Origin of the sequence: Nonomuraea sp. JJY05 (genome assembly GCF_043496855.1) — a bacterium.
GTDB lineage: Bacteria > Actinomycetota > Actinomycetes > Streptosporangiales > Streptosporangiaceae > Nonomuraea.
This window is the reverse complement of record NZ_JBIEIS010000065.1, coordinates 1-57,671: the sequence shown is the minus strand read 5'-3', so window position 1 is coordinate 57,671 and position 57,671 is coordinate 1. Positions and strand designations below refer to the sequence as shown.

At 73.5% G+C, this 57,671-nt stretch carries 9 protein-coding genes (1 of these 9 running past the window's edge); all 9 read left to right on the top strand.

Going from position 1 to position 57,671, the window contains the following annotated elements:
• Positions 1-11,323 carry the 3' portion of an SDR family NAD(P)-dependent oxidoreductase gene (locus tag ACFKCF_RS55895; protein ID WP_394504920.1) on the top strand. It extends 2,588 nt beyond the left edge of the window, so only the last 11,323 of its 13,911 coding nucleotides appear in the window; its start codon lies off the left edge, out of view; it ends in the stop codon at positions 11,321-11,323.
• Positions 11,324-11,354: 31 nt separating this feature from the next.
• Positions 11,355-22,253, top strand: coding sequence for a type I polyketide synthase (locus ACFKCF_RS55890; protein WP_394504918.1), 10,899 nt, complete (start codon positions 11,355-11,357; stop codon positions 22,251-22,253).
• Between the two features lie 34 nt (positions 22,254-22,287).
• On the top strand, positions 22,288-31,725 hold the full coding sequence (locus ACFKCF_RS55885; protein ID WP_394504916.1) for a type I polyketide synthase: 9,438 nt from the start codon (positions 22,288-22,290) through the stop codon (positions 31,723-31,725).
• 48 nt (positions 31,726-31,773) lie between these two features.
• A complete protein-coding gene (locus ACFKCF_RS55880) occupies positions 31,774-33,363 on the top strand; it encodes a (2,3-dihydroxybenzoyl)adenylate synthase (RefSeq protein WP_394504914.1) in 1,590 nt (529 codons plus the stop codon).
• Between the two features lie 25 nt (positions 33,364-33,388).
• The gene (locus ACFKCF_RS55875) at positions 33,389-34,810 is read left to right on the top strand and encodes an isochorismate synthase MenF (protein WP_394504912.1); all 1,422 of its coding nucleotides are present in this window, start codon (positions 33,389-33,391) and stop codon (positions 34,808-34,810) included.
• 40 nt (positions 34,811-34,850) lie between these two features.
• A complete protein-coding gene (locus ACFKCF_RS55870; RefSeq protein WP_394504910.1) occupies positions 34,851-35,750 on the top strand; it encodes an ABC transporter ATP-binding protein in 900 nt (299 codons plus the stop codon).
• Positions 35,747-36,535 carry an ABC transporter permease gene (locus tag ACFKCF_RS55865; RefSeq protein ID WP_394504907.1) on the top strand — a complete coding sequence of 263 codons (789 nt, stop codon included), beginning with the start codon at positions 35,747-35,749 and terminating at the stop codon, positions 36,533-36,535. The genes ACFKCF_RS55870 and ACFKCF_RS55865 overlap by 4 nt, the downstream gene beginning before the upstream one ends.
• Positions 36,536-36,715: 180 nt before the next feature.
• Positions 36,716-37,618, top strand: coding sequence for an FG-GAP repeat domain-containing protein (locus ACFKCF_RS55860; protein ID WP_394504905.1), 903 nt, complete (start codon positions 36,716-36,718; stop codon positions 37,616-37,618).
• 57 nt (positions 37,619-37,675) lie between these two features.
• Positions 37,676-57,671 (top strand): SDR family NAD(P)-dependent oxidoreductase (locus ACFKCF_RS55855; protein ID WP_394504903.1); only part of this gene is annotated, 19,996 nt, incomplete at its 3' end.

Here is a 57,671-nt window from a genome sequence, read left to right as displayed (position 1 = left end):
GGGCGCGGCCGAACTGGTGGCCGAACTGGGCGAGCTCGGGGCCGAGGTGTCGGTGGCGGCCTGTGATGTCGCCGATCGGGACGCGCTGGCCGAGGCGATCGCCTCTGTCCCCCGGCAGCATCCGCTGGTCGGCGTGGTACACGCGGCGGGCGTGGCCGACAACGGGCTGGTGGGTTCGCTGTCGGCCGAGCGGATCGACGGGGTGCTGGGGGCGAAGGCCGACGGAGCCTGGCACCTGCACGAGCTGACCCGGGATCTGGACCTGTCAGCGTTCGTGCTGTTCTCGTCGGCCGGCGGGTTGGTGCTGGCGGCGGGGCAGGCGGCGTACGCGTCGGCCAACGTGTTCCTGGACGCGTTGGCGGTGCACCGTCGCTCGCTGGGGCTGCCGGCGACGTCCTTGGCGTACGGGCTCTGGGACGCCGAGACGGGGCTGAGCGCCTGGCTGAGCGAGGCCGACCTGGAGCGGATGCGGCGTCAGGGGCTGCCGGCGCTGTCGGTCGAGGAGGGCTTGGCGTCGTTCGACGCGGGCGTGGCCGCGCAGGCGGCGGTGCTGGTGCCGTTGCGGGTCGACGCGCAGGCGCTGCGCTCGCGGGGTGACGGCCTTCCTGCGCTGCTGCGCGGGCTGGTGCGAGGCTCGGCACGGCGGGTGGCGCGCTCGGACGCGTCGGCGCTGGGACGGCGGCTGGCCGGTCTGGAGCCGGCGGAGCGGCGGCAGGTGCTGCTGGAGCTGGTACGGCAGGAAGTGGCGACCGTGCTGGGGCACGCCTCAGGAGACGCGGTCCAGCCCGATCGCTCCTTCCAGGAGCTGGGCTTCGACTCGCTCACCGCGGTGGAGCTGCGTAACCGGTTGAACGCCGTTTCGGGGCTGCGCCTGCCGGCCACCCTCGTCTTCGACTACCCGACCGCCGCCGCGGTCGCCGATTACGTGGACTCGGAGCTGACGGGGGCCGCGTCCGCGGCGTCCGTCGCCGTGGCCCGGACGGTGATCGACGATGAGCCGATCGCGATCGTGGGGATGGCCTGCCGCTATCCGGGCGGCGTGGCCTCTCCTGAGGGCTTGTGGGAGCTCGTGCTCTCCGGTACGGACGCGATCGGGGAGTTCCCCACCGACCGCGGCTGGGACCTGGACAAACTGTACGATCCCGACCCCGACAGCAGGGGCACCTCCTACGTACGCCACGGCGGGTTCCTGTATGACGCGGGCGAGTTCGACCCCGGGTTCTTCGGGATCTCGCCGCGCGAGGCGCTGGCCATGGACCCGCAGCAGCGGCTGCTCCTCGAAACCTCGTGGGAGGCCCTGGAGCGGGCCGGAATGGACCCGCACGGGCTGCGCGGCAGCAGGACCGGCGTGTTCTCCGGCGTCATGTACCACGACTACGCCTCCCAGCTCACGTCGGTGCCGGAGGAGCTGGAAGGGCTGATCGGCACCGGCAACTCGGGCAGCGTCGCCTCCGGCCGGGTCTCGTACACCTTCGGCTTCGAGGGTCCCGCGGTGACCGTGGACACGGCCTGCTCGTCGTCGCTGGTGGCGCTGCACCTGGCGGTGCAGGCGCTGCGGTCCGGCGAGTGCGACCTGGCCCTCGCCGGCGGCGTGACCGTGATGGCGACGCCGGGCACGTTCATCGAGTTCTGCCGGCAGCGCGGCCTGTCCACCGACGGTCGCTGCAAGGCGTTCTCGGCCGAGGCGGACGGCGCCGGCTGGAGCGAAGGCATCGGGGTGCTGCTGGTGGAGCGCCTGTCGGACGCGCAGCGCAACGGCCACCAGGTGCTGGCGGTCGTTCGCGGTACGGCGGTCAACCAGGACGGTGCCAGCAACGGCCTGACCGCGCCGAACGGCCCCTCCCAGCAGCGCGTGATCCGGCAGGCCCTGGCCAACGCGGGGCTGTCGGCCGGGGACGTGGACGTGGTCGAGGCGCACGGCACGGGGACTCCGCTGGGGGACCCGATCGAGGCCCAGGCGCTCCTCGCGACCTACGGCCAGGAGCGGGACCGGCCGCTGTGGCTGGGATCGATCAAGTCGAACATCGGCCACACGCAGGCCGCCGCCGGCGCGGCGGGCGTGATCAAGATGGTCATGGCGATGCGCAACGGCGTGCTTCCCAGGACGTTGCACGCGGACGAGCGCAGCCCGCACGTGGACTGGTCGGCGGGCGCGCTGGAACTGCTGACCGAGCGGCAGCCGTGGGACCGGCAGGACCGCCCGCGCCGGGCAGCGGTCTCGTCCTTCGGCGTCAGCGGCACGAACGCCCACGTGGTGCTGGAGGAGCCCCCGATCGAGGCCCCGGTGCAGCCCGAGCCCGTTGACGGGCCGCCGGTGGTGCCGTGGGTGCTGTCGGGGCGCAGCGCGGAGGCGCTGCGGGCTCAGGCGGGCCGGTTGGCCGATGCGGTGGCCGGGGTCCGGCCGGTGGATGTGGCGCACTCGCTGGTGGCTTCGCGGTCGGCGTTCGACCACCGTGCGGTGGTGATCGGCGCGGACCGGGAGGAACTGCTGGCCCGTCTGGAGAGGCTGGACGAGGGCGCGGTGCGGGGTGTGGCCGGGCCGGGTGGCAAGACGGTGTTCGTCTTCCCCGGTCAGGGGTCGCAGTGGCTCGGGATGGGGGTGGAGCTGCTGGATGACTCGCCGGTGTTCGCGGCGCGGATGGCCGAGTGTGAGGCGGCGCTGTCGGAGTTCGTGGACTGGTCCCTCACCGATGTGCTGCGCGATCAAGAGAGCTTGGACCGGGTTGATGTGGTGCAGCCGGTGTTGTGGGCGGTGATGGTGTCGCTGGCCGAGGTGTGGCGCTCGCTCGGGGTGACACCGGCCGCGGTGGTCGGTCACTCCCAGGGGGAGATCGCCGCCGCGGTGGTGGCGGGCGCGTTGTCGCTTCGGGACGGCGCCCGGGTGGTGGCGTTGCGGAGTCAGGCGATCGTGGCGCTGGCCGGGCAGGGCGGCATGGCGTCGATCCCGCTGCCGGCCTCGGAGGTGGCGGTGGATGATCGGATCTCCATCGCGGCGGTGAACGGGCCTTCCTCGACGGTGGTGTCGGGTGATGCGGATGCCATTGAGGAGTTCCTGGCTCGGTATGAGGGGGTGCGGGCGCGGCGGATCGACGTGGACTATGCCTCGCATTCGGCTCATGTGGAGGCGATCGAGGAGGAGCTGGCGAGGCTGCTGGCTCCGGTGGTGCCGCAGGCGGGTGAGGTGCCGTGGTATTCCACCGTCCGGCAGTGCTGGCTGACCGGCACCGAGGTGGACGCGGCGTACTGGTACGAGAACCTGCGGCAGACGGTGTGGTTCGCTCCGGCCGTGAGTGAGCTGGCAGGTTCGGGCTTCCGGTTCTTCGTGGAGGTCAGCGCGCATCCGGTCGTGCAGATCGGGATGCGCGAGGCGGTCGAGGAGGCCGGTGCCGAAGCGGTCGTGGTGGGTACGCTGCGCCGTGACGACGGCGGCTTGCGCAGGTTGTGGACCAGCGCCGCCGAGCTGTGGGTACGTGGCGCGGAGATCGACTGGGCCGGCGTGTACGAGCCCGCCCGGCCCCGCCGGGTCGACCTGCCCACCTACGCCTTCCAGCACCAGCGCTTCTGGCTGCAGGAGCCGGCCGGTGCCGGCGACGCGGAGAGCCTTGGCCTGGGGGCCACGGGACACCCGCTGCTCGGCGCGGTCACGGGCCTCGCCGACGGAGGGGCGGTGGTCCTCACCGGCCGCGTGTCCATCGCGACTCACCCGTGGCTGGCCGACCACGCCGTCAACGGGCAGGTCTTCCTGCCCGGGACGGGCTTCGTGGAGCTGGCCGTCAGGGCCGGCGACGAGGCCGGCTGCGACCTGCTCGAAGAGCTGACCCTGCAGGCCCCCCTCGTCGTGCCCGAGCGCGGCGCGGTCCAGCTCCAGGTGGCCGTCAGCGCCCCGGACGAGGACGGCCGCCGGCGGCTGGGAATCTACTCTCGCCTCCACGGCGCGCAGGACGAGCCCTGGACCCAGCACGCCGCCGGAACGCTGGCGCGAGCAGGCGTGACGGCGCCGGAGCCCGAGAGCGTCTGGCCGCCGGAACAAGCGGAGGCAGTGGCGCTGGACGGCCTGTACGACCAGTTCGCCGCCATGGGCCTCGGGTACGGCCCCGCCTTCCGCGGCCTCCAGGCCGCATGGCGCAGGGGCGACGACGTCTTCGCCGAGCTGGCGTTGCCGGAGGAGATGGCGCGCGACGCGGCCCGGTTCGGGCTGCACCCGGCGCTGTTCGACGTGGCACTGCACGCCACCGCACTCGGCGGGTTCGCGCCGGACGCCGAGCCCGGCCGCCCGTCCCTGCCGTTCGCCTGGAGCGGCGTGGCGCTGCACGCCTCCGGCGCCACGAAGCTCCGCGTACGGATCTCTCTGCGAGCTCAGGGCGCGGTTTCCGTGACGTTGACGGACATGGGCGGCCTGCCCGTGGCCACGGTCGCCTCGCTGGCGGTACGCCCGGTGTCCACTGGTCAGCTGGAGATCACCCCGGCGGCCAGGAGCCGGAACAAACTGTTCCAGGTCGACTGGGTGCCGGTGGCGCTGAGCGCGACGGGCGACGCGCAGGAGATCCTGGCAGGGCTCGCCGAGGTCGGGACGGTTCCGGAATGCGTGCCGGTGGCGGCCCCGGCCGGTGTGCACGAGACGCTGGAACTGCTGCAGGAGTGGCTGGCGGACGAGCGGTTCACGTCGTCGCGGCTGGCGGTCGTCACGCGTGGTGCGGTGGCGGCGGGTCCGGACGATGTGCCGGATCCGGCGCAGGCGGCGACCTGGGGCCTCGTACGGGCCGCACAAGCCGAGCAGCCGGGCCGGTTCGTCCTGCTCGACCTGGACGACGACACGCCCGAGGACGTGATCGGCCGGGCGCTGGCCGGCGATGAGGCCCAGGTGGCCGTGCGGGCGGGCGAGGCCCGGGTGCCACGCCTGGCCCGGGCGGCGGCGCCTGAGGGCCGGGGTCCGGTGTTCGGGCCGGAGTCGACGGTGCTGGTCACGGGCGGTACGAGTGGTCTGGGCGCGCTGGTGGCCCGGCATCTGGTCACGGCGTACCAGGTGGGGCATCTGGTGCTGGCCAGCAGGCGCGGGCCGGATGCTCCTGGGGCTGCCGAGCTGGTGGCCGAGTTGTCCGCGCTGGGCGCCGAGGTGAGCGTGGCCGCCTGCGACGTGGGCGACCGTGACGCCGTCGCCGAGCTGATCGCCTCCATACAGCGTCCGCTGACCGGTGTCGTGCACGCGGCCGGTGTCCTGGACGACGGAGTGATCACCTCACTGACGTCCGAGCGGCTCGACACGGTCCTGCGGCCCAAGGCCGAGGCCGCCTGGCATCTGCACGAGCTCACCCGGGATCTGAACCTGTCCGCGTTCGTGCTGTTCTCCTCGCTGGCAGGCGTGATGGGAGGCGCGGGCCAGGGCAACTACGCGGCGGCGAACGCGTACCTGGACGCCCTGGCGGAGCATCGCAGGGCACAGGGGCTGCCGGCGATCTCGCTCGCCTGGGGCCTGTGGAGGGAAGGCGGCCTCGCGGAGCTCGACGACGCCGCACTGCGGCGGCTCGCGCGCTCCGGCGTCGACCCGCTGTCGGCCGAGGACGGGCTGGCCCTGCTCGACGCCGCGCTCGGCACCGACCGGGCCACCCTGGTCCCCGCTCAGCTGAACCTCAAGGTCCTCGGCGCCCACGCGGACATGCTGCCCCCGCTGCTGCGCGGTCTCGTGTCCGGTCCCGCCAGGCGCGTCGTGACAGCCGCGTCGGAGGCCGCCGCCACGCTGAAGCAGCAGCTGGCGAGCCTGCCGCCGGCCGGGCAGCAGTCCGTGCTGGAAGACCTGGTACGCGATCAGCTGGCCGTGGTGCTCGGCTTCGCTGACCGGTCATCCCTCGACGACGGCATGTCGTTCCAGGAGCTGGGCTTCGACTCGCTGATGGCGGTGGAGTTCCGCAACCGGCTCAGCGAGGTCACGGGCATACGGCTCCCCGCGACGCTGGTCTTCGACTATCCCACCCAGGCGGCGCTCGTCAGGTTCCTGTCCGGCGAGCTGCTGGGCACGCGTGAGGTCGCGGTCACGGCACGGACGTCGGCCGCCGACGACGAGCCCATCGCGATCGTCGGCATGGCCTGCCGCTTCCCCGGCGGGGTCGCCTCGCCCGAGGATCTGTGGCGGCTGGTGGCGCAGGCCGGGGACGCCGTGGGCGAGTTCCCGGCGGACCGCGGCTGGGATCTGGACCGGCTCTACGACCCGGACCCCGGCAACCGCGGCACCTCGTACGCCCGGCACGGCGGCTTCCTGTACGACGCCGCCGAGTTCGACCCCGGCTTCTTCGGGATCTCGCCGCGCGAGGCGCTGGCCATGGACCCGCAGCAGCGGCTGCTCCTCGAAACCTCGTGGGAGGCGCTCGAACGCGCCGGAATCGATCCCCACGGGCTGCGCGGCAGCAGGACGGGTGTGTTCGCCGGTGTGATGTACCACGACTACGCGTCCCAGCTGTCCTCGGTGCCGGAAGAGCTGGAGGGCCTGATCGGCACCGGCAACTCGGGCAGCGTCGCCTCCGGCCGGGTGTCGTACACCTTCGGTTTCGAGGGCCCCGCGATGACCGTGGACACCGCGTGCTCGTCGTCCCTGGTGGCGCTGCACCTGGCGGTGCAGGCGCTGCGGTCGGGGGACTGCGACCTGGCGCTGGCCGGCGGCGTGACCGTGATGGCCACTCCGTGGACGTTCATCGAGTTCGCCCGGCAGCGCAACCTCTCCGTGGACGGCCGGTGCAGGGCGTTCGCCGAGGCCGAGGGCGGCGTCGGGCTGTCGGAGGGCGCGGGCATGCTGCTGGTGGAGCGGCTGTCGGACGCGCGGCGCAACGGCCACCAGGTGCTGGCGGTCGTCCGCGGGTCCGCGGTCAACCAGGACGGGGCCAGCAACGGCCTGACCGCCCCGAACGGCCCCTCCCAGCAGCGCGTGATCCGCCAGGCCCTGGCGAACGCCGGACTGTCGGCCGGAGACGTGGACGCGGTCGAGGCGCACGGCACGGGCACCGTGCTCGGCGACCCGATCGAGGCCCAGGCGCTGATCGCGACCTACGGCCAGGAGCGGGACCAGCCGCTGTGGCTCGGCTCGATCAAGTCGAACATCGGCCACGCGCAGGCCGCCGCGGGCGTCGCGGGCGTGATCAAGATGGTGATGGCCCTGCGGAACGAGACGCTGCCGCAGACCCTGCACGCGGACGAGCCGTCCACGCACGTGGACTGGACGGCGGGCGCGGTGCGGCTGCTCACCGACGCGCAGCCGTGGCAGCGCAATGGGCACGCGCGCCGCGCCGGCATCTCCTCCTTCGGGATCAGCGGCACGAACGCGCACGTCGTACTGGAGGAATCCCCGGTCGAGCCCGAGCCGGAGCCCGCCGGCGAGCTGCCCATGGTTCCGTGGGTGCTGTCGGGACGCAGCGAGCAGGCGCTCTCGGCGCAGGCCGGACGGCTCCGCTCCTGGATCGAGTCGCGGCCGGAGCTGGACGTGGCCGACGTCGGATGGTCGCTGGCGGCGGGCCGGTCGGTGCTGGAGCACCGCACGGTGATCACCGGCGCGGATCGCGCCGAACTGCTCGAAGCGCTGGCGGCGCTGGCCGACGGCAGACCGGACGAGCCGAGGACCCAGACGGGCCTGGTGCGCTCGCGGGCCAAACTGGCACTGCTGTTCGCCGGTCAGGGCAGCCAGCGGGTCGGCATGGGCCGGCAGCTCGCCGAGACGTTCCCGGTGTTCGCCGAGACGCTGGAGCAGATCAACGAGCTGCTTCCGGTGCGTGAGGTGATGTTCAACGACCCGGATGGGGTGTTGAACGAGACCGGGATGACCCAACCGGCGCTGTTCGCCTTCGAAGTCGCCTTGTATCGGCTGCTGGAATCCTTGGGGGTCCGCGCCGATGTGCTGGTCGGCCACTCGGTCGGGGAGATCGCTGCCGCGCACGTGGCCGGAGTGTTCTCGCTGGCGGATGCGTGCGCGCTGGTGGCGGCCCGTGCCCGGTTGATGCAGGCCCTTCCGACCGGTGGCGCGATGCTCGCGATCGCCGCACCTGAGGCGGAGGTTGTGCCGCTGCTGGGGGACGGGGTCGGCATCGCGGCGGTCAACGGCCCGGCAGCCGTGGTGATCTCCGGCGACGCCCAGCAGATCGCGGACATCGAGGAGCGGGTGAGCGTTCGGACGCGCAGGCTGCGGGTCTCCCACGCCTTCCACTCCCCGCTGATGGAGCCGATGCTCGCCGACTTTGAGCAGGCCATCTCCGGACTGACCTACCACGAGCCCACTCTCGCGATCGTCTCCAACCTCACCGGCCGGCTCGCCGAGCCGGGGCAACTGACCACCCCGAGCTACTGGGTGGAGCACGTGCGGGAGGCCGTGCGGTTCGCCGACGGGGTCGCCGCCGCTCGTGCCGCCGGGGCGAAGGTGTGGGCGGAGGTCGGTCCGGACACCACTCTGACCGCGCTGGCGCAGCAGAGTCTGGAGGACGGCGCCTTCGTACCGGTCGCGCGCAAGGACCGCGACGAGGCCCGGACGTTCGTCGAGGCCCTGGGCCGGATGCACGCGAACGGCGTCGCCGTCGACTGGGAAGCGTTCTTCGCGCCGGCCCGCCCGTCCCGGGTGGACCTGCCCACCTACGCCTTCCAGCACGAGCGCTACTGGCTCCAGCCCGGCCCCGACACCGGCGACGTCACCACCGCGGGCCTGGGCGCCGTCGAGCACCCGCTGCTCAGCGCGGCGACCGAGGTCGCCGGCGGCGAGACGGTGATCTTCAGCGGGCGGCTGTCGGTCGCCACCCACCCCTGGCTGGCCGACCACGTCGTGGGCGGCAGCGTGATCGTGCCGGGCACCGCGCTCGTCGAGCTGGCCGTCCGGGCCGGGGACGAGAGCGGCTGCCCGCACCTGCAGGAGCTCACCCTGCAGGCCCCGCTGGTGCTGCCCGAGGGCGGCGGTGTCCAGCTCCAGCTGGTGTCCACCGCCACCGAGGAGCCGGGCCGCAGGTCGCTGGCGATCCACTCCCGTACGCAGGACGCGACCGAGTGGACCCAGCACGCGCAGGCCACGCTCACCGCGACCGTGCCGGAGCCGGACATCGACCTGCGGCAGTGGCCGCCCGCGGGCGCGCAGCCGGTCCCGGTCCAGGACCTCTATGACGACATGCTCGCGATCGGCCTGGACTACGGGCCGACGTTCCAGGGGCTGACCGGCGCCTGGGAGCGGGACGGCGAGGTGTTCGCCGAGATCGTCCTGCCCGAGGAGGCGCACGCCGACGCCGGCCGGTTCGTGCTGCACCCAGCCCTGCTGGACGCCGCGCTGCACGCCACCGCGCTGGGCGGGCTGCTGCCGCGGCCCGAGCCGGGACGGCCGTACCTGCCGTTCGCGTGGTCGGGTGTGTCCCTGCTCGCGGCGGGAGCGACCAGCCTGCGCGTCAAGATCGCCAACGTCGGCGGCGCGGCCATCGCGCTGAGCATCGCCGACGAGCTCGGCGCGCCGGTCGCCGCCGTCGAGACCCTCACCCTGCGCCCGATGGCCGGTGGCCGGCAAGGCGGCGGGAACCAGGGCACCCTGCACCAGATCGAGTGGACCCGGCTCCCCGGCGCGCCCGCGTCCGAGACGCCGCGCTGGGCGCTGCTCGGCGCCGACGACCTCGGCACCGGCCGCGTCAGCTATCCGGACCTGGCCACGCTGGTCTCGCTGCACGACCCGGCCGATCTCCCGGAGGCGGTCCTGACCGGCCCCTCCGCCGGTCGGGACCATCACGCGGCGACGCACGACGTCCTCGAACTGCTCCAGAGCTGGCTGGCGGAGGAGCACTTCGCGTCGTCCCGGCTCGTCATCCTCACGCGCGGGGCCCTCGCCATCACCGACGGAGAGAGCCCGGACCTCGCCCAGGCGGCGGTGGGCGGCCTCGTCCGGGCCGCGCAGGCCGAGCAGCCCGGCAGGTTCGTGCTGCTGGACCTGGACGGCGACACGTCCGAGGACGTGATCGGCCGGGCGCTGGCGTCGGGCGAGTCGCAGCTCGCGGTGCGGGCGGGAGAGCTGTGGGTGCCGCGGCTGGGCCGTGCCACGGAGCTGGAGGACCGGGGCCCGGTGTTCGGGCCGGAGGGCACGGTGCTGGTCACCGGCGGGACGGGCGGGCTGGGTGCGCTGGTGGCCCGGCACCTCGTCACCGAGCACGAGGTCAGGCGGTTGGTGCTGGTGAGCCGTCGTGGCCTGGGGGCGCCGGGCGCGGCCGAGCTGGTGGCCGAGCTCTCGGAGCTGGGCGCGGAAGTGGAGGTGGCGGCCTGCGACGTGGCCGACCGTGAGGCGCTGGCGGCGGCGGTCGCCTGGGTGGCGGACTCGCTCACCGCCGTCGTGCACACGGCAGGCGTGCTGGACGACGGCGTGATCACCTCCCTGACGGGCGAGCGGCTGGACACGGTCCTGCGACCCAAGGCCGATGCCGCCTGGCACCTGCACGAGCTGACGCGAGGGCTCGACCTGCGGGCGTTCGTGCTCTTCTCCTCGATGTCGGGCGTGCTGGGAGGAGCCGGTCAGGGCAACTACGCCGCCGCGAACGCCTTCCTCGACGCGCTGGCCCAGCTACGGGCCGCCGAAGGGCTGGCGGGCACGTCCCTGGCCTGGGGGCTGTGGGAGCAGGGCGGCATGTCCGGCGAGCTGACCGAGGCCGACCTGCGGCGCCTGGCACGCATGGGCGTGGCACCGCTGTCCGCGGCCGACGGGCTCGAACTGTTCGACACCGCCGTCACGTCCGGCCGGTCACTGCTGATCCCCGCCCGGTTCGTCCAGGCCCGCGCCAGCGCGCGGACCTCCATGCGGCGGGCCGGCACCGCCGACGGGCTCGCCGAGCGGCTGTCCGCGATGGAACCGGCAGAGCGCCGGTCGGCGCTGTCGGACACCGTCCGCGGCCAGGTGGCGGCCATCCTCGGGTTCTCCGACGGATCCGCCATCGACCCGCAGCGCCCGTTCCAGGACCTCGGGTTCGACTCCCTGACCGCGGTCGAGTTCCGCAACCAGCTCGGCCGGGCCACGGGCCTGCAACTGCCGGCCACCCTCGTCTTCGACTACCCGACCCCGGTGGCCCTGACCGATCACCTCATGGGCTACTTCGGCGAAGCCGGGGCGGAGAACGAGGAGGCCGGCATCCTGCGGATCTTCGCGGAGCTGGACCAGATCGAGGATTCACTCACCATACTCGCCGAGGACAGCACGGTGCGCACCAGGCTCACCGCGCGCCTCAAAGAGCTCCTGTCGGGCCTGAACGGCACGGGCGAGTCGGACGTCGCGGACCAGCTCGAGTCCGCCAGCGACGACGAGATGTTCGCCTTCATCGACAACGAGCTCGAGATCTCTTGACAGTTGCAGCGGCTCAGAAGGGCTACGTTCGATGGCAAACGAAGACAAGCTCCGGGGCTACCTGAAGCGGGTCACGGCCGACCTGCACCAAACCAGGCAGCAACTGCGGGAGATCCAGGGCCGGGAGCACGAGCCGATCGCGATCGTCGGCATGGCCTGCCGCTACCCGGGCGGGGTCACCTCGCCCGAGGAGCTGTGGCGGCTCGTCGCCGACGGCGTCGACGCGATCTCCGAGTTCCCCACCGACCGCGGCTGGGACGAGAACCTCTACCACCCCGACCCGGACAATCCGGGTACGACCACGGCCCGGACGGGCGGCTTCGTCTACGACGCGGCCGACTTCGACGCCGGCTTCTTCGCGATCTCGCCGCGTGAGGCGTTCGGGACCGACCCGCAGCAGCGGATGTTCCTGGAGTCGTGCTGGGAGGCGTTGGAGCGGGCCGGCATCGACGCGAACTCCGTGCGCGGCAGCCGGACCGGCGTCTACGCCGGCGTCATGTACCACGACTACTTCCGCGCCGAGGCGCTCGGCAGCGTGGTCTCCGGCCGCGTGGCGTACGCGCTCGGCCTGGAGGGCCCGGCGATCTCGGTCGACACGGCCTGCTCGTCGTCGCTGGTGGCGCTGCACCTGGCGGCGCAGGCGCTGCGGCGGGGCGAGTGCTCGCTGGCGCTGGCCGGCGGCGTGACGGTGATGGCGACCCCGAACACCTTCATCGAGTTCTCCCAGCAGCGCGGCCTGTCGGCCGACGGCCGCTGCAAGTCCTTCGCCGACGCGGCGAACGGCACCGGCTGGAGCGAGGGCGTGGGGGTGCTGCTCCTCGAACGCCTGTCGGACGCCCGGGAGAACGGGCACCACGTCCTCGCGGTCATCCGCGGCAGCGCGGTCAACCAGGACGGCGCCAGCAACGGGCTGTCCGCGCCGAACGGCCCCTCCCAGATCCGGGTGATCAGGGAGGCGCTGGCCGACGCGGGCCTGTCGCCCTCGCAGGTGGACGCGGTGGAGGGACACGGCACCGGCACCACCCTGGGCGACCCGATCGAGGCCCAGGCGCTCATCACCGCGTACGGGCAGGACCGGGACGGCGGACGGCCGCTCTGGCTGGGCTCGCTGAAGTCGAACATCGGCCACGCCCAGGCCGCCGCCGGCGTCGGCGGCGTGATCAAGATGGTGATGGCGCTGCGCAACGGCCTGCTGCCGCGCACCCTGCACGTGGACGAGCCGTCCACGCACGTGGACTGGTCGGCCGGCGCCGTCGAGCTGCTCACCGAGCCCCGGCCGTGGGAGCCCGGCGAGGCGCCCCGCCGCGCCGCCGTCTCGGCCTTCGGCTTCAGCGGCACCAACGCCCACATGATCCTCGAAGAGGCGCCCGCCGAGCAGGACGACCCCGCCGAGCAGGCCGGCCTGAACCTGCCGCTGGTGCCCTGGGCGGTCTCCGCCAGGGACGCGCAGGCGCTGGCCGCCCAGGCCGACCGGCTCAGCACGTGGGCGGCCGCGCGGCCGGACCTGCGCGTCGAGGACGTCGGCTGGTCGCTCGCGACCGGCCGCGCGGCGCTGGACCGGCGCGCCGTGATCGTGGGGGAGAGCCGGGACGAGCTCCTGGCCGGTCTCCAGTCGCTCGCCGGCGGCCCCGGCGCCGTCACGGGTTCCGGGGCGGGAGGCAGGATCGCCTTCCTGTTCGCCGGCCAGGGCAGCCAGCGGGTGGGCATGGGCGCCGCGCTCGCCCAGGCGTTCCCCGTCTTCGCCGCCGCGCTCGAGGACGTCTGCAAGGTGCTGGACCCGCTGCTGCCGCACCCCATCAGGGACGTCATGTTCACCGACCCCGACGGGGTGCTGGACGAGACGGGCATGACCCAGCCCGCCCTGTTCGCCTTCGAGGTCGCCCTGTACCGGCTGCTGGCCTCGCTGGGCATCGAGGCCGACGTGCTCGCCGGGCACTCGGTCGGCGAGATCGCCGCCGCCCACGTGGCCGGAGTCCTCTCGCTGGCGGATGCGTGCGCGCTGGTGGCGGCCCGGGCCCGGCTGATGCAGGCGCTGCCCGCGGGTGGCGCCATGCTCGCGGTCGCCGCCCCGGAGGAGCAGGTCCTCCCGCTGCTGGCGGGCCGCGCGGACCGGGCCGGGATCGCCGCGGTCAACGCGCCGGACGCGGTCGTCGTCTCCGGCGCCGCCGGCGACATCGACGAGATCGCGCAGGCGCTCGAGGCGCGGCAGGTACGCACCCGCCGGCTGCGCGTCTCCCACGCGTTCCACTCGCCGCTCGTCGAGCCCATGCTGGAGGAGTTCCGGCAGGTCGCCGAGTCCTTGACGTACGGCGAGCCCGCCATTGCGATCATCTCCGACGTGACCGGGCAGAAGGCGCAGCCCGGCCAGCTCACCGACCCCGGCTACTGGGTGGACCACGTCCGCCGGCCGGTCCGCTTCGCCGACGCCGTCACCACCGCCAGGGCCGGCGGCGCCACCGTGTTCGTGGAGATCGGCCCGGACGGGGTGCTGACCAGCCTGGCCAGGCAGACGCTCGACGGCGACGACGCCGCGTCCTTCGTCAGCGCCACCCGCAAGGACCGCGACGAGGCCCGCGCCTTCGTGGAGGCCGTCGGCCACCTGCACTGCCGGGGCGTCGCCGTCGACTGGGACGCGTACTTCGCCGACGCCGTCCCCCGGCGCGTCGACCTGCCCACGTACGCCTTCCAGCGCAAGCGCTTCTGGTTCATGCCCGGCGCCGCGCCGGCCGAGCAGGCGCCCGACGGCTCCGTCGACCCCGAGTTCTGGGCCGCGGTCGAACGCGAGGACGTGGCCGCGCTCGCCGCCACCCTCGGCATCGAGGACGGCTCCCCGCTGGCCGCCATCCTGCCGGCGCTGTCGTCCTGGCGGCGCCGGCGGCGCGACCAGGACGTGCTCGACTCCTGGCGGTACCGCGTCACGTGGACGCCCGTCGGCGCGCCCGGCGGGAAGCCGCCCGCGCTGTCGGGCACCTGGCGCGTCGTCGTCCCGGCCGACCGGGCCGGCGGCGACGCGGCGGCCGCCGTCGCCGGGGCGCTCGAACGGCACGGAGCCCGATGCGAGCTCCTGGAGGTCACCGGCGGCACCGGCAGAGACGACCTCGCCGCGCTGCTGGGCCGGGACGAGGCGCCGGCCGGCGTGCTCGCCCTCCACTGCGACCTGGCCCAGACGGTCACGCTCATCCAGGCCATGGACGACGCCGGCGTGGCGGCGCCGCTCTGGCTCGCCACCGACGGCGCCGAGAGCGTCAGCCGCGCCGACCCGGTCCGCGACCCGGAGCAGGCCGCGGTCTCCGGGCTCGGCCGGGTCCTCGGCCTGGAGCACCCCGACCGCTGGGGCGGCCTCGTCGACCTGCCGGAGACGCTCGACCAGCGCGTCCTGACCCGCCTGGTCACCGTGCTCGCCGGGATCGGCGAAGAGGACCAGCTCGCCGTCCGCGCCTCGGGGATCTTCGCCCGCCGCCTGTCCAGGGCGCCCAGGGCGCGGACCGACCCGGCCGACCGCTGGCGGGCCCGCGGGACCGTACTGATCACCGGCGGCACCGGCGGCCTGGGCGCGAACGTCGCGCGGTGGCTGGCCCGCGATGGCGCCGAGCACCTCGTGCTCACCAGCCGGCGCGGGGCCGACGCCCCCGGCGCCGCCGCGCTCGTGGCCGAACTCCAGGAGCTCGGCGCGCGGGTGACGGTGTCCAAGTGCGACGTGGCCGACCGTGACGCGCTCGCGGCCCTGGTCCGCGAGATCGAGGCCGACGCCCCCGTCCGGTCGGTCTTCCACACCGCGGGCGTCCCCCACATGCAGCCCCTCACCCGGCTCGGACGGGACGAACTGGCCGAGGCCACCCAGGCCAAGATCGTCGGAGCCGCCAACCTGGACGCGGCCTTCGACGGACCGCTCGACGCGTTCGTGCTGTTCTCCTCCGGCGCCGGCGTCTGGGGCGGCGCCCTGAACGGCGCGTACGCCGCCGGCAACGCCTACCTCGACGCGCTGGCCGCGCACCGCCGCGCCCGCGGCCTCGCCGCCACGGCCGTCGCCTGGGGCTTCTGGGACGCCGCGGGCGGGGGCATGACCACGCTCCTCGACGAGGAGGACGCCCGCAGGACCGGCGTCCGCTACATGGACGCCGGTCTGGCCGTCGACGCCCTGCGGCAGGCCCTGGACGACGGCGAGACCAACCTGGTCGTCGCCGACGTCGACTGGGAACGGTTCTTCCCCGTCTTCACCGCCGCCCGGCGGCGTCCCCTCCTCGACGGCGTCCCCGAGGCCGTGGCGGTGCTCGAGAAGGAGACGGAAGCCGACTCCGAGTCCTCGGAGCTGCGCGCGAAGCTGCTCCCGCTGAGCGCGGACGAGCGGGACCGGCTGCTGGTCGCGCAGGTGCGCGAGCAGGTGGCCGCCGTGCTCGGGTACGCCCCCGGCGAGGTGGAGGTGGACCGGGCCTTCAGAGACCTCGGCTTCGACTCCGTCACCGCGGTCGAGCTGCGCGGCAGGCTCAACGCCGCGCTGGGCGTGCGGCTCCCGGCGACCGTGGTCTTCGACTACCCGAACGTCAAGGCGCTCGCGAGCCTGGTCCGCGACGAGATCCTGGGCACCCGGACGGAGGCCGGGCCCACCGGCGAGAGCCGCGGGCCGCTCTCCGACGACCCGATCGTGATCGTCGGGATGAGCTGCCGGATGCCCGGCGGCGTGACGAACGCCGACGACCTCTGGCGGCTGGTCGCCGAGGGCGGGGACGCGATCTCGCCCCTCCCGGACGACCGCGGCTGGGACGTCGAAGGCATCTACGACCCGGACCCCGAGGCCCAGCTCGCCTCGTACGTAGGGGTCGGCGGCTTCCTTCGCGACGCGGCCGAGTTCGACCCCGAGTTCTTCGGCATCAGCCCGCGCGAGGCCCTTGCCATGGACCCGCAGCAGCGGCTGCTGCTCGAAGCCTCGTGGGAGGCGATCGAGCACGGGCGGATCGATCCCGGCTCGCTGCGCGGCACCCGTACCGGCGTCTTCGTCGGCGCGGCCTACGAGGAGTACGGCCGCCACTCCGACCAGGTCCCGCTGGAATCGGTGGGTCACCTGGTCACCGGCACGCTGAGCAGCATCGCGTCCGGCCGCGTCGCGTACGCGCTGGGGCTCGAAGGGCCCGCGGTGACGGTGGACACGGCGTGCTCGTCGTCGCTGGTGGCGCTGCACCTGGCGGCGCAGGCGCTGCGGAACGGCGACTGCGATCTCGCGCTGGCCGGCGGCGTTTCGGTGATGTGCACGCCGCTCGGATTCATCGGCTTCAGCCTGCAGGGCGCGCTCGCCCGCGACGGCAGGTGCAAGCCCTTCGCCGGCGCGGCGGACGGGTTCGCCCTGTCGGAGGGCGTCGGCATGCTGCTGGTGGAGCGGCTGTCGGACGCGCGGCGCAACGGTCATCGGGTGCTGGCGGTCGTCAAGGGCTCGGCGATCAACCAGGACGGTGCCAGCAACGGGCTGACGGCGCCGAACGGCCCCTCCCAGCAGCGGGTGATCCGCCAGGCGCTGGCCAATGCCGGGCTGTCGGCCGGGGACGTGGACGTGGTCGAGGCGCACGGGACCGGTACGACGCTGGGTGACCCGATCGAGGCCCAGGCGCTGATCGCCACCTATGGCCAGGACCGGGAACAGCCGCTGTGGCTCGGCTCCGTCAAGTCGAACATCGGCCACACCCAGGCCGCCGCCGGCGTCGCCGGGGTCATCAAGATGGTGATGGCCATGCGGCACGGGGTGCTGCCGCGGACGCTGCACGTGGACGAGCCGTCGCCGCACGTGGACTGGTCGGCCGGTGCCGTCGAGCTGCTGACCGATGCCCGGTCGTGGGACGTCGACGATCGTCCGCGCCGCGCCGCCGTCTCCTCCTTCGGCATCAGCGGCACCAACGCCCACGTGATCATCGAGCAGGTGCCGGGCACGGACAAGGAGCCCGAGCCCGTCGACGGGCCGCCGGTGGTGCCGTGGGTGCTGTCGGGGCGCAGCGCGGAGGCGCTGCGGGCTCAGGCGGGCCGGTTGGCCGATGCGGTGGCCGGGGTCCGGCCGGTGGATGTGGCGCACTCGCTGGTGGCTTCGCGGTCGGCGTTCGACCACCGTGCGGTGGTGATCGGCGCGGACCGGGAGGAACTGCTGGCCGGTCTGGACGAGGGCGCGGTGCGGGGTGTGGCCGGGCCGGGTGGCAAGACGGTGTTCGTCTTCCCCGGTCAGGGGTCGCAGTGGCTCGGGATGGGGGTGGAGCTGCTGGATGACTCGCCGGTGTTCGCGGCGCGGATGGCCGAGTGTGAGGCGGCGCTGTCGGAGTTCGTGGACTGGTCCCTCACCGATGTGCTGCGCGATCAAGAGAGCTTGGACCGGGTTGATGTGGTGCAGCCGGTGTTGTGGGCGGTGATGGTGTCGCTGGCCGAGGTGTGGCGCTCGCTCGGGGTGACACCGGCCGCGGTGGTCGGTCACTCCCAGGGGGAGATCGCCGCCGCGGTGGTGGCGGGCGCGTTGTCGCTTCGGGACGGCGCCCGGGTGGTGGCGTTGCGGAGTCAGGCGATCGTGGCGCTGGCCGGACAGGGTGGCATGGCATCGATCCCGCTGCCGGCCTCGGAGGTGGCGGTGGATGATCGGATCTCGATCGCGGCGGTGAACGGGCCTTCCTCGACGGTGGTGTCGGGTGATGCGGATGCCATTGAGGCATTGATCGCCGACTATGAGGCCCAGGGGGTGCGGGCGCGGCGGGTCGAGGTGGATTACGCCTCGCATTCGGCTCATGTGGAGGCGATCGAGGAGGAGCTGACGAGACTGCTGGCTCCGGTGACGCCGCAGGCGGGCGAGGTGCCGTGGTACTCGACCGTCCGGCAGTGCTGGCTGTCCGGCACCGAGGTGGACGCGGCGTACTGGTACGAGAACCTGCGGCGGACGGTGTGGTTGGAGCCGTCGGTGCGGGCGCTGGCCGAGCAGGGTCACGGGGTGTTCGTTGAGGTCAGTGCTCATCCGGTGTTGACGATGGCGGTGCAGGAGACGGTCGAGGACGTGGTGGCCTGTGGCACGCTGCGCCGGGACGACGGGGGCTTGCGCAGGTTGTGGACCAGCGCCGCCGAGCTGTGGGTACGCGGCGTGAACGTCGATTGGGCCCAGGCCCTGGAGCCCGCCGCCCCCCGGATGGTCGACCTGCCCACCTACGCCTTCCAGCACCAGCACTTCTGGCTCGAGGAGCGCGCCGCGGGCGCGGGTGACGTCGGAGCCGCCGGGCTCGGCGCGGCCGGGCACCCCCTCCTCGCCGCGTCGGTCTCGCTGGCCGATGCCGACGGCGTGCTGCTGACCGGCAGGCTCTCGCTGAAGACCCACCCGTGGCTGGCCGACCACCAGGTCAACGGCCAGGTACTGCTGCCCGGCACCGCCTTCGTGGAGCTGGCCGTCAGGGCCGGCGACGAGGTCGGCTGCGACCTGCTCGAAGAGCTCACCCTGCAGGCCCCGCTCATCGTGCCGGAGCGCGGCGCGGTCCAGCTCCAGCTGGCCGTCGGCGCCCCCTACGAGGACGGCCGGCGGCAGCTCACCGTCCACACCCGGCCCGAGGGCGGAGCGGCCGACGACCCGTGGACCTGCCACGCCACCGGCGTGCTCGCGCCGCAGGCCGCCGCGCCGCCCGCCCAGGAGGCGGCCGCCTGGCCGCCCGAGGGCGCGCAGCCGCTCCCGACGACCGGCCTGTACGACTGGCTCGGCGCGGTCGGCCTGGGCTACGGACCCACGTTCCAGGGCCTGAAGGCGGCCTGGCGGCGCGACGAGGAGCTGTTCGCCGAAGTGTCGCTGCCGGAAGGGACCGAGACCGGCGGGTTCGGGCTGCACCCGGCGCTGCTCGACGCCGCGCTGCACAGCGTCGCGCTGAACGCGGCCACCGCCGAGGACGGGCCGCGGATGCCGTTCGCCTGGACCGGCGTGCGGCTGCACGCGACCGGCGCGACCTCGATCCGCGTCCGGCTCACCCCCCGCGGCACCGACGACGTGACGCTCGCCGTCACCGACACCACCGGCGTGCCCGTCGCGCACGTGGACTCCCTGATCCTGCGCCCGCTGCCCGCCGACCTCGGCGCCGAGCAGCGCGCCACCGGAGAGGACTCGCTCTACACGCTCGAATGGGCGCTGGTGCCCGCCGGCGAACCCGCGGGCGAGCAGCGATGGGCGGTCATCGGCGACCCGTCCGAACTGGCGGCCGCCGGGATCGCCGCGCCAGCGCACGCCGGCCTGGCCGAGCTCGTGGCCACCGGATCGGTGCCCGAATGGGTGGTCGTCCCGCTGGACGGCGAACCGGGGCCCGATTTGGCCGCGGCGGTCGCCGACAGGACCTGCCGGGTGCTGGAGCTGCTGCAGACCTGGCTGGCCGAGGAAGGCTTCCCCGCCTCCCGGCTCGTCCTCCTCACCCGCGGCGCGGTCGCGACCACGGCGGAGGAGGAGGTGCCGGACCTGGTCAACGCCGGGGTCTGGGGCCTGGTCAGGTCCGCGCAGTCGGAGAGCCCCGAACGGGTCGTCGTCCTCGACCTCGACCGTGACGCGGACTCCTACCGCGCGCTGCCCGCCGCGCTCGCGACCGGCGAGGCGCAGCTCGCGATCAGGAACGGGACGGCGTACGCGCCCCGCCTGGCCCGGCCCGGAGCCGACGGCGCGCTGACCCCGCCGGCCGGGGCCGCGAACTGGCGGCTGGACGTCACCACCCGCGGCACGCTCGACGACCTCGCGCTGCTCCCCACCCCGTCGGCGCCGCTCGCCCCCGGCCAGGTCCGCATCAGCACCAAGGCCATGGGCCTGAACTTCCGCGACGTGCTGATCGCCCTGGACATGTATCCGGGCGACGCGCCGATGGGCGGCGAGGGCGCCGGCGTCGTCATCGAGGTGGCCGACGACGTCACCACGCTCGCGCCCGGCGACCGGGTGATGGGCATCGTCGACGGCTTCGCCCGGGAGGCGGTCACCGACCACCGGCTGCTCGCCCCCATCCCGGACGGCTGGACGTTCGCGCAGGCGGCCTCCGTGCCGATCGCCTTCGTCACCGCCTACCACGCCCTGGTGGACCTGGCCGGGCTCCAGGCAGGCGAGAAGCTGCTCGTGCACGCCGCCGCGGGCGGCGTGGGCATGGCCGCCGTGCAGCTCGCCCACCACCTGGGCGCCGAGGTCCACGGCACCGCCAGCGAGAGCAAGTGGGACGCGGTACGCGAGCTGGGCGTCCCCGCCGAGCGCATCGCCTCGTCCCGGACGCTGGAGTTCGCGCAGACCTTCGCCCCGGGCGTGGACGTCGTGCTCAACTCCCTCGCGGGCGAGTTCGTGGACGCCTCGCTGGGCCTGCTGCCGCCGGGCGGGCGCTTCATCGAGATGGGCAAGACGGACGTACGGGACCCGGCCGAGCTGCCCTCGGTCCGCTACCAGAACTTCGACCTGACCCTGCTCGGCCCGGCACGCACCGGCGAGATCCTGGCCGAGATCGCCGCCCTGTTCGCGCGGGGCGCGCTCCGGCTCCCGCCGATCAGCACGTGGGACGTCCGCCGCGCCCCCGACGCGTTCCGGTACGTCGCCCAGGCCCGCCACATCGGAAAGGTCGTGCTGACCGCGCCGCCCGCCCTCGACCCCGAGGGCACCGTGCTCGTCACCGGCGGCACCGGCGCGCTCGGCGCGCTCGCCGCCAGGCGCCTGGTCACCGAGCACGGCGTCCGGCACCTGGTCCTGGCCAGCCGGCGCGGCCCCGCCGCCGACGGCGCGGCGGCGCTGGAGCAGGAGCTGACCGGGCTCGGCGCCACCGTGACGGTCGCCGCCTGCGACGCCGCCGACCGCGACGCCCTCGCCGCGCTGCTGGCGGGCATCCCCGCCGAGCACCCGCTGACCGGGGTCGTCAGCACGGCGGGCGTGCTCGACGACGGGATGATCTCCTCGCTCACGCCGGAGCGCGTCGAGGCCGTCATGCGCCCGAAGGTGACCGCGGCGGCCAACCTGCACGAGCTGACCGCCGATGTCGACCTGGCGCAGTTCATCCTGTACTCGGGCGCCGCGGGCATCCTCGGCAGCCCCGGCCAGGGCAACTACGCCGCGGCGAACACGTTCCTGGACGCGCTCGCCCAGCACCGCCGGGCCCGCGGGCTGGCGGCGACCTCCCTGGCCTGGGGTCTGTGGTCGCCGCAGAGCGGCAGCGGCATGACCGGCCACCTGGACGAGGCCGACCTGAGCAGGCTGAGCAGGTCCGGCATGGGCGCGCTCGGCCTCGACGAGGGCCTCGGTCTGTTCGACCGGGCGCTGAGCGTGGACGAGGCGGCGCTCGTGCCGATCCACCTGGATCTCGCCACGCTGCGGGCGGGCGCGGCCAAGGGGTTCGGTCACCCGCTCTTCCGCGGCCTGGTACGCATCTCCACCCGCCGCGTGCTGGCGGCGGAGACGCCCCTGGACGAGTCGCTCACCGACCGGCTGGCCGCCCTGCCGGAGGCGGAGCGGGCTCCGATGCTCCTCGACCTGGTACGCGGCCACGTGGCCGCCGTGCTCGGCTTCGCCGGAGCGGAGTCCGTCGAACCGGGACGGGCGTTCAAGGACCTCGGCTTCGACTCGCTGACCGCCGTGGAGTTGCGCAACCGGCTCAAGGCGGTCTCGGGGCTGCGGCTGCCCGTCTCCCTGATCTTCGACTACCCCAACGCCGCCGCGCTGGCCGCGCACCTGCTGGAGGAGCTGGCGCCACCCGCGCACAGCGCCGAACAGCAGGTCCTGGCCGAGCTCGACCGGATCGAGGCCAGGCTGGCCGTCATGGCGGCCGAATGCGCCACCGCCGGGGAGATCACCACCCGGCTCGAACAGCTGGCCTTCTCCTGGAAGGAACGGCAACAAGCGAGCGCCACCGTCGACGACGTGGCCGGCCAGCTCAGCTCGGCCACGGCCGACGAGATCATCAGTTTCATCGACAGCGAGTTCGGACTCTCCTGAGCAGGCGTCACCGAAGGCTAGGAAGGCAGCACACATGGCGACAGAAGAGCAGCTCGTCGAATACCTCAAGCGCGTGACGACCGAGCTCCACGACAGCAAGAAGCGGCTGCAGGCGGCCGAGGACAAGGACCACGAGCCCATCGCCATCATCGGCATCGGCTGCCGCTACCCCGGCGACATCGCGAGCCCCGAGGACCTGTGGCGGGTCGTGTCCGGCCGTACCGACGCCATCTCCGGGATGCCGGACGATCGCGGCTGGGATCTGGAGTCGATCTACAACCCCGATCCCGACGCGGTCGGCACCTCGTACGTCCGGGACGGCGGCTTCATGCGGGACGCCACCGCCTTCGACGCCGCGTTCTTCGGCGTCTCGCCGCGCGAGGCCGTGGCCATGGACCCGCAGCAGCGGCTGCTGCTCGAAACCTCGTGGGAGGCGATCGAGCGGGCCGGCATCGACCCGGCCGCGCTGCGCGGCAGCCGGACCGGCGTGTTCGTGGGCGCCAACAGCTCCGAATTCCTCACGATGATGATGCAGGCGCCGCCGGAGCTGCAGGGCTACCTGATGACCGGCGTCGCCACGAGCGTGGTGTCGGGCCGCGTCTCCTACACCCTGGGCCTGGAGGGACCGGCCGTCACGATCGACACGGCCTGCTCCTCGTCCCTGGTGGCGCTGCACCTCGCGGTACGGGCGCTGCGCAACGGGGACTGCGGGCTGGCGCTGGCCGGGGCCGTGACCGTCCTGTCCACGCCGGGCACCTTCATCGGCTTCAGCCGGGTGCGCGGGCTGGCCAGGGACGGCCGCTCCAAGGCGTTCTCCGCCGAGGCGGACGGCATGGGGATCGCCGAGGGCGTCGGCATCCTCCTGGTCGAGAGGCTGTCGGACGCCCGCCGCAACGGCCACCCGGTGCTGGCGGTCATCCGTGGCTCGGCGGTCAACCAGGACGGCGCCAGCAACGGCCTGACCGCGCCGAACGGCCCTTCCCAGCAGCGGGTGATCCGCCAGGCGCTCGCCGACGCCAGACTCGCGCCCGTCCAGGTCGACGCGGTCGAGGCGCACGGCACCGGAACCCCGCTTGGGGATCCGATCGAGGCCCAGGCACTGATCGCCACCTATGGCCAGGACCGGGAACAGCCGCTGTGGCTGGGGTCGATCAAGTCGAACATCGGCCACGCGCAGGCCGCCGCCGGCGCGGCGGGCGTGATCAAGATGGTCATGGCGATGCGCAACGGCGTCCTGCCCGCCACGCTGCACGCCGAGGAGCGCTCGCCGCACATCGACTGGTCGGCGGGCGCGGTGGAGCTGCTCACCGAGGCCCGCCCCTGGCCCGCTGGCGGCGAGCCGCGCCGGGCCGGCGTGTCGTCGTTCGGCATGAGCGGCACGAACGCGCACGTCGTGCTGGAGGAGGCACCCGCCGAGACCCCGGTGAAGCCCGCCGGGGAGCTGCCCGCCGTGCCGTGGACGCTCTCGGCCCGGACGGGCGAGGCGCTGCGGCGGCAGGCCGAGCGGCTGGCCTCGTGGACCCGGTCGCATCCTGAGCAGAGCGTGGTGGACGTCGGCTGGTCGTTGCTCGGCCGCTCGGCGTTCGACCACCGTGCGGTGGTGATCGGCGCGGACCGGGAGGAACTGCTGGCCGGTCTGGACGAGGGCGCGGTGCGGGGTGTGGCCGGGCCGGGTGGCAAGACGGTGTTCGTCTTCCCCGGTCAGGGGTCGCAGTGGCTCGGGATGGGGGTGGAGCTGCTGGATGACTCGCCGGTGTTCGCGGCGCGGATGGCCGAGTGTGAGGCGGCGCTGTCGGAGTTCGTGGACTGGTCGCTCACCGATGTGTTGCGGGGCGGGCAGGGGCTGGATCGGGTTGATGTGGTGCAGCCGGTGTTGTGGGCGGTGATGGTGTCGCTGGCCGAGGTGTGGCGCTCGCTCGGCGTAACGCCGGCCGCGGTGGTCGGTCACTCCCAGGGGGAGATCGCCGCCGGGGTGGTGGCGGGCGCGTTGTCGCTTCGGGACGGCGCCCGGGTGGTGGCGTTGCGGAGTCAGGCGATCGTGGCGCTGGCCGGGCAGGGCGGCATGGCGTCGATCCCGCTGCCGGCCTCGGAAGTGGAAGTGGATGATCGGATCTCGATCGCGGCGGTGAACGGGCCTTCCTCGACGGTGGTGTCGGGTGATGCGGATGCCATTGAGGCATTGATCGCCGACTATGAGGCCCAGGGGGTGCGGGCGCGGCGGGTCGAGGTGGATTACGCCTCGCATTCGGCTCATGTGGAGGCGATCGAGGAGGAGCTGACGAGACTGCTGGCTCCGGTGACGCCGCAGGCGGGCGAGGTGCCGTGGTACTCGACCGTCCGGCAGTGCTGGCTGTCCGGCACCGAGGTGGATGCCGCGTACTGGTACGAGAACCTGCGGCGGACGGTGTGGTTGGAGCCGTCGGTGCGGGCGCTGGCCGAGCAGGGTCACGGGGTGTTCGTTGAGGTCAGTGCTCATCCGGTGTTGACGATGGCGGTGCAGGAGACGGTCGAGGACGTGGTGGCCTGTGGCACGCTGCGCCGGGACGACGGGGGCTTGCGCAGGTTGTGGACCAGCGCCGCCGAGCTGTGGGTACGCGGCGCGGAGATCGACTGGGCCGGGGTGTACGAGCCCGCCCGCCCAAACCGGGTCGAACTGCCCACCTACGCCTTCGAGCGGGAGCCGTACTGGCCGAAGACCGTCCAGTCCAACGGCGACCTCACCCAGGTCGGCATGGGCCCCGCCGGGCACCCGCTGCTGGCGGCGGCGGTGTCGCTCGCGGACGGTGAGGGCGTGCTGATGACCGGCAGGCTTTCGCTGAAGACCCACCCGTGGCTGGCCGACCACCAGGTCAACGGCCAGGTACTGCTGCCCGGCACCGCGTTCGTGGAGCTGGCCGTCAGGGCCGGCGACGAGGCGGGCTGCGACCTGCTCGAAGAGCTCACCCTGCAGGCCCCGCTGATCCTGCCCGAGCGCGGCGGCGTCCAGGTGCAGGTGGCCGTGGGGGCGCCCGACGAGGAGGGCCGGCGGGCGCTGACCATTCACGCCCGGCTCGACGACGAGCCCTGGACCAGGCACGCCACCGGCTTCCTTGCCAAGGACGCCGGCGCCGCGGCGTTCGGCGAGCCCTCGTGGCCGCCCGCGGGCGCGACCGCCGTCAGCGCCGACGACGTCTACGAGTTGCTCGCGGGCATCGGCGTCGGCTACGGCGCGGCCTTCCGCGGCCTGCGGGCCGTCTGGCGGCGGGACCGGGAGCTGTTCGCCGAGGTCGCCCTGCCCGAGGAGGCCGCCGCGGACCTGGCCGGGTTCGGGCTGCACCCGGCGCTGCTCGACGCGGCCATCCAGCCGCTCGCGGTGGGCGACTTCTTCCCCGCCCAGGACGGCGCCGGACCCGTCCTGCCCTTCGCCTGGACCGGCGTGCGGCTGGCCGCCACCGGCGCGGCCACCTTACGGGTCCGGCTGGCGCCCGCGGGAGCGAACGCGGTCCGCATCGAGGTGGCCGACGCCACCGGCGCACCCGTCGCCTCCGTGGACTCGCTGGTCGTGCGCGCGATGGCCGCCGCCGACCTCAAGGCCGCGGACCCGCTGCGGGACGCCCTGTTCGCCCTCGACTGGGTGCCCATGCAAGCCGCCCCCGCACGGGACGGCATCCGTTACGCGATCGCCGGAGGCGACGCCACCCGGCTCCGCATGCCGGTCGACGCCCTCGACCCGGACGGCCCCGTACCGGACCTGGCGATCCTGGTCTGCACCCCGTACACGGGCGACGACCCGGCCGCCGGGGCCCGCGCCGCGACCGGCGAGGTGCTGGCCGCCGCCCAGTCCTGGCTGGAGCAGGAGCGGTACGCCGACGTGCCCCTGGCCGTCCTCACCCAGGGCGCCACCGGCGACGACCTGCCGGGCGCCGCCGTGTGGGGGCTGATCCGCTCCGCCCAGTCGGAGAACCCCGGCCGGTTCGTCCTCCTCGACGTCGACGGCACCGACGAGTCCTGGCAGGCGGTCCCCGCCGCCCTCGCCTCGGGCGAACCCCAGATCGCGCTGGTCGAAGGCGAGGCCCTGGTCCCGCGGCTGGCCCGGCACCGCGCCGCGGAGCCGTCCGGCCAGGGCAGGTGGGCCTCCGACGGGACCGTGCTGATCACCGGCGGCACCGGGACCCTGGGCGGGATCGTCGCCCGTCACCTGGTGGCCGGGCACGGGGTCCGGCGGCTGGTGCTGATCAGCCGGCGTGGCCCCCACGCCGACGGCGCGGCCGACCTGATGGCCGAGCTGACCGGGCTGGGTGCGGACGTGACCGTCACCGCCTGCGACGCCGCCGACCGGCGGGCGCTGGCGGACGTGCTGGCCGCCATCCCGGACGAGCACCCGCTCACCGGCGTCGTCCACACGGCCGGCGCGCTGGACGACGGCGTCCTGGCCGCGCTGACGCCCGAGCGGATCGACAACGTGCTGCGGGCCAAGGCCGACGCCGTGCTGAACCTGCACGAGCTGACCAAGGACCTGCCGCTGACCGCGTTCGTGCTGTTCTCGTCGGCCGCCGGTGTCTTCGGCGGCCCCGGCCAGGGCAACTACGCGGCCGCCAACGCGTTCGTGGACGCCCTGGCGCAGTGGCGCGGGCGGCTCGGCCTGCCCGCCCTGTCCCTGGCCTGGGGCCTGTGGGAGCAGGACAGCGGGCTGACCGGCACCCTCAGCGAGGCGGACCGGGCGCGGCTGGCCCGCACCGGGGTCGCGCCGCTGTCCACCGCCGACGGGCTCGCGCTGCTGGACGCGGCCTGCGCCGCGGACCGGGCGGCGCTGGTGCCGATCCGGCTGGAGTTCGCCGCGCTGCGGATGGCGGCGCAGTTCGGGGCGCTGCCCACGATCCTGCAGGAGCTCGTCCCCACCTCCAAGCGGCGGGTGGTGGGCAACGACCCGGCCGCCGCGTCGGAGCTGCGCGAGCGCCTGGCCCGGATGCCCGCGGCCGAGCACGCCAGGGTGCTGCTCGACCTGGTGCTCGGCCAGGTGGCGACCGTGCTCGGCTACCGCGACGCCGGCGCCGTGGAGCAGGACCGGCCGTTCAACGAGGCCGGGTTCGACTCGCTGACCGCCGTCGAGTTCCGCAACAGGATGAACGCGGCCACCGGGCTGCGCCTGCCCGCCACGCTGATCTTCGACTACCCGACGCCCGTCCAGCTGGTCCAGTACCTGCGGGACCGCCTGCTCGACGGGCCCCAGACGGCCGCCTCCACCACGACCCGGGCCGGTGAGGAGGAGCCGATCGTCATCGTCGGCATGAGCTGCCGGCTCCCCGGCGGCGTCACCAACCCCGACGAGCTGTGGAACCTGGTGGCCGAGGGCGGCGACGCGATGTCGATGTTCCCCTCCGACCGCAACTGGAACCTGGACGAGCTCTACCACCCCGACCCCGAGCACCCCGGCACCACGTACGCCCGCGAGGGCGGCTTCGTCTACGACGCCACCGCGTTCGACCCGGCGTTCTTCAGCATCTCGCCCAGGGAGGCCGTGGCCATGGACCCCCAGCAGCGGCTGCTGCTGGAGAGCTCGTGGGAGGCGCTGGAGCACGCCGGCATCGACCCGGCCGCGCTGCGCGGCAGCAAGACCGGTGTGTACGTCGGGCTGATGTACCACGACTACGGGATGCACCTGCAGCAACCGGCGAGCGACCTCGAGGGCCTGGTCGGCACCGGCGTCTCGGCCGGCGTGGCCTCCGGGCGGGTGTCGTACACCTTCGGGTTCGAGGGCCCGTCGGTCACCCTCGACACGGCCTGCTCCTCCTCGCTGGTGGCGCTGCACATGGCGATCCAGGCGCTGCGGCGCGGCGAGTGCTCGCTCGCCCTGGCCGGCGGCGTCACCGTGCTGTCCACCCCCTCCGTGTTCGTCGACTTCAGCCGCCAGCGCGGACTGGCCTCCAACGGCCGCTGCAAGTCGTTCGCCGCGGCCGCCGACGGCACCGGCTGGGCGGAAGGCGTGGGCATGCTGCTCGTCGAGCGGCTCTCCGACGCGCGCCGCAACGGCCACCCCATCCTGGCCGTCGTGCGCGGCAGCGCGATCAACCAGGACGGCGCCAGCTACGGGCTCACCGCCCCCAACGGCCCCTCCCAGCAGCGGCTCATCGAGCAGACGCTGGCCGACGCGGGGCTGCGCGCCGCGGACGTGGACGCCGTCGAGGGCCACGGCACCGGCACCACCCTCGGCGACCCGATCGAGGCGCAGGCCATCGTCGCCACCTACGGCCAGGACCGGCCGCAGGACCGGCCGCTCTACCTGGGCTCGGTGAAATCGAACCTCGGCCACACCCAGGCCGCGGCCGGAGTGGCGGGCGTCATCAAGATGGTGATGGCCATGCGGCACGGCGTCCTGCCGAAGACCCTGCACGTGGACGAGCCGACGACGCACGTCGCCTGGGACGCGGGCGCCGTCAGCCTGCTCACCGAGGCCACCCCGTGGCCCGAGACCGGCAGGCCGCGCCGCGCGGGCGTCTCGTCCTTCGGCATCAGCGGCACCAACGCGCACGTCATCGTGGAGCAGGTCCAGGAGGAGCCCGCCGCGCCATCGGAGGAGACCGGGCGGCCGGTGATCCCCTGGGTGCTGTCGGCCAAGACGCCGGACGCCCTGAAGGCCCAGGCCCGACGGCTGCGCGAGCACCTGGCGGCCCGCCCCGGCCGGTCGGCCGCGGACCTCGCCTGGTCGCTCGCCACCACGCGGTCCTCGTTCAAGCGGCGGATGATCGTCCTGGGCGCCACCCGTGACGATCTCGCCGCCGGGCTGGAGTCGGCGATCGAAGGGACCGCGGCGGACAACGTGATCACCGGATCGGCGGCCCGCGGCCGGACGGCGTACCTCTTCACCGGCCAGGGCAGCCAGCGCCCGGCCATGGGGGAGGAGCTGTACGCGGCCTACCCCGAGTACGCCGAGGCCTTCGACGCGATCTGCGCCAGGTTCGACCGGCACCTCGACCGGCCGCTGCGCGAGGTCATCGCCGGCGACCCCGACCTGCTCAAGCAGACGAGGTACACGCAGGCGGCGCTGTTCGCCGTCGAGGTCGCCCTGTTCCGGGTCCTGGAGGCGTGGGGCGTGCGGCCCGACTACCTGGCCGGCCACTCGATCGGCGAGATCGCCGCCGCGCACGTCGCGGGCGTGCTGTCGCTGGACGACGCGGTCACGCTCGTCGCCGCCAGGGGCAGGCTGATGCAGGCGCTGCCGCCCGGAGGCGCGATGGTCTCGGTACGCGGCGCCACCGAGGAGGAGGTGCTGCCGCTGCTGGCCGGTCACGAGGAGCGCGTCGGCATCGCCTCGCTCAACGGACCGGCGTCCCTGGTCCTGTCCGGCGACGAGGCGAGCGTGCTGGAGCTGGCCGAACGGCTGGCCCGGCGCGGCTGCAAGACCAAGCGGCTGACCGTCAGCCACGCGTTCCACTCGCCGCTGATGGAGCCCGCGCTGGAGGAGTTCGTGAGCGTGGCGCGGGGGCTGGCCTTCCAGCCGCCGACTATCCCCGTCGTCTCCAACGTCACCGGCGAGCTGGCCACCACCGACGAGCTGACCTCGCCCGAGTACTGGGCCCGCCACCTGCGGCAGGCCGTGCGCTTCTGCGACGGCGTGCGGACCCTGCGGGACCAGGGCGTGTCCACGTTCCTGGAGCTCGGCCCGGACGCCGTGCTGTCGGCCATGGTTGAGGACTGCCTGGACGGCTGGAGCGGCGTCGCCGCGCCGGCGCTGCGCCGCGACCGGGCCGAGGCCGGCACGCTGGTCGAGGCCCTGGCCCGGGCACACGCGAACGGGGTCGGCGTCGACTGGGGCGCGGTGATCGGTACGGGCTCGCCCGTGCCACTGCCCACCTATCCCTTCCAGCGGCAGCGCTACTGGCCGGACGCGCCCCGGCACGAGGAGGCCGCGGGGCCCGACCAGGGGCTGTGGGACGCCGTCGCCCGAGGCGACCACGACGGCCTGCTCGCGCTGCTCGGCCTGCGGGGCGGGGCGACGCTCGACGAGCTGCTGCCCGCGCTGGCCCGGCTGCGCGGCCAGGACGGCGCCGACCACGCGGACGTGCGCTATCAGCTCGGCTGGCGCCCTCTGACGGACCTGCCCGCACCCGCGCTCCGCGGCACCTGGCTGGTGGTCACGCCTGATGGCGCCGCCCCGGATGAGACGCCGGTCGGGGCCGCACCGGGCCAGGTGCTGGCGGCCGGGCTGGCGGCGCACGGCGCGGACACCGTACGGCTGTCCGCGATGCCGGACTCCGACGGCGGTGTGGCGGGCGTCGTGTGCCTGCTGCCGGAAGGCGCGACCGCTCCGGCGCTCCCGGCGGGACCGGCGCCGGTCTGGTTCCTCACGCAGGGGGCGATCCAGGTGGCGCCGTCCGACCCGCTGGCCGGGCCGCAGGCCGCCCGCGACTGGGGCGACCTGAGGGCGCTGATCGACCTGCGGGCCCGGCTGGACGAGCGGGCCGCCCAGGGGCGCGGCGGGCTGATCGACCTGCCGGCGCGGCTGGACGAGCAGGTCATGCGCCGGCTGTGCGGGGTGCTGTCCGGGCTGACCGGCGAGAACGAGGTGGCGGTGCGCTCCGGCGGCGCCTTCGCCCGCAGGCTGCGCCCGGCACCGCCGCGCGGCGCCCCGACCGGCCGCGAATGGCGTCCCGGCGGCACGGTCCTGGTGGCCGGTCCGCTCGACGAGACCGCCGCCGAGCTGGCCAGGTGGGCCGCGCGCAACGGCGCGGACGAGGTCGTCCTGACCCAGCCGCACGCCGAGCTCGAAAGCGAGCCGGGCGTGGTCGTCCGGGCCGTCGGCGGGCGGCTGCCCGCGGGCCGGGTGACCGCCGTCGTCTGCACGACCGCCGAGGCGGCGTACGCGCTCGACAAGCCCGCCCGCGCCGCGGACGTGCCCGTCTTCCTCATGCTGGCCCCGGCGCCCGCGGCCTGGGGCGGGGACGGCGCCGGCACGTACGAGTACTTCACCGCGCTCGCCGACGAGCGGCTCGCGTCCGGGCAGCCCGCGCTGGCCGTCGCGGCGGGGCTCAAGGAGCCCGCGGACGCGGTCTCCGCCATCCGCCAGGCCCTGCGCCAGGGGGACAGGGCGCTCGTCGTCGCCGACCCGGACTGGGCCGCGCTCGCCGCGTCCGGGCACGCCCGGCTGCTGGGGGAGATCCCGCAGGCGGCGGACCGACAGGACGGGCCGGACGACGCCGTGGACGACATCACCGCCTTCCGCCGCCTGCTGTCCGACAGCCCGGCCGACGAGCACCACGGCATCCTGCTCGACGTGGTACGCGGCCAGGCCGCCGCGATCCTGCAGCTGCCGCTGCCCGACGCGGTGGAGCGGGACGCGGAGTTCTTCGAGCTGGGCTTCTCCTCGATGGCCGCGGTGGAGCTGCGCAACCGGCTCGTCGAGCTGACCGGCATCGAGGTGGCGGCCGACGCGATCTACGACTACCCGACCCCCGCCGAGCTGGCCGAGCACCTGCTCGCGGAGGCCGTGAGCTGAGCTCGCGGACCTCCCTCGTGACGGCCCACCTGAGGAAAGGACGCACCCGTGCTGGATGGATGCACCCCCTGGCCCGAGGAGTTCGCCGAGCGCTACCGCTCGGCCGGTCACTGGCGCGACGAGACGCTGGGCGAGATCCTGAGCGCGCGGGCGCGCTCCCACCCCGGCAAGACCGCCCTCGTGGCGGGCACCCACCGGTGGAGCTACGCCGAGCTGGACAGCCGGGCCGACCGCATGGCGGCGCGGCTGCGCGAGATCGGCATCGGGCCGGGTGACCGGGTCGTCGTGCAGCTCCCCAACGTCCCGGAGCTCGTCGCGCTGCTGTTCGCGCTGTTCAGGATCGGTGCCCTGCCGGTCATGGCGCTGCCGGCCCACCGGGGCAGCGAGATCACGTACTTCTGCGAGTTCACGGAGGCGGCCGCGTACGTCATCCCGGACGTGCACGTCGGGTTCGACTACCGGGACCTGGCCGCCGACGTGGCCGCCCGGGTGCCCACCCTCAAGCACGTGCTCGTCGCCGGCGACCCGGGCGGCTTCACCCCCCTGGACTACGCGGACACCAGGGCGGACGGCCTGCCCCGGCCCGACCCCGCCGGCGTGGCGCTCTTCCTGCTGTCGGGCGGCACGACCGGCGTGCCCAAGCTCGTGCCCCGCGCGCACCAGGAGTGGGCCTACAGCGGGCGCGCGGTCGCCGAGGCGTGCGACTACGGCGAGGAGACCGTCCACCTGGTGAGCCTGCCGCTGTGCCACAACTGGCCGCTGACCCACGGGCTGCTGGCCACCTTCCACGCGGCCGGCACGCTCGTGCTGGCGCCCGGCCCCAGCCCGGACGAGACCTTCCCGCTCATCGAGCGGGAACGGGTGACCGAGACCGGCCTGATCCCCGGCGCGGCCCTGCTGTGGATGGAGGCCGCCGAGTGGGACGAGTACGACCTGTCCAGCCTGCGCCGCGTCACGATCGGCGGGTCGAAGCTGCAGAACGAGCTGGCCCGCCGGGTCGAACCTGCGCTCGGCTGCCGGCTCCAGCAGGCCTTCGGCATGGCCGAGGGACTGTGCGGGTTCCACCGATGGGAGGACCCGGAGGACGTGGTGCTCGTGAGCCAGGGGCTGCCCGTCTCCCCGGACGACGAGGTGCGGGTCGTCGACGAGGACGACCGCGACGTCACGCCGGGCGAGGTGGGCCAGCTCCTGGCGCGCGGCCCGTACACGGTGCGCGGCTACTACCGGGCGCCCGAGCACAACGCCAGGACGTTCACCGCCGACGGCTACTACCGGACCGGCGACCTCGTACGGCTGCTGCCGACCGGGCACGTCGTCTTCGAGGGCAGGGTCAAGGACCAGATCAACCGGGGCGCCGAGAAGATCGCGGCCGAGGAGGTGGAGAACCACCTGCTCGCGCACCCCGGCGTCCGGGAGGTCGCCCTGGTGGGCCTGTCCGACGAGGTGCTCGGCGAGCGGGCGTGCGCCTGCGTCGTGCCCCGTGGCACGCCGCCGACGCTCGGCGACCTGACCGCGTTCCTGCGCGAACGCGGGGTAGCGGCCTTCAAGTTCCCCGACCGCCTGGAGATCGTCCAGGAGCTCCCGGTCACCCCGCTCGGCAAGGTCAGCAAGAAGGCGCTCGCCGGGATGTTCAGCTAACCCACGCTCGCAGAGGACGTACCCGATGCACGTCGCAGACATCGACTTGCCCGGCTTCCTGGAAGTGCACGCCAAGGCCACCATCGAGGCGCGCAACAACGACTGCCCGGCGCTGGCGACCTGGCGTCAGGAGATCCCGCCCGTGGACCCGGCCGGGTTGCTGAGGCCGCTGTTCGAGCGGTCCACGCGGACCTTCGTCTGGATGTCGCCGCACTCCAGCGTCATTGCGATGGGCAGCGCCACGGACTTCACGCACACCGGCCACGACAGGTTCGCCGGCATCCGGCGGGGCTGGGAGCGGGCGGCCAGGACCGCGGTCTCCGACGGGCCGGGCCCGCGCGCCATGCCGTCGCTGGTCGGCGGGTTCGCCTTCGCGCCGCGCCCCGGGCCGCTGCCCGAGGCGCTGATGTGGGTGCCCAGGGTGGTGATCTCGCGAGACCCCGACGGCACGACCTCGCTCGCGCTCAGCGTCAGCGTCGACCCCCGGCCCACCACGACGGACGGGCCCGCGCGTACGGTCGCGGACGCCTTCGCCCTGATCTCCTCCGCCGGGATCCGTCCCTGCCCCAGCCCGCTGCTCCCGGGCACGACCACGATCGAGGTCCCCTCCGCGTCGGAGTGGAAGGCGCTGGTCGCGCACACCACCGAGCAGATCGCCCGCGGCAGGTTCGACAAGGCCGTGCTGGCCCGCCAGCTGCGGATCACCTCCCCATGGGGGTACGACCTGGCCTCCGTGCTGGGGTCCCTGCGCGACACGCAACCGGGGAGCACCGTCTTCGCCGTGGCCGCGTACGGGCACGCCTTCGTCGGCGCCACCCCGGAGCGGCTGGTCGGCCTGCGCGGCGGGCGGGCCGAGTCGATGAGCCTGGCGGCGTCCATGCCGCGCGGCGCGACGCCCGCCGAGGACGCGTGCCTGCGCGCCGCCCTGCTGCAGGACGACAAGAGCCGGCGCGAGCAGCGGATCGTCACCGCGACGTTGCGGCAGGCGTTCGACCAGGTGTGCCGCACGGTCACGGTGCCGGACGGGCCGCACGTGCTCGACCTGCCGAACCTGCGGCACCTGCACACCCGCATCGTCGGCGAGATCGCCGACCCGGAGACCGCCAGCGTCCTCGACCTGGTGGAGCGGCTGCACCCGACACCCGCCGTCGGCGGTCACCCGCGCCGCGCCGCGCTCGACTGGGTACGCGACGCCGAGCCCTTCGACCGCGGCTGGTACGCGGGCCCCGTCGGTTGGATGAACGACGACCAGGAGGGCGAGTTCGCGGTGGCGATCCGCTCGGCGCACGTGCAGGACGAGACCGCGACCCTGTACGCCGGATGCGGCATCGTGGCGGGCTCCGACCCGGAGGCGGAGCTGGAGGAGACCCGGCTCAAGTTCCGCCCCATGCTGAATGCGCTGGCGATTCCTTTGTCGGAAAGGGCACCACATAGGCAGCCCCGATGAGAAGATCTTGGAAACGACCGGTCTCCGGAGGGGCTGGAAAATGATCGAAATAACCGGCTTGACAAAACACTACGGCAATAAAACCGCGGTCGACGGATTGACGTTCAGCGTCCACCCCGGGCGGGTCACCGGATTTCTCGGCCCCAACGGAGCGGGCAAATCCACCACGATGAGGGCCATTCTCGGCCTCGACCGCCTCGACGCGGGAAGCGTGACGGTCAACGGCCGCGCCTACACGGGCCTGCCCCGGCCGATGCGCGAGGTGGGCGCCCTGCTGGACGCCCGCGCCGTGCACCCCAGGCGCACGGCCCGCAACCACCTGCTCTGCATCGCCCAGACCAACGCCATCCCGGCGCGGCGGGTGGACGAGGTCCTGCGCCTGGTCGGCCTGGAGTCGGTGGCGGGCAAGCGCGCCGGCGGCTTCTCGCTGGGCATGGGGCAGCGGCTCGGCATCGCGGTCGCGTTACTCGGCGACCCGAAGGTGCTGCTGTTCGACGAGCCCGTCAACGGCCTCGACCCCGAGGGCATCAAGTGGATCCGCGAGCTCATGCGGGGGCTGGCCGCGGAAGGCCGCACCGTGCTGGTCTCCAGCCACCTGATGAGCGAGATGGCGCAGACCGCCGACCATCTCATAGTCATCGGCAGGGGGAAGCTGATCGCCGACATCGGCATCACCGAGTTCGTCCGGCAGGGCTCCAACGTGCTGGTGCGGGCCGAGGAGCACGAGTTGCTCGTCCCGCTCCTGACCGAGGCCGGCGGCACCGTCCACCCGGGCCCCGACGGCGCCCTCATCGTCACCGGGCTGGAGCCCAGGGAGATCGGCAAGGCGGCGCTGGCCGCCGGGGTGGTGCTGACGGAGCTGACGCCGCAGCGCTCCCTGGAGCAGGCCTACATGGATCTGACCCGTGACAGCATCGAGTTCCAGGCGAGTGTGGCATGAGCGTGGCCATCGCGGACACGATCCGCTCCGAGTGGACCAAGTTCCGCACGATACCGTCCAACATCCCCACGATCCTCACCGCCGTGGCGCTCATGGTCGGCCTGGGCGCGGCCACCTCCAACGGCGCGGCCAAGGGCTACCTGGCGGCCTCCGCGACCGGCCGGGCGGTGTTCGACCCCACCTACATCAGCATGTACGGCGGGTTCCTGTTCTCCCAGATCACCGTGGGCGCGCTCGGGGTGCTGGTGGTGACGCACGAGTACGCCACCGGCCTGATCCGCACCAGCGTGACCGTGGTCCCGCGGCGCGGCCGGCTGCTGGCCGCCAAGGTGGCCACGTTCGGGCTGATCGCCCTGCTGATGGGCCTGGTGGCGGGCTTCGGCGCGTACTTCCTCGGTCAGCGGGTGATCGAGGCGGTCGGGGCGCCCAGCGCCTCGCTCGACCAGCCGGGCGTGCTGCGCGCCGTCGTCGGCATGGGCCTGATCTGGGCGCTGGTCGGCCTGGTCGGCGTGGCGGTCGGCGGCCTGCTGCGGGCCACGATGAGCGCCACGACCGTGGTGGTGGCGATCAACTTCATCATCCCCGTCATCATGCCCAGGCTGCTGCCCGACGCGGTCGGCGCCTGGGTGACGACGTACTGGCCGATCTCGGCCGGCCTCCAGGTCACCACCACCGTGCAGCTGCCCGACCGGATGCTGCCGTGGGCGGGGTTCGGCGTGATGGCCGCGTTCACCGCGGTCCTGCTGCTCGCGGCGTTCGCGCTGTTCCGCTCGCGCGACACCTGAGACCTCCCACCGGCACCCGGCGCGCGTCATCGCGCGCCGGGAATTCGGCATGCCCTCAGGCCATGAGAGTGGGGCGTGAGCGGCCTCTTTAATGGGCGCTAGGGGTTACCCGCCTTATCCCGGCTCGCGAATACTGATGACGCTTGACCGGGAAATCCTGGCGGGGAGGAGCGTTCAACAATGGCATCAAGTTTCGCGAACGGCCAGTGCCGTTCCTTCCGCGGCGACGGGCGGCCGGACCTGTTGGTGCGCAACACGGAAACCGGCGAATTGTTCGTCCATCCGCACAGCGGCGAGTTCAACGGGGTCGAGACCTACGGCGATCCGGTGAAGATCGGTGACGGCTTCGGCTGGTGGCGGTTCTTCTTCGTCCGCGCCGTCGACGCGACCGGCGACGGGCGCGCCGACATCTGCGCGTTCAGCGCCAGCGAATACGGCATCAACCCCGGCGAGAACGGCGAGCACGGCTTCTTCCTGCTGCGCAACCTGGGCGGCCCCGGCGAGATCGGCCCGTTCGCCGAGCCGATCCGCGTGTCCGGCAAGCGCGACGACGGCCGGGAGTGGGAGACGATCGGGTTCGCCGACGTGACCGGCACCGGCACCGACGACACGTTCGGCAAGGGCAAGGACGCCGGCAACGTGGACGTCTTTCCCCACCGCGACCAGGGAGTCGTGCGGAACGACACCTACGACAAGGACCCGGTGCGGCTCACCGAGGTCGGCGTCGACGACCTTCCCGTCGCCATGGCCGACTTCACCGGCAACGGCAACCTGGACCTGCTGGTCCGCCGCGCGAACGGCGACCTCGACCTGTACGAGTTCGCGGCCCCGCCCGGCACCCCGGCCGCCGCGGCCACCGAGGGCACCTGGTACACCGTCGCCCACGGCTGGCAGGACATGCGCCTGATGACGCTCACCGACATCGACCTGGACGGCCGGCCCGACCTGCTGGGCCTGCGCCCCGACGGAACGCTCGAGGCGTATCGGCACTCCGGGAAGTTCAGGCCCGAGGACCCGTTCGACCTCTTCCACGAGCCGGTCACCGTCGGCACCGGATTCGGCAAGTACGACGTCATCAGCTGATGGCCCAAGAGCGTTTCCCTGCCCTCTGCTCGCTCCGTCGGAATCTGGATTGGTTCAATGTCCTACGAACGCTCCTCTCGTAGTTTTTCCGACGACGCGGTGGCGATCGTCGGCATATCCTGCCGCCTCCCTCAGGCCCCGGACCCGGACTCCTTCTGGCGGCTGCTGCGCGACGGGGGCGACGCCGTCACCGACGTTCCCGGCGGCCGGTGGAACTCCCCGGAGACCGCGTCGCTGCGCGGCGGCTTCATCACCGGCATAGCCGAGTTCGACGCCGAGTTCTTCGGGATCTCCCCGAACGAGGCCGCGATGATGGACCCCCAGCAGCGGCTGCTCATGGAGCTGAGCTGGGAGGCGCTCGAAGACGCGGGCATCGTCCCGGGCAGCCTGCGGGGCACCGGCACGAGCGTCTTCGTCGGCGCCATGGCCGGCGACTACGCCCAGCTGTTGCAGGGCTCCGGCCGCGCGGCGCTGACCCGCCACAGCCTCACGGGCATCAGCCGGGCCCTGCTCGCCAACCGGATCTCCTACATGCTCGGGCTGAACGGTCCCAGCATGACCGTGGACTCCGCGCAGTCGGCCTCGCTCACCGCCGTGCACCTGGCCTGCGAGAGCCTGCGCAACGGCGAGTCGGGCCTGGCCATCGTCGGCGGCGTGAACCTCAACCTGACGCCCGACAGCACGCTCGCCGCCCTCAGGTTCGGCGCCCTGTCGCCCGACGGCAAGTGCTTCACCTTCGACGCCCGCGCCAACGGCTACGTCCGCGGCGAGGGCGGCGGCATCGTCGTGCTCAAGCCGCTGGCCCGCGCGCTCGCCGACGGCGACCGCGTCCACTGCGTGATCGCGGGCAGCGCCGTGAACAACGACGGCGGCGGCGACGGGCTCACCGTCCCCGACCAGTACGCCCAGGAAGAGGTCATCCGGCTGGCCTGCGAGCGGGCCGGCGTGCAGGCGGCCGACGTCCAGTACGTCGAGCTGCACGGCACCGGAACCCGGGTCGGCGACCCCGTCGAGGCACGCGCCCTCGGCGCCGCCGTCGGCACCGCCAAGGACCCGGGCACGCCGCTGCTCGTCGGCTCGGCCAAGACCAACGTCGGCCACCTGGAAGGCGCCGCGGGAATCGTCGGCCTGCTCAAGACCGTGCTGGCCATCAGGCACCGCGAGCTGCCGGCATCGCTCAACTTCGAGACGCCCAGCCCGCTGATCCCGTTCGACGAGCTGAACCTGCGCGTCAACACCGCGCTGTCCGCCTGGCCGCGCGCCGGCGAACCGCTGGTCGCCGGGGTCAGCTCCTTCGGCATGGGAGGCGCCAACTGCCACGTGGTGCTCGCCGAGCACCCGCAGGAGAGCCCGCGACCGGAGCCTCGCCCCGCCGGGCCGGTGATCCTGCCGCTGGCCGGGCAGAGCGAGGCCGCGCTCCGGGCCCAGGCAGGACGGCTGCGCGACCACCTGCTCGCCGGACCCGCCGCCGACGCCGCGGACACGGCCTACTCGCTGGCCACGACGCGTACGGCCTTCGACCGCCGGGCCGCGATCGTCGTCGACGAGCCGTCCCGGCTGGCCGAGGTGCTCGACCGGCTCGCCAGGGGAGAGGCCGCCGCCGAGATCGTCACCGGACGGCCGAGCGACGGCGACGTGGCCTTCCTCTACTCGGGCCAGGGCAGCCAGCGCCCCGGCATGGGCCGCGAGCTCTACGACGCGCACCCCGCCTTCGCGCGGGCCCTCGACGAGATCGCCGCCTGCTTCGACGGCGAGCTCGCCCATCCGCTGCTCGAGGTGATGTTCGACGACCCCGACGGGGTGTTGGACGAGACCGGGATGACCCAGCCCGCGCTCTTCGCCTTCGAGGTCGCGCTCACCCGCCTGTACGAGCACTGGGGCATCCGCCCCGACCGGCTCATCGGCCACTCCATCGGGGAGATCTCGGCCGCGCACGTCGCCGGGGTGCTGTCCCTGGCCGACGCCTGCACCCTGGTCGCCGCGCGCGGCAGGCTGATGCAGGCCCTGCCCACCGGCGGCGCCATGATCGCCGTCCAGGCCACCGAGGCGGAGCTCCGCCCCCATCTCGACGACTCGGTCAGCATCGCCGCGATCAACGGCCCCGACTCCGTCGTCGTCTCCGGCGCGGAGGAGCGCGTCACGGAGATCGCCGAGGAGTTCCGCGCCCGCGACCGCAAGATCCGCAGGCTGCGCGTGAGCCACGCCTTCCACTCGCCGCTGATGGACCCGATGCTGGCGGAGTTCCGGCAGGTGGCCGAGTCGCTCACCTACCGCGAACCGGCCATCCCGATCGTCTCCAACCTCACCGGCGCCGTCGCGTCCGGCGAGGACCTGTGCTCGCCCGGCCACTGGGTGTGGCACGTCCGCGAGGCCGTGCGTTTCAGCGACGGCATCCGCGCGCTGGCCGACACGGGCGTGACCACGTTCGTGGAGGTCGGGCCCGGCTCCGTGCTGGCCGCCATGGGGCAGCACTGCCTGCCCGCCGACCCCGGCCTCCGGTTCGTCGCCACGCTGCGGGACAACCGGGCCGAATGCCACAGCGCCGCCCTGGCCCTGGCCGAGCTGCAGGTACGCGGCACCGCGCCGGCCTGGGACGCCCTGTACCCCGGCGCGCGGCGCGTCCCGCTGCCCACCTACGCCTTCCAGCGCACCTACCACTGGCTTCCCGAGCCGGACGGCTCGGCGCCGCCCCCGCCCGCGCCCCCGGAGCCGGCGGCGACCGGCGAGGGGACGCAGCCACTCGCCGACCGGCTGCACGGCCTGCCCGAGCCGGAGCAGGAGCAGCTGCTCCTGGAGCTCGTACGGACCTGCATCGCGCTCGTCCTCGGCCACGCCAACGCCGCGACCGTGGACACCGCCACCGCCTTCAAGGCGCTCGGCTTCGACTCCTTCAGCGCCGTCGAGCTCAGGAACCGGCTCAACGCCGCCACCGGGCTCCAGCTGCCCAGCTCGCTGCTGTTCGACTACCCCTCGCCGCAGGCGCTGGCCGCGTTCCTGCGCGCGGAGCTGACGGGCGGGCAGGCCGCGCAGGCCGTGGCGACCGCCGCCTCGGTGGCGGACGAGCCGATCGCGATCGTGGGCATGGCCTGCCGCTTCCCCGGCGGGGTGCAGTCCCCGCAGGACCTGTGGGACCTGGTGATCTCCGGTACGGACGCCATAGGGGAGTTCCCCGTCGACCGCGGCTGGGATCTGGCGGCCCTGTACGACCCGGATCCGGACAGCCGTGGGACGTCGTATGCGCGGCATGGCGGTTTCTTGTACGACGCGGGGGAGTTCGATCCTGGGTTCTTCGGGATCTCGCCGCGTGAGGCGTTGGCGATGGATCCGCAGCAGCGGTTGCTGCTGGAGGCGTCGTGGGAGGCGATCGAGCGGGCGGGTGTCGACCCGGCAGGGTTGCGCGGCAGCCGGACCGGCGTGTTCGCGGGCGCGATGGCCCAGGACTACGGCCCGCGCCTGCACGAGGCCACCGGGGCGGCGGAAGGCTACGTGCTGACCGGCACCTCCGCCAGCGTGATCTCCGGCCGGGTCGCGTTCTCGTTCGGGTTCGAGGGCCCGGCGGTGACCGTGGACACCGCGTGCTCGTCGTCGCTGGTGGCGCTGCACCTGGCCGCGCAGTCGCTGCGGTCCGGGGAGTGCGATCTGGCGCTGGCCGGCGGCGCGACCGTGATGGCGTCCCCCGGCATGTTCGTGGAGTTCTCGCGGCAGCGCGGGCTGTCGCCGGACGGGCGGTGCAAGGCGTTCTCGGCCTCGGCCGACGGCACGGGCTGGGCCGAGGGTGTCGGCATGCTGCTGGTGGAGCGGCTGTCGGACGCGCGGCGCAACGGTCATCGGGTGCTGGCGGTCGTCAAGGGCTCGGCGATCAACCAGGACGGTGCCAGCAACGGGCTGACGGCGCCGAACGGCCCCTCCCAGCAGCGGGTGATCCGCCAGGCGCTGGCCAACGCCGGACTGTCGGCCGGAGACGTGGACGTGGTCGAGGCGCACGGGACCGGCACGACGCTGGGTGACCCGATCGAGGCGCAGGCGTTGATCGCGACGTATGGCCAGGACCGGGAGCAGCCGTTGTGGCTGGGGTCGTTGAAGTCGAACATCGGCCACTCCCAGGCGGCGGCCGGGGTGGGTGGCGTGATCAAGATGGTCATGGCCATGCGTCACGGGGTCCTGCCGCAGACGTTGCATGTGGACGAGCCGTCGCCGCACGTGGACTGGTCGGCCGGTGCCGTCGAACTGCTGACCGAGGCCCGGTCGTGGGACGTCGACGATCGTCCGCGCCGCGCCGCCGTCTCGTCCTTCGGCATCAGCGGCACCAACGCCCACGTCATCATCGAGCAGGGCGACCCGGCCGCCCCCGCCCCCCGCGACGACGCGAACCTCCCCGCCGTCCCCTGGCTCATCTCGGCGAAGACGCCCGAGGCGCTGGCCGGGCAGGCCGAGCGGCTCGCGTCCTGGGCGACGCCCGACATCCCCGTCGCCGCCGCCGGTGCCGCGCTGGCTGCCGAGCGGTCCCTGCTCGAACACCGCGCGGTGATCGTCGGCCGCGAGCGCGACGACCTGCTGGCCGGCCTGCGGGCACTGGCGGGCGGCCCCGCCGCGCCCGGCGTGCTGACCGGCAGCGGCCCGGCGGGCCGGCTCGCCCTGCTGTTCACCGGGCAGGGCAGCCAGCGGCTCGGCATGGGCCGCGACCTGGCCGCGGCCTTCCCCGCCTTCGACGAGGCGCTGGAGCAGATCTGCGCGCTGCTGGACCCCCACCTGCCGCACCCGCTGCGCGAGGTGATGTTCGGCGACCCCGACGGCGTGCTGAACGAGACCGGGATGACCCAGCCGGCGCTGTTCGCCTTCGAGGTCGCCCTGTACCGGCTGCTCGAATCCCTCGGCGTACGGGCGGACGTGGTGGTCGGGCACTCCATCGGCGAGATCGCCGCCGCCCACGTGGCCGGGGTGTTCTCCCTCGCCGACGCCTGCACCCTGATCGCCGTGCGGGCCCGGCTCATGCAGCTGCTGCCCCCGGGCGGCGCGATGCTCGCCATCGCCGCGTCCGAGGCCGACGTCCTGCCGCTCCTCGACGGGTACGAGGACCGGGTCGCCATCGCGGCCGTCAACACCCCGACCTCGGTGGTCATCTCCGGTGCGGAGGCCGCCATCGAGGAGATCGCGCAGAACGTCACGGCACGCAAGCGCCGGCTGCGGATCTCCCAGGCCGCCCACTCGCCGCTGATGGAGCCAATGCTGGCCCCCTTCGAGGAGGCCATCACGGGGCTGACCTACCACGAGCCCGTCATCCCGGTGATCTCCAACGTCACCGGCAGGCTCGCCGAGCCCGGCCTGCTCACCAGCCCCCGGTACTGGGTCGACCACGTACGACGCCCCGTCCGTTTCGCGGACGGCATCGTCGCCGCGGACGCCGCGCTCTTCCTGGAGGTGGGGCCCGACGGCGTCCTCACCGGGCTGGCCCAGCAGATGCTCTCGGACGGCGTCTTCGTCCCCGCCGTACGCAAGGACCGCGACGAGGTCGACACCTTCGTCCAGGCACTCGGACAGCTCCACGCCTGCGGCGTCACCGTCGGCTGGGACACCTACTTCGGCGCCGCACCCGCGCTCCACGTAGACCTGCCCACGTACGCCTTCCAGCGCCAGAGGTACTGGCTGGAGGCACGCGGTCCCGTGGACCTGCCCGCCGAGCAGGTCGGGCTGTTCGAGGTGGACTGGATGCCCGTACCCGCCGCGGGCGCAGCCACCGTGGCGCCCGGCGACGTGCTCCTGCCCTGGCACGACGAGGACGAAAGGGATGGGACGGACCGGGCGCGCGCTGCCGTGCTCCGCGTGCTCTCCGCCGTCCAGGACTGGCTCGACGGTGACCGGCCCGCGTCGGCCCGGCTGGTGATCGTCACCAGGGGAGCGACCGACGAGGTGCCCGACCTGGCCGGTGCCGCCGTGTGGGGCCTGGTCCGGTCGGCGCAGACGGAGTACCCGGACCGGTTCGTGCTGCTCGACGACGACGGCAGCGCCGAGCACGCCGTCGCCGCGGCCCTCGCCTACGACGAGCCCCAGCTGGCGATCAGGTCCGGCAAGATCTACGTCCCGAGGCTGGCGCGGCGCGGCCGGCCGCCGGCGGACCGGCCCTGGCACCCCGGCGGGACCGTGCTGGTCACCGGCGGCACCGGAGCGCTGGGACGCACGGTCACCCGGCACCTCGCCGCCCGGCACGGCGTACGGAACCTCGTCCTCGTCACCCGCGACCCGAGCTCGGCCGGAGCCGTCGCGCTCGCGGCTGAGCTGGCCGAGCTCGGCGCGCACGCCGAACTGGTCGCGTGCGACGTCACCGACCGCGAAGCGCTGGCCGGGCTCATCGACTCCTGCCGCGACCTGACCGGCGTCGTGCACATCGCCGGCGTGCTCGACGACGGCGTCGTGCCGGCGCTGACCCCCTCCCGGCTCGACACCGTGTGGCGGACCAAGGCCGAGACCGCCTGGCTGCTGCACGAGCTGACCCGCGAGCGCGAACTGTCGGCGTTCGTGCTGTTCTCGTCGTGCGCGGCCACGCTCGGCAGCGCCGGCCAGGCCAACTACGCCGCCGCCAACGCCTTCCTCGACGCCCTCGCCCGCCACCGCCACTCGCTCGGCCTGCCCGCCACGGCCCTGGACTGGGGCCTGTGGGACAACTCCGCCGAATTCGGCGGCATGGCGGGTACGCTCGCCACGGCCGACCTGGCGCGCTGGGCCCGGCTCGGCGTCGCCCCGCTGCCGCGGGACGAGGCGCTGGAGCTCTTCGACTCCGCGCTCGCCGGCGGCGCCGTGACGACGCTGCCCGCCCGGCTGAGCCTGGCCAAGGTCGCGGACCCCGTACCGGCGATGCTGCGCGGGATGCTGCGCAAGCCCGTCGAGCGCCGCGCGGCCGGTGGGACCGGCTCGGGCTCCGGGGACGAGCCCCTGGCGCAGTCCCTGCGCGGGCTGAGCCCGGACGAGCAGGAACGCACCCTGCTCGACCTGGTACGCGGCCAGGCCGCCCTCGTGCTCGGGCACGTGACGCCGAACGTCATCAGCGCCACCGGAGCGTTCAAGGACGCCGGCTTCGACTCGCTCACCGCGGTCGAGCTCAGGAACCGGCTCAACGCCGCCACCGGGCTGCGACTGCCCAGCTCGCTGCTGTTCGACTACCCCTCGCCCAAGGCGCTGACCGACCACCTGCGTACCGAACTGCTCGGCGGCTCCGCCACGCCCGCCACCGCCGTGCGGTCGGCCGGGCACGACGAGCCGATCGCGATCGTGGGCATGGCCTGCCGCTTCCCCGGCGGCGTGCTGTCGCCGGACGACCTGTGGGAGCTGGTCGCGCAGGGCCGGGACGCGGTGGGCGAGTTCCCCGTCGACCGCGGCTGGGACCTGGACCGGCTGTTCGACCCCGACCCCGGCAACCGGGGCACCTCCTACACGCGGCAGGGCGGCTTCCTTCATGACGCCGCCGACTTCGACGCGGCCTTCTTCGGCATCTCGCCGCGCGAGGCCCTGGCCATGGACCCGCAGCAGCGGCTGCTCCTGGAGGCCTCGTGGGAGGTCTTCGAACACGCCAACATCGACCCGGCCACGCTGCACGGCAGCCAGACCGGGGTCTTCACCGGGATCGCGCCGATGGAGTACGGGCCACGGCGCTCCGAGGGCTCCGACGCGGTCGAGGGGTATCTCCTCACCGGCCAGCTGGCCAGCGTCGCGTCCGGGCGGGTGTCGTACACGTTCGGGTTCGAGGGCCCGGCGGTGACCGTGGACACCGCGTGCTCGTCGTCGCTGGTGGCGCTGCACCTGGCCGCGCAGGCCCTGCGGACGGGCGAGTGCGACCTGGCCCTGGCGGGTGGCGCGATGGTGATGGCGTCGCCCGGCACGTTCGTGGAGTTCTCACGGCAGCGCGGGCTGTCGGCCGACGGGCGGTGCAAGGCGTTCTCCGCCGCGGCTGACGGCACGGGGTGGAGTGAGGGTGTCGGCGTGCTGCTGGTGGAGCGGCTGTCGGACGCCCGCCGCAACGGGCACCAGGTGCTGGCGGTCGTCAAGGGGTCGGCGATCAACCAGGACGGTGCCAGCAACGGCCTGGCGGCGCCGAACGGGCCGTCGCAGCAGCGGGTGATCCGGCAGGCGCTGGCCAATGCCGGGCTGTCGGCCGGAGACGTGGACGTGGTCGAGGCACATGGCACCGGGACCGCTCTGGGCGACCCGATCGAGGCCCAGGCGCTCCTCGCGACCTATGGCCAGGAGCGGGATCAGCCGCTGTGGCTGGGGTCGCTGAAGTCGAACATCGGCCACACGCAGGCGGCTGCCGGTGTGGCCGGGGTCATCAAGATGGTGATGGCCATGCGGCACGGCCTCATGCCCCGAACGCTGCATGTGGACGAGCCGTCGCCGCACGTGGACTGGTCGGCCGGTGCTGTTGAGCTGTTGACCGAGGCTCGGTCATGGGATGTTCAGGATCGTCCGCGCCGTGCCGCCGTCTCGTCCTTCGGGGTCAGCGGCACCAACGCCCACGTGATCCTTGAGCAGGGGGACCTGGTCGAACCGGCTTCCGACGAGGTCGTGGGCTCGCCCGTGGTGCCCTGGGTGCTCTCGGCGAAGAGCCGTGAGGCGCTGGTGGAGCAGGCCGGCCGGTTGGCGTCGTGGGTGTCGGCGCGGCCGTCGCTCTCGGTGTCGGACGCCGCTTGGTCGTTGGCGACGGGACGTTCTGCGCTGGAGCAGCGTGCGGTCGTGGTGGGCGCCGATCGTGACGAGCTGCTGGCTGGTTTGCGGGCGCTGGCTTCGGATGTGGTGACTGGTTCCGGTGGCCGGTTGGCGTTGTTGTTCGCCGGTCAGGGGAGTCAGCGGGTCGGGATGGGGCGGCAGCTCGCTGAGGCGTTCCCGGTCTTTGCCGAGGCGCTGGAGGAGATCGACCGGCTGCTGCCGGTGCGTGAGGTGATGTTCGACGACCCGGATGGGGTGTTGAACGAGACCGAGATGACCCAGCCGGCGCTGTTCGCCTTCGAGGTCGCCTTGTATCGGCTGCTGGAGTCCTTCGGGGTTCGGGCGGATGTGCTGGTCGGTCACTCGGTCGGGGAGATCGCCGCCGCGCACGTGGCCGGAGTGTTCTCGCTGGCCGATGCATGCGCGCTGGTGGCGGCCCGGGCCCGGCTGATGCAGGCGCTTCCGACCGGTGGCGCGATGCTGGCGATCGCCGCGCCCGAGGCGGAGGTTCTGCCTCTGCTGGAGGGCCGGGTCGGGATCGCGGCGGTCAACGGCCCCGCAGCGGTCGTGGTCTCCGGGGACGAGGAGGCGATCGCGCAGATCGAGGAGCGGGCCAGCGTTCGGACGCGCAGGTTGCGGGTCTCGCATGCCTTCCACTCGCCGTTGATGGAGCCGATGCTGGCTTCCTTCGAGGAGGCCATCGCCGGGCTGACCTACCACGAGCCCACTCTCGCGATCGTTTCCAACCTCACCGGCCGGCTCGCCGAGCCGGGGCAGCTCACCCGCCCCGAGTACTGGGTGGAGCACGTGCGCCAGGCCGTGCGGTTCGCCGACGGGGTGACGGCCGCGGAGGCTGACTGCTTCCTGGAGGTCGGCCCGGATGGAGTGCTCACCGGGTTGGCCCAGCAGAGCATCGCCGACGGTGTGTTCATCCCCGCCAGCCGCAAGGACCGGGATGAGGCCCGCGCGCTGATCGAGGCGCTCGGCCGGCTGTACACCCAGGGCATCGCCGTGGACTGGACGGCGGTGCTGGCCCCGGCCAGGCACGTCGATCTGCCCACCTACGCCTTCCAGCACCAGCGGTACTGGCTGGAGTCGGGCAGAGCCGTCAGCGACGTGACCGCCGCCGGGCTGAGCGCCGTGGACCACCCCATACTCAGCGCGGCCGTGCCCGCCCCCGACTCCGACACCCTCACGCTCACCGGACGGCTGTCCCTGGCCACGCTGCCCTGGCTCGCCGACCACGCGGTCAACGGCACCGTGATCCTCCCCGGCACGGGCTTCCTCGAGATCGCGCTGCGGGCCGCGGCGGAGACCGAGGACTGCGACGCGGTCTCCGAGCTGGCCATCCAAGCTCCTCTCGCGATCACGCACGAGCACCCCGTACAGCTCCAGGTGGTCATAGACGGACCGGACGACGGCGGCCGGCGTGGCATCGCCGTGTACTCCCGCCCCGAAGGCGGCGACTCCTGGCAACGGCACGCCCAGGGCACGCTCGGCCCCGCCACCGCCGAACCCGGCTTCGACCTCGCGCAATGGCCGCCGTCCGGGGCGCAGCCCATCGACATCGACAACCTGTACGACGACCTGGCCGTCTCGGGCCTGGAGTACGGCGACGCCTTCCAGGGCCTGGTGAGCGCCTGGCAGCGTGACGGCGCGGTCTACGCCGAGATCGTGCTGCCCGACCAGGCGCTGGCGGGCGCGGAGCGGTTCGGGTTCCACCCCGCCCTGCTCGACGCGGTGCTGCACTCCATCACGCTCGGCGACCTCCTGCCGCGTACCGAGCCGGGGCAGCCGTTCCTGCCCTTCGCCTGGTCCGGCATCTCGCCGCACGCGGTGGGCGGGACCGCGGCGCGGGTCCGTACGACGGCGAAGGGGCAGGGCGAGCTGTCGCTGAGCGTCGCGGACGACACCGGCGCGCCGATCCTCACCGTGGACTCCCTGGTGGTCAGGCCCGTGACGGCCGACCTGTCGGCGGGTGGCACGCCGTACGCGCTGGACTGGGTGACCGCGCCCGCGGCGGCCGGGCCGGAGCCCGAGCGCGTGGTGGAGCTCGACGGCCTGTCCTCGCTGGGTGGCGTGGAGGCGGTCCCCGACCTGGTGCTCGCCCGCATACCGGCAGGTGAGGGGCGTACGAGGACGTACGAGGTGCTCGCGCTCGTACAGCGGTGGCTCGCGGACGAGCGGTTCGCGCAGTCCCGGCTGGCATTGGTGACCAGTGGGGCGGTCAGCGCGGCCGAGGGCGAGGTGCCGGAGCTGTCCACCGCGCCGGTCTGGGGCCTGATGCGGTCCGCCCAGTCCGAGCACGCCGGCCGGTTCGTCATCGTCGACACGGACGACCATCCCGACTCCGCGGCCGCGCTGCTGCGCGCCTGCGCGTCCGGCGAGCCGCAGGTCGCCCTGCGGCAGGGCGAGATCCGCGTGCCCCGCATCGTTCCCGTGACCCGGCCCGCCCCCGCCCCCGCGCCCGCGTCCGTGATCGGGACCGCGCCCGTGACGGTGGACGGGACCGTGCTGCTGACCGGTGGCACGGGCGAGCTGGGGGCCCTGGCCGCGCGGCGGCTCGTCACCGGGCACGGCGTCCGGCACCTGCTGCTGGCCGGCCGTCGCGGTGCCGCGGCGCCCGGCGCCCAGGCGCTGGTGGACGAGCTGACCTCGCTGGGTGCCCAGGTCACCGTGGCGGCCTGCGACGTCGCGGACCGCGCGGAACTGGCCGCCCTGCTGGCCGGCATCCCCGCGGACCTGCCGCTGCGGGGTGTCGTGCACCTGGCCGGCATCGTGGACGACGGCGCCGTGACCTCGCTGACCACCGAGCGGATCGACCGCGTCTTCGGCCCGAAGGCGGACGCCGCCTGGCATCTGCACGAGCTCACCGAGGGCCTCGACCTGTCGTTCTTCGTGATGTACTCGTCCGTCGCGGCCACGGTCGGCAGCGCAGGCCAGGCGAACTACGCCGCCGCGAACACGTACCTGGACGCCCTGGCCCTGCACCGGCGGGCGCGAGGCCTGCCCGCCGCCTCCTTCCAGTGGGGGCTGTGGGAGTCGGACAGCGGCATGGCCGGCGCGCTGAGCCAGGCCGACGTCGCCCGGCTCAACAGGATCGGGCTCGCGCCGCTGCCCGTGGCCGAGGGCATGTCCCTGTTCGACGCGGGGCTCGCGCTCGACAGGGGAGTGCAGATACTCGCCCGCCTCGACACGGCCGCGCTGCGCCGCCAGGACGAGATCCCCGCCGTCTTCCGAGCCCTGGTCAAGGCCCCGGCGCGCAAGCCGGCGGCACCCAGGAAGGCGAGGGCGCGGGCCGACAAGGGCGCGCTGCTGTCGCTTATCCGTACGAGCGTCGCTCAGGTGCTCGGCCACGCCGACGCCGACGCCGTGGACATCGGAACCGCGTTCAAGGACCTCGGCTTCGACTCGCTGAGCTCCATCGAGCTGCGCAACCGGCTCAACGCCGCCACCGGCCTGCGGCTGCCGGCCACGCTCCTGTTCAACTTCCCCACCCCCGACGAACTCGCCGAGCACCTGCGCGCCGAGCTCACCGGGACCGCGCGGGCGGACCAGGTGGCCGCCCAGGCCGGGACCGCGGACGAGCCCATCGCGATCGTCGGCATGGCCTGCCGCTACCCCGGCGACGTGGTCTCGCCCGAGGACCTCTGGCGGCTCCTCACCCAGGACGCCGACGCGATCACCACCTTCCCCGGCAACCGGGGCTGGGACCTGGAACGGCTGTACGACCCCGACCCCGCCCACGCGGGCACCAGCTACGCCCGAGAGGGCGGGTTCTTGCACGACGCCGACCTCTTCGACCCCGCGCTCTTCGGGATCTCGCCACGCGAGGCCACCGCGATGGACCCGCAGCAGCGGCTGCTGCTCGAAACCTCGTGGGAGGCGATCGAGCGGGCCGGGATCAGCCCCAAGGCGATGCGCGGGAGCCGTACCGGCGTGTTCGCGGGCGTGATGTACCACGACTACGGCACGCGCCTGCCACAGGCGCCCGAAGGGTTCGAGGGGTTCGTGCTCAACGGCAGCGCGGGCAGCATCGCCTCCGGCCGGGTCGCCTACACGTTCGGGCTGGAAGGCCCGGCCGTGACGGTGGACACGGCCTGCTCGTCGTCGCTGGTGGCGCTGCACCTGGCCGCGCAGTCCCTGCGGTCCGGCGAGTGCGATCTCGCCCTGGCCGGGGGTGTGACGGTGATGGCCACGCCCAACGTCTTCATCGAGTTCTCCAGGCAGCGCGGGCTCGCCGCGGACGGCCGGTGCAAGGCGTTCTCCGCCTCGGCCGACGGCACCGGCTGGGCCGAGGGCGCGGGCATGCTGCTGGTGGAGCGGCTGTCGGACGCCCAGCGCAACGGCCACCGGATCCTCGCCCTCATCCGGGGCACCGCGATCAACCAGGACGGCGCCAGCAACGGTCTGACCGCCCCGAACGGCCCCTCCCAGGAGCGCGTGATCCGCCAGGCCCTCGCCAACGCCGGTCTGACGACCGCGGACGTGGACGTGGTCGAGGCCCACGGCACCGGTACGACCCTCGGCGACCCGATCGAGGCGCAGGCCATCATCGCGACCTATGGACAGGAGCGGGACCGGCCGCTGTGGCTGGGCTCGCTGAAGTCGAACATCGGTCACACGCAGGCCGCCGCCGGGGTGGGCGGCGTGATCAAGATGGTCCTGGCGATGCGGCATGGCCTCATGCCCCGGACCCTGCACGTGGACGAGCCGTCGCCGCACGTGGACTGGTCGGCGGGGGCGGTCGAACTGCTGACCTCGGCCCGTCCCTGGGACCTCCAGGACCGCCCGCGCCGGGCCGGAGTCTCCTCCTTCGGCGTCAGCGGCACCAACGCCCACGTGATCGTCGAGCAGGGCCCGGTCACCGTCGAGCCCGCCGACGAGGACGACCCGTCGCTGCCCGCCGTGCCCTGGCTCATCTCGGCCAACGACGCGGCAGCGCTACGGGAGCAGGCAGGCAGGCTCGCGGACTGGGCGTCGAGGAATGACGTATCGATTGCCGGGGTCGGTAAGGCGCTGGTCTCCGCGAGAGCGGTGTTGGAGCGGCGTGCGGTCGTGGTGGGCGCCGATCGTGACGAGCTGCTGGCTGGTTTGCGGGCGCTGGCTTCGGATGTGGTGACTGGTTCTGGTGGCCGGTTGGCGTTGTTGTTCGCCGGTCAGGGGAGTCAGCGGGTCGGGATGGGGCGGCAGCTCGCTGAGGCGTTCCCGGTCTTTGCCGAGGCGCTGGAGGAGATCGACCGGCTGCTGCCGGTGCGTGAGGTGATGTTCGACGACCCGGATGGGGTGTTGAGCGAGACCGGGATGACCCAGCCGGCGCTGTTCGCTTTCGAGGTCGCCTTGTATCGGCTGCTGGAGTCCTTCGGGGTCCGCGCGGATGTGCTGGTGGGCCATTCGGTCGGGGAGATTGCCGCCGCGCACGTGGCCGGGGTGTTCTCGCTGGCGGATGCGTGCGCGCTGGTGGCGGCCCGGGCCCGGTTGATGCAGGCCCTCCCGACCGGTGGCGCGATGCTGGCGATCGCCGCGCCCGAGGCGGAGGTTCTGCCTCTGCTGGAGGGCCGGGTCGGGATCGCGGCGGTCAACGGCCCCGCAGCGGTCGTGGTCTCCGGTGATGAGGAGGCGATCGCGCAGATCGAGGAGCGGGTCAGCGTTCGGACGCGCAGGTTGCGGGTCTCGCATGCTTTCCATTCGCCGTTGATGGAGCCGATGCTGGCTTCCTTCGAGGAGGCCATCTCAGGGCTGACCTACCACGAGCCCACTCTTGCGATCGTTTCCAACCTCACCGGCCGGCTGGCCGAGCCGGGGCAGCTGACCACTCCGAGCTATTGGGTGGAGCACGTGCGCCAGGCCGTGCGGTTCGCCGACGGCGTAGCGGCTGCGGGGGCCGATTGCTTCCTGGAGGTCGGTCCGGACGGGGTGCTGACCGGGTTGGCTCAGCAGAGCATCGCCGACGGTGTGTTCATCCCCGCCGTACGCAAGGACCGCGACGAAGCCCGCGCCCTGGTCGAGGCGCTCGGCAGGCTGTACACCCACGGCATCATCGTGGACTGGGACACCTACTTCACCTCCGTCCCCACCCGGCACGTCGACCTGCCCACCTACGCCTTCCAGCGCCAGCGGTACTGGCTCGACGCCGGATACTCCACCGGTGACGTCGCCTCGGGCGGCGGGCTGGCGGCCGTCGAGCACCCGCTCCTGACCGCGACCGTCCCCTCTCCGGGGGCCGACACCCTCACCCTCATCGGCCGCCTGTCACCGGCCGCGCAACCATGGCTGGCCGACCATGTCGTGGGCGGCCGGGTGGTCGTGCCGGGCTCCGCCCAGGTGGAGCTGGCGGTACGGGCCGGGGACGAGGCCGGCTGCCCGGTGCTCGACGAGCTCACCCACCAGACCCCGATGGTCCTGCCCGAGCGGGGCACCCTGCATCTCCAGGTGGTGGTCGGAGCGGCCGACGAGTCGGGACGCCGGCAGGTGACGATCTACTCGAGGGCCGAGGACGCCACGGACTGGAGCCAGAACGCCCAGGGCGTGCTGTCCCCGGCCGCCGTCGTACCCGGCTTCGATCTCACGCGGTGGCCGCCGCCCGGCGCGCAATCCCTGGATGTGGGCAGCGTCTATGAAGACCTCGCCGCGACCGGCATGGAGTACGGCGATGCCTTCCGATGCCTCAGGGCCGTCTGGAAGGCCGACGACGCCGTCTACGCCGAGATCGCCCTGCCGGAGCACATCCAGCCCGAGACCCGGCGGTTCGGCCTGCACCCGGCGCTGCTCGATGCCTCCCTGCACGCCATCCCCATGTCCGGCCTGCTCCCGCAGGCCGAACCGGGACGGCCGTACATCCCCTTCGCCTGGAGCCAGGTGGCGCTGCACGCCGACGGCGCGACGGTGCTACGGGTCAGGATCGCGCCCACGGCCGGCGCCGGGGTGGTCGCGCTGACCATGGCGGACGCCGCCGGCGCGCCCGTCATGGAGGTCGGCTCGCTCACGCTGCGCCCCAGCTCCGCCGACCAGCGGATGACGGGTCCCAACACCCTGTTCCAGATCGACTGGGTGCCGGCCGGTGGCCGTACCGCGCAGAACGGCCTCCAGTACGAGATCTTCGACGTACCGGCGACCGAGGCGGCGACCCCGGAGGCGATCAGGCACGCCACCGGTGCCGCGCTGGCGGCGGTGCAGGAGACGCTCGCCGCCGACCGGCCACCCGCGCGCCTGGTGGTCGTCACGCACGGCGCGGTCGCGGCGACCCCGGACGACGTGCCGGACCCGGCGCAGGCGGCGGTGTGGGGCCTGGTACGCGCCGCGCAGGCCGAACAGCCGGACCGGTTCCTGCTCCTGGACGTGGACGACGACTCGACGGACTCGGTCTCCCAGGCGCTCAACACCGGTGAGTCCCAAGTGGCGGTGCGGGCGGGCCAGTTCCTGGTGCCGCGCCTCAGCCGTGCGGCACTGCCGGAGGAGCAGGCGGCGGCGTTCGGGGCGGACGGCACGGTGCTGGTAACCGGTGGCACCGGTGGGCTCGGTGCGTTGGCCGCCCGCCACCTCGTCAACGCGTACGAAGTCAGGCACCTGCTGCTGGTCAGCCGGCGCGGTCCGGAGGCGCCGGGCGCGGCCGAGCTGGTGGCCGAGCTCTCTGACCTGGGTGCGGAGGTGGACGTGGCCGCCTGCGACGTGGCGGATCGCGACGCCCTCGCCCGCCTGATCGCTTCCATCCCGGCTGACCGCCCGCTGACGGGCGTCGTCCACACGGCAGGTGTTCTGGATGACGGTGTCGTCGGATCCCTTACTCCGGAGCGCATCGACGCCGTCCTCCAGCCGAAGGCCGACGCGGCCTGGCACCTGCACGAGCTCACGCGGGACCTCGGTCTGACCGCGTTCGTGCTGTTCTCCTCCCTGTCCGGGGTGCTGGGCAGCGCGGGTCAGGGCAACTACGCCGCCGCCAACACGTACCTGGACGCCCTGGCCCAGCGGCGCAGAGCGCAGGGCCTTGCGGCGACGTCGCTGGCGTGGGGCCTGTGGGCCACCGGCGGCATGGCGGGCGAGCTGGACGAGTCCGACCTGCGCCGACTCGAACGCGGCGGCATCACACCTCTGCCCATCGCCGACGGACTGGCCCTGTTCGACGCCGCGGTCAACGGCGACCGCGCCGTCCTGGTCCCGGCCGCGCTGAGCATGCCGGCGCTGCAGGCCCAGGCGCAGGCAGGCACGCTGCCCGCGCTCCTTCACGGGCTGGTCCGCGTGCCCAACCGCCGTACCAGCACGACCACCACCAGCGCGAACCCGGCCGATCTCCTTCAGCTGGTACGCAGCCAGGTGGCTACGGCGCTCGGGTTCCAGAGCGCCGATGCGGTGGAGCCGACCAAACGGTTCCAGGAGCTGGGCTTCGACTCGCTGACCGCGGTGGAGTTCCGCAACCAGCTCAATGCCGCGACGGGGCTGCGGTTGCCGGCGACGTTGGTGTTCGACTTCCCGACGGCTGAGGCGGTGGCCGGGTATCTGGCGGGTGAGTTGGTCGGTGGGCAGTCCTCGCAGGCGGTGGCAGTCGCCACGGCGGTGGTGGATGAGCCGATCGCGATCGTGGGGATGGCGTGCCGGTATCCGGGTGGCGTGGCCTCGCCGGAGGGTCTGTGGGAGCTGGTGTTCTCTGGCCGGGATGCGGTTGGGGAGTTTCCGGTTGATCGGGGTTGGGATCTGGAGAGGTTGTATGACCCGGATCCGGATAGTCGTGGGACGTCGTATGCGCGGCATGGCGGGTTCTTGTATGACGCGGCGGAGTTTGATTCGGGGTTTTTCGGGATTTCGCCGCGTGAGGCGTTGGCGATGGATCCGCAGCAGCGGTTGTTGCTGGAGGCGTCGTGGGAGGCGGTCGAGCGGGCGGGGATCGATCCCCACGGGCTGCGTGGCAGCCGGACGGGTGTGTTCGCCGGGGTCATGTACCACGACTACGCGCCCCAGCTCTCGGCCGTGCCCGGCGAGCTGGAAGGGCTCATCGGCACAGGCAGCTCCGGCAGCATCGCCTCCGGCCGGGTGAGCTACACCCTGGGCCTGGAAGGTCCGGCCGTGACCGTGGACACGGCATGCTCGTCCTCGCTGGTGGCACTCCACCTGGCGGTTCAGGCACTGCGATCGGGCGAGTGCGACCTGGCCCTCGCCGGCGGCGTCACCGTGATGGCCACACCGAGCACTTTCATCGAGTTCTCCCGGCAACGGGGCCTGTCCCCGGACGGGCGCTGCAAGGCCTTCTCAGCCGCCGCTGATGGCACCGGCTGGGGTGAGGGTGTCGGCATGCTGCTGGTGGAGCGCCTGTCGGACGCCCAGCGCAACGGTCACCAGGTGCTGGCGGTGGTGCGGGGTTCGGCGATCAACCAGGACGGCGCCAGCAACGGCCTGACCGCGCCGAACGGCCCCTCGCAGCAGCGGGTGATCCGCCAGGCCCTGGCGAACGCCGGGCTGTCGGCCGGAGACGTGGACGTGGTCGAGGCACATGGCACCGGGACCGCTCTGGGCGACCCGATCGAGGCGCAGGCGCTTCTCGCGACCTATGGCCAGGAGCGGGAGCAGCCGCTGTGGCTGGGGTCCATCAAGTCGAACATCGGCCACGCGCAGGCTGCGGCGGGCGTGGCGGGCGTGATCAAGATGGTCATGGCGATGCGGAAGGGTGTTCTGCCGCAGACGTTGCATGTGGATGAGCCGTCGCCGCACGTGGACTGGGCGGCTGGGGCGGTGCGGCTGCTGACCGAGGTGCAGCCGTGGGAGCAGAACGGGCATGCGCGTCGTGCGGCGGTCTCCTCGTTCGGGATCAGTGGCACCAACGCCCATGTCGTGCTGGAGGAGCCTTCCGCTTCGGAGATCGAGGCCGAGGTCGGTGGCGCGGAATTGCCGGCGGTGCCCTGGCTGGTGTCGGCCAAGGACGCGCGGGCGCTTCAGGCTCAGGCGTCTCGACTGGCGTCGTGGCTGGAGGAGCGGCCGTCGCTGTCGGTGTCGGATGCCGCTTGGTCGTTGGCCACGGGGCGTGCGGTGCTGGAGCAGCGTGCGGTCGTGGTGGGCGCTGACCGTGATGAGCTGCTGGCCGGACTGAGGGAGCTGGCCTCGGGTGGGGTTTCCGAGAGTGGTTCTGGTGGCCGGTTGGCACTGCTCTTCGCCGGTCAGGGGAGTCAGCGGGTCGGGATGGGCCGGCAGCTCGCCGAGGCGTTCCCGGTGTTCGCCGAGACACTGGAGGAGATCGATCGGCTGCTGCCGATCCGCGAGGTGATGTTCAACGACCCGGACGGGGTGTTGAACGAGACCGGGATGACCCAACCGGCGCTGTTCGCCTTCGAGGTCGCCTTGTATCGGCTGCTGGAGTCCTTCGGCATCCGCGCGGATGTGCTGGTGGGCCATTCGATCGGGGAGATCGCTGCCGCGCACGTGGCCGGGGTGTTCTCGCTGGCGGATGCGTGCGCGCTGGTGGCGGCCCGGGCCCGGTTGATGCAGGCCCTCCCGGCCGGCGGGGCGATGCTGGCGATCGCCGCACCCGAGGCGGACGTCCTGCCCCTGCTGGGAGACCGGGTGGGGATCGCGGCGGTCAACGGCCCGGCTGCGGTGGTGATCTCCGGCGATGAAGAGGCGATCGCGCAGATCGAGGAGCGGGTGAGCGTTCGGACGCGCAGGTTGCGGGTCTCGCATGCTTTCCACTCGCCGTTGATGGAGCCGATGCTGGCCGACTTCGAGCAGGCCATCGCCGGGCTGACCTACCACGAGCCTGAGATCCCGGTCGTTTCCAACGTGACCGGTCGACTGGCCGAGCCGGGGCAACTGACCACTCCCAGCTATTGGGTGGAGCATGTGCGGCAGGCCGTGCGGTTCGCCGACGGGGTGACCGCTGCCGGGGCGAGCCACTTCTTGGAGGTTGGCCCGGATGGGGTGCTGACCGGGCTGGCTCAGCAGAGCATCGCCGACGGTGTGTTCATCCCCGCCACCCGCAAGGACCGCGACGAGGCCCGCGCCCTGGTCGAGGCGCTGGGCCGGTTGCACACCCACGGCATCGCCGTGGACTGGACGGCGGTGCTGGCTTCCGGCAGGCAGGTCGATCTGCCCACCTACGCTTTCCAGCGGGAGCGGTTCTGGGTGCCGGCCAGCCTGGAGTCCGGTGATGTGGACGCCGCCGGGCTGGGTGCCATTGACCACCCCATGCTCCGTGCCGCCATCTCGGCGCCGGACTCCGACACTCACACCTTCACGGGTCGGTTGTCGCTGGCAACGCAGCCCTGGCTGGCCGATCACCAGGTCAACGGCCGGGTGGTGGTGCCGGGCGCGGCGCTGGTGGAGCTGGCGGTGCGGGCCGGGCACGAGCTGGACTGCCCGCAGCTGCGGGAGCTGACCA

Excerpts from the sequence above, each read along its gene's own strand:
- ACFKCF_RS55890 (WP_394504918.1), top strand. The coding sequence starts at position 11,355 with ATGGCAAACGAAGACAAGCTCCGGGGCTACCTGAAGCGGGTCACGGCC.
- ACFKCF_RS55885 (WP_394504916.1), top strand. The coding sequence starts at position 22,288 with ATGGCGACAGAAGAGCAGCTCGTCGAATACCTCAAGCGCGTGACGACC.
- ACFKCF_RS55875 (WP_394504912.1), top strand. The coding sequence starts at position 33,389 with ATGCACGTCGCAGACATCGACTTGCCCGGCTTCCTGGAAGTGCACGCC.
- ACFKCF_RS55870 (WP_394504910.1), top strand. The coding sequence starts at position 34,851 with ATGATCGAAATAACCGGCTTGACAAAACACTACGGCAATAAAACCGCG.
- ACFKCF_RS55865 (WP_394504907.1), top strand. The coding sequence starts at position 35,747 with ATGAGCGTGGCCATCGCGGACACGATCCGCTCCGAGTGGACCAAGTTC.
- ACFKCF_RS55860 (WP_394504905.1), top strand. The coding sequence starts at position 36,716 with ATGGCATCAAGTTTCGCGAACGGCCAGTGCCGTTCCTTCCGCGGCGAC.